Source organism: Leisingera sp. ABM4_101 (genome assembly GCF_056158725.1).
In genome coordinates this window covers 1-57671 of record NZ_JBSWTV010000002.1, presented here as the reverse complement: position 1 = coordinate 57671, position 57671 = coordinate 1, and the positions used below count along the sequence as shown (strand labels likewise).

The 57671-nt window shown below is 62.3% G+C and carries 40 protein-coding genes (1 of these 40 running past the window's edge); 28 read left to right on the top strand and 12 right to left on the bottom strand.

The window, feature by feature from the left end:
• The 7 genes from ACXAEK_RS01325 to ACXAEK_RS01295 form a co-directional block, all read right to left on the bottom strand.
• Nucleotides 1-885, bottom strand: the 5' portion of a protein-coding gene (locus tag ACXAEK_RS01325; RefSeq protein WP_475039366.1) for an NAD(P)/FAD-dependent oxidoreductase. It extends 354 nt beyond the left edge of the window; 885 of the gene's 1239 nt are visible here — the first part of the coding sequence; its start codon is at nucleotides 883-885; its stop codon lies off the left edge, out of view.
• A 65-nt stretch (nucleotides 886-950) separates the two neighbouring features.
• The gene (dapA, locus tag ACXAEK_RS01320) at nucleotides 951-1841 is read right to left on the bottom strand and encodes a 4-hydroxy-tetrahydrodipicolinate synthase (protein ID WP_475039365.1); all 891 of its coding nucleotides are present in this window, start codon (nucleotides 1839-1841) and stop codon (nucleotides 951-953) included.
• Nucleotides 1838-3382, bottom strand: coding sequence for a choline-sulfatase (gene betC, locus ACXAEK_RS01315; protein ID WP_475039363.1), 1545 nt, complete (start codon nucleotides 3380-3382; stop codon nucleotides 1838-1840). Before betC ends, dapA begins: the two co-directional genes overlap by 4 nt.
• Nucleotides 3383-3384: 2 nt before the next feature.
• Complete coding sequence (locus tag ACXAEK_RS01310) at nucleotides 3385-4131, bottom strand: amino acid ABC transporter ATP-binding protein (RefSeq protein ID WP_475039362.1); 747 nt, start codon at nucleotides 4129-4131, stop codon at nucleotides 3385-3387.
• An 11-nt stretch (nucleotides 4132-4142) separates the two neighbouring features.
• Nucleotides 4143-5210 carry an amino acid ABC transporter permease gene (locus ACXAEK_RS01305; protein WP_475039361.1) on the bottom strand — a complete coding sequence of 356 codons (1068 nt, stop codon included), beginning with the start codon at nucleotides 5208-5210 and terminating at the stop codon, nucleotides 4143-4145.
• 13 nt (nucleotides 5211-5223) lie between these two features.
• The gene (locus ACXAEK_RS01300; protein ID WP_475039359.1) at nucleotides 5224-6393 is read right to left on the bottom strand and encodes an amino acid ABC transporter permease; all 1170 of its coding nucleotides are present in this window, start codon (nucleotides 6391-6393) and stop codon (nucleotides 5224-5226) included.
• Nucleotides 6394-6454: 61 nt separating this feature from the next.
• Complete coding sequence (locus ACXAEK_RS01295) at nucleotides 6455-7489, bottom strand: transporter substrate-binding domain-containing protein (protein WP_475039357.1); 1035 nt, start codon at nucleotides 7487-7489, stop codon at nucleotides 6455-6457.
• A 134-nt stretch (nucleotides 7490-7623) separates the two neighbouring features.
• Between ACXAEK_RS01295 and ACXAEK_RS01290 the strand changes: the two genes are divergently transcribed.
• The 4 genes from ACXAEK_RS01290 (at nucleotide 7624) to ACXAEK_RS01275 (ending at nucleotide 15229) form a co-directional block, all read left to right on the top strand.
• Entirely contained in the window at nucleotides 7624-8358 is a 735-nt protein-coding gene (locus ACXAEK_RS01290) for a GntR family transcriptional regulator (protein ID WP_475039355.1), read from the top strand.
• Between the two features lie 524 nt (nucleotides 8359-8882).
• Entirely contained in the window at nucleotides 8883-10388 is a 1506-nt protein-coding gene (locus ACXAEK_RS01285; protein WP_475039353.1) for a trimethylamine methyltransferase family protein, read from the top strand.
• Between the two features lie 4 nt (nucleotides 10389-10392).
• Nucleotides 10393-12810, top strand: a complete 2418-nt coding sequence (locus ACXAEK_RS01280) for a GcvT family protein (protein ID WP_475039352.1) — start codon at nucleotides 10393-10395, stop codon at nucleotides 12808-12810.
• Between the two features lie 4 nt (nucleotides 12811-12814).
• Complete coding sequence (locus tag ACXAEK_RS01275; protein WP_475039351.1) at nucleotides 12815-15229, top strand: GcvT family protein; 2415 nt, start codon at nucleotides 12815-12817, stop codon at nucleotides 15227-15229.
• Nucleotides 15230-15271: 42 nt separating this feature from the next.
• On the opposite strand, the gene ACXAEK_RS01270 is transcribed toward ACXAEK_RS01275, so the two are convergent.
• Nucleotides 15272-16198, bottom strand: coding sequence for a LysR family transcriptional regulator (locus ACXAEK_RS01270; protein WP_475039349.1), 927 nt, complete (start codon nucleotides 16196-16198; stop codon nucleotides 15272-15274).
• A gap of 104 nt (nucleotides 16199-16302) precedes the next feature.
• Between ACXAEK_RS01270 and ACXAEK_RS01265 the strand changes: the two genes are divergently transcribed.
• The 15 genes from ACXAEK_RS01265 (at nucleotide 16303) to ACXAEK_RS01195 (ending at nucleotide 41632) form a co-directional block, all read left to right on the top strand.
• Nucleotides 16303-17679, top strand: a complete 1377-nt coding sequence (locus ACXAEK_RS01265) for an aminotransferase (protein WP_475039347.1) — start codon at nucleotides 16303-16305, stop codon at nucleotides 17677-17679.
• 11 nt (nucleotides 17680-17690) lie between these two features.
• Nucleotides 17691-19181, top strand: a complete 1491-nt coding sequence (locus ACXAEK_RS01260; RefSeq protein WP_475039345.1) for an aldehyde dehydrogenase family protein — start codon at nucleotides 17691-17693, stop codon at nucleotides 19179-19181.
• A complete protein-coding gene (locus ACXAEK_RS01255) occupies nucleotides 19178-20440 on the top strand; it encodes a hypothetical protein (protein ID WP_475039343.1) in 1263 nt (420 codons plus the stop codon). Before ACXAEK_RS01260 ends, ACXAEK_RS01255 begins: the two co-directional genes overlap by 4 nt.
• Nucleotides 20441-20548: 108 nt before the next feature.
• Nucleotides 20549-21562, top strand: coding sequence for a glutamate cyclase domain-containing protein (locus ACXAEK_RS01250; RefSeq protein WP_475039341.1), 1014 nt, complete (start codon nucleotides 20549-20551; stop codon nucleotides 21560-21562).
• Between the two features lie 22 nt (nucleotides 21563-21584).
• On the top strand, nucleotides 21585-22844 hold the full coding sequence (locus tag ACXAEK_RS01245) for an aminotransferase class V-fold PLP-dependent enzyme (RefSeq protein ID WP_475039339.1): 1260 nt from the start codon (nucleotides 21585-21587) through the stop codon (nucleotides 22842-22844).
• A 318-nt stretch (nucleotides 22845-23162) separates the two neighbouring features.
• On the top strand, nucleotides 23163-23789 hold the full coding sequence (locus tag ACXAEK_RS01240) for a TetR/AcrR family transcriptional regulator (RefSeq protein ID WP_475039337.1): 627 nt from the start codon (nucleotides 23163-23165) through the stop codon (nucleotides 23787-23789).
• An 11-nt stretch (nucleotides 23790-23800) separates the two neighbouring features.
• Nucleotides 23801-25348: a sulfatase-like hydrolase/transferase gene (locus ACXAEK_RS01235; protein ID WP_475039335.1), complete on the top strand. Its 1548-nt coding sequence runs from the start codon at nucleotides 23801-23803 to the stop codon at nucleotides 25346-25348.
• Nucleotides 25342-26097, top strand: a complete 756-nt coding sequence (locus tag ACXAEK_RS01230) for an ABC transporter ATP-binding protein (RefSeq protein WP_475039333.1) — start codon at nucleotides 25342-25344, stop codon at nucleotides 26095-26097. Before ACXAEK_RS01235 ends, ACXAEK_RS01230 begins: the two co-directional genes overlap by 7 nt.
• Entirely contained in the window at nucleotides 26097-26843 is a 747-nt protein-coding gene (locus tag ACXAEK_RS01225; RefSeq protein ID WP_475039331.1) for an ABC transporter ATP-binding protein, read from the top strand. The genes ACXAEK_RS01230 and ACXAEK_RS01225 overlap by 1 nt, the downstream gene beginning before the upstream one ends.
• Nucleotides 26843-27703, top strand: coding sequence for a branched-chain amino acid ABC transporter permease (locus tag ACXAEK_RS01220; protein WP_475039329.1), 861 nt, complete (start codon nucleotides 26843-26845; stop codon nucleotides 27701-27703). Before ACXAEK_RS01225 ends, ACXAEK_RS01220 begins: the two co-directional genes overlap by 1 nt.
• Nucleotides 27700-28608, top strand: a complete 909-nt coding sequence (locus ACXAEK_RS01215; protein ID WP_475039327.1) for a branched-chain amino acid ABC transporter permease — start codon at nucleotides 27700-27702, stop codon at nucleotides 28606-28608. Before ACXAEK_RS01220 ends, ACXAEK_RS01215 begins: the two co-directional genes overlap by 4 nt.
• Nucleotides 28605-29156 (top strand): carboxymuconolactone decarboxylase family protein, encoded by a 552-nt coding sequence (locus ACXAEK_RS01210; RefSeq protein WP_475039325.1) that lies wholly within the window; start codon nucleotides 28605-28607, stop codon nucleotides 29154-29156. The genes ACXAEK_RS01215 and ACXAEK_RS01210 overlap by 4 nt, the downstream gene beginning before the upstream one ends.
• A gap of 22 nt (nucleotides 29157-29178) precedes the next feature.
• The gene (locus ACXAEK_RS01205) at nucleotides 29179-30411 is read left to right on the top strand and encodes an ABC transporter substrate-binding protein (protein ID WP_475039323.1); all 1233 of its coding nucleotides are present in this window, start codon (nucleotides 29179-29181) and stop codon (nucleotides 30409-30411) included.
• A gap of 477 nt (nucleotides 30412-30888) precedes the next feature.
• Nucleotides 30889-40929: an Ig-like domain-containing protein gene (locus ACXAEK_RS01200; RefSeq protein WP_475039321.1), complete on the top strand. Its 10041-nt coding sequence runs from the start codon at nucleotides 30889-30891 to the stop codon at nucleotides 40927-40929.
• Nucleotides 40930-41143: 214 nt separating this feature from the next.
• Nucleotides 41144-41632 carry a helix-turn-helix transcriptional regulator gene (locus ACXAEK_RS01195; protein ID WP_475039320.1) on the top strand — a complete coding sequence of 163 codons (489 nt, stop codon included), beginning with the start codon at nucleotides 41144-41146 and terminating at the stop codon, nucleotides 41630-41632.
• 127 nt (nucleotides 41633-41759) lie between these two features.
• On the opposite strand, the gene ACXAEK_RS01190 is transcribed toward ACXAEK_RS01195, so the two are convergent.
• From ACXAEK_RS01190 to ACXAEK_RS01180, 3 genes are all read right to left on the bottom strand, one after another.
• A complete protein-coding gene (locus tag ACXAEK_RS01190; protein WP_475039318.1) occupies nucleotides 41760-43277 on the bottom strand; it encodes a tripartite tricarboxylate transporter permease in 1518 nt (505 codons plus the stop codon).
• A gap of 1 nt (nucleotide 43278) precedes the next feature.
• Nucleotides 43279-43773, bottom strand: coding sequence for a tripartite tricarboxylate transporter TctB family protein (locus ACXAEK_RS01185; protein ID WP_475039317.1), 495 nt, complete (start codon nucleotides 43771-43773; stop codon nucleotides 43279-43281).
• 285 nt (nucleotides 43774-44058) lie between these two features.
• The gene (locus ACXAEK_RS01180; RefSeq protein WP_475039315.1) at nucleotides 44059-45042 is read right to left on the bottom strand and encodes a tripartite tricarboxylate transporter substrate binding protein; all 984 of its coding nucleotides are present in this window, start codon (nucleotides 45040-45042) and stop codon (nucleotides 44059-44061) included.
• Nucleotides 45043-45148: 106 nt separating this feature from the next.
• Here ACXAEK_RS01180 and ACXAEK_RS01175 point away from each other — a divergent pair, with 106 nt between their 5' ends.
• From ACXAEK_RS01175 to ACXAEK_RS01150, 6 genes are all read left to right on the top strand, one after another.
• Entirely contained in the window at nucleotides 45149-45814 is a 666-nt protein-coding gene (locus ACXAEK_RS01175) for a response regulator transcription factor (RefSeq protein ID WP_475039313.1), read from the top strand.
• Nucleotides 45811-47187 (top strand): sensor histidine kinase, encoded by a 1377-nt coding sequence (locus ACXAEK_RS01170; RefSeq protein WP_475039311.1) that lies wholly within the window; start codon nucleotides 45811-45813, stop codon nucleotides 47185-47187. Before ACXAEK_RS01175 ends, ACXAEK_RS01170 begins: the two co-directional genes overlap by 4 nt.
• Entirely contained in the window at nucleotides 47157-48203 is a 1047-nt protein-coding gene (locus tag ACXAEK_RS01165; protein WP_475039309.1) for an ABC transporter substrate-binding protein, read from the top strand. The genes ACXAEK_RS01170 and ACXAEK_RS01165 overlap by 31 nt, the downstream gene beginning before the upstream one ends.
• A 197-nt stretch (nucleotides 48204-48400) precedes the next feature.
• Nucleotides 48401-49420: a putative 2-aminoethylphosphonate ABC transporter substrate-binding protein gene (locus ACXAEK_RS01160; RefSeq protein WP_475039308.1), complete on the top strand. Its 1020-nt coding sequence runs from the start codon at nucleotides 48401-48403 to the stop codon at nucleotides 49418-49420.
• Between the two features lie 136 nt (nucleotides 49421-49556).
• A complete protein-coding gene (locus ACXAEK_RS01155; protein WP_475039307.1) occupies nucleotides 49557-50663 on the top strand; it encodes a putative 2-aminoethylphosphonate ABC transporter ATP-binding protein in 1107 nt (368 codons plus the stop codon).
• Nucleotides 50664-50668: 5 nt separating this feature from the next.
• Nucleotides 50669-52684, top strand: coding sequence for a putative 2-aminoethylphosphonate ABC transporter permease subunit (locus tag ACXAEK_RS01150; protein ID WP_475039305.1), 2016 nt, complete (start codon nucleotides 50669-50671; stop codon nucleotides 52682-52684).
• Nucleotides 52685-52706: 22 nt separating this feature from the next.
• Here ACXAEK_RS01150 and ACXAEK_RS01145 read toward each other — a convergent pair whose 3' ends face one another.
• Nucleotides 52707-53609 (bottom strand): LysR substrate-binding domain-containing protein, encoded by a 903-nt coding sequence (locus tag ACXAEK_RS01145; RefSeq protein ID WP_475039303.1) that lies wholly within the window; start codon nucleotides 53607-53609, stop codon nucleotides 52707-52709.
• 113 nt (nucleotides 53610-53722) lie between these two features.
• On the opposite strand from ACXAEK_RS01145, the gene ACXAEK_RS01140 reads away from it, so the two are divergent.
• Genes ACXAEK_RS01140 through phnY form a run of 3 tightly spaced genes read left to right on the top strand, consistent with a single transcriptional unit; the run spans nucleotide 53723 to nucleotide 57652 of the window.
• On the top strand, nucleotides 53723-54910 hold the full coding sequence (locus ACXAEK_RS01140; RefSeq protein WP_475039301.1) for a 2-aminoethylphosphonate--pyruvate transaminase: 1188 nt from the start codon (nucleotides 53723-53725) through the stop codon (nucleotides 54908-54910).
• Between the two features lie 34 nt (nucleotides 54911-54944).
• Complete coding sequence (gene phnA / locus ACXAEK_RS01135; RefSeq protein WP_475039299.1) at nucleotides 54945-56189, top strand: phosphonoacetate hydrolase; 1245 nt, start codon at nucleotides 54945-54947, stop codon at nucleotides 56187-56189.
• 14 nt (nucleotides 56190-56203) lie between these two features.
• Nucleotides 56204-57652, top strand: a complete 1449-nt coding sequence (phnY, locus tag ACXAEK_RS01130) for a phosphonoacetaldehyde dehydrogenase (RefSeq protein WP_475039297.1) — start codon at nucleotides 56204-56206, stop codon at nucleotides 57650-57652.
• The last annotated feature ends 19 nt before the right edge of the window (nucleotides 57653-57671 follow it).

Sequence of the window (57671 nt, the reverse complement as noted above, 5' to 3'; positions counted from 1 at the left end):
CCCGCCCTTGGCATAAACCATGGCGTGGGTCACATCGACGCCGGGGGCCGTGAGGCTGGTCTGGTAGCCGATCACCCCCTCCATCTGGATCGCAACACCCAGATCGCGGGCCAGATCCTTGGACCAGGCGCCGGCTGCCAGGACGTATTGGTCGCCGGTGATGGTTTCGCCGCTGTCCGTGCGGACGCCGCCCGCGCCGTTGCCATTGCGTAGGAAACCAGTGGCCCGGGCGCATTTCACCGTGCCGCCGCGATCTGAAAAGACGCGGTGCAGCTCGGTCACGAACCGTTTGGTGTCCACCACCGACCGCCAATCGCGGAACACCGTGGCGCAGGCGAAATCGCCGGCGATGGAGGGTTCCATCTCCTTGGCCTCGTTGCCGGTGATCTCGTCGATCTGGAAGCCGAGCGCGCGGCGCATGTCGTGGAAATCGCGCTCGTGGCCGAGTTCTTCGGCGCTGTCGTAAAGCTCCATCACCGGGGCTGGGCGGAGCAGAACCGACAGGCCGTAGCGCGCCAGCATGGATTGCAGGTCGGCAAGCGACGGCAGGGTGAGGGCGGCGATGTCCGCGCTGATCGCCTTGATCCGGCTGGCCCGGGCGTTGGCGGCAAAGCGCAGGAACCAGGGCAGCACCCCCAGCGCGGAGGAGGCGCGCAAGGTCAGCGGCCCCAAAGGGTCCAGCAGCCAGCCCGGTGCCTTCATTATGATGCCGGGTTTGGAGAGCGGTATCACCTCGCTGACGGCGATGGATCCGCAGGAGGCCCAGCTGGCGCCCTCGCCCACGGGACCGGGTTCCAGCACGGTGACCTGGTGGCCGTCATCCTGCAGCTCCAGCGCGCAAGCGATGCCGACAACGCCGCCGCCAATGACCACGATATGGCTCATGTTTGTCTTGTCCAAAAAGGGGCCGGAGGCGGCAGCGCGTACCTCCCCCGGCCAGGGGAGAGAGGTTACCAGTTCAGGATCGGTTCCATCGCGGTGCGGAACTCGGCCTTTTCCTGATCCGTGAGCGGGCCGAGCGGGGCGCGGCATTCGCCGACGGGCAGGCCCTGCAGCTCGCAGCCGTATTTGATCTTTTGCACGAACTTGCCGGATTCCAGGATATTCATGGCGCGGTAGAGCGTCTTCATCATCTCTTTGGCTTTATCCAGGTCGCCCGCCCTGTAGGTGCGGTCCAGATCGCAGCAGGCCTTGGCCATGCAGTTGGACGGGCCGCAGATCCAGCTGTCCGCACCCCAGAACATGAAGTCGAGCGCAATGTCGTCGGAGCCGGAGACCAGCTGGATCCTGCCCTCGTAGCGCGAGGCGATGTCGATCGCGCGCTGCAGCACGCCGGAGCTTTCCTTGATGCCGATGACGCGGGGGTTGTCGGCGAAATGGTCCATCAGCTCAAAGCTGATGTCGTTGCCGTCCTTCAGCGGGTAGGAGTAGAGCACCAGGTTCACGTCGACCTCGGCCAGCACAGTCTCATAGTGCTTGATCAGCTCTTCCTGGGTCGGACGGGTGTAGAAAGGCGGGGCCAGCAGCACGTTGTCATAGCCGATGTCCTTGGCCATGGCGGTCTGTTCGATCACTTCGCGGGTGGCGGGGGCGTTGGTGCCGGCGATCAGGATTTCATCGTCGTTGGCGAATTCCTTGACGAATTGCAGCACCTGGCGGCGTTCCTCGGTGGACTGGCTGAAGTATTCACCGGTGGAGCCGTTGGGCACCCAGCCGGTGACGCCGGCCTCGCGGAAATGGGTCAGCAGTTTTTCGAAGGCGTTGAAGTCGATGCTGCCGTCGGCGCCGAAGGGGGTGACGAGGGCGGGCATGACGCCCGAGAGTTTGACATTGTAGCTCATGAGGAGGTCCTTTTGGTCTTGTAGGGGAGGTAGCCGCGCTGCTCGACTTCGGGGAAAGCGTCGCCGCGGCGGACATAGTTGGTGTTCTGGGTGAGGGCGCGCGGGGTGAAATCCCAGATTTCCTCGCGGCCCGTGGAAAGGGCGTTGTCGATCAACTTGCGTGCGACCTGGCTGGCGATGACGTCGTCCAGCAGGGTGTCGAGCGGCCAGGTCTGTTCGGCCAGCTCAGTCAGGCGGGCCTCGTCTGCGCTGCCCTGGCCTGCCAGATTGACCTGCTCCAGCGGGTCGGCGGCCAGATCGTAGAATTGCGGCGGGTAGGCGCGGGAGATGATCAGCTTCTTGTCGCCGTCGCGGACGCAGACCCGCGGGGCGGAGGTGCCGCCGTCGATATGTTCGGCATAGACGGGTCCGGTCAGGGTCTCACCGCGCAGGGCGGGCATCAGGCTGCGGCCGTCCAAGGGCGTTTTGATGGCGCTGCCGGTGATACCGCCGATGTCCAGCAGGGTCGGGAAGATGTCCAAGAGCGAGGCAGGTGCCGCAACCCGGCCCGGTGCATGCTCCGGATGGGCGAGGATCAGCGGCACCTGGATTGCCGGGTTGAACAGGGTCTTCTTGAACCACATGCCGCGCTCGCCGATCATGTCACCATGGTCGGAGGCAAAGAGCACCACGGTGTTATCTGCATAGCCGCTGTCCTGCAGCGCCTGCATCAGGCGGCCGAACAGGTCATCGACATATGAGATCATCCCGTAGTAGCCGCGCCGCGCCTTGCGGTAGTCCTGATCGTTCAGTTCACATTTGTCCTGGCCATAGTGGTAGTAGAGCGACTGGCTGTGGGCGTCGCGCTGTTCCACCGGGATATGGGGCACCTGCGGGGCGTCGATGGTCTCTTCCGGGTGGCGGTCCCAGTACTCTTGCGTGGTGACGTAGGGGTCATGCGGGTGGGTCAGCGAGACCGTCATCATGAAGGGGCGGGTGTCGTCGCTGCGCGCCCGGGTATAAAGCTCGCGCACTGCGTGGTGGATGACGTCCTCGTCATAGTCGATCTGCATCGAGCGGGCGACAGGGCCTGCATCGCGCACGGTGTCGATGGTGGAGACGCCGAAGGTATAGGCGCGCTCCTCGTCCTTGTTGTAGTCGCGGAAGTCAGCGTCCGGGGTCCAGGACATATCGGCCGGGTAGATCTCGGTGGTGAGGCGTTCTTCGAAGCCGTGGTACTGGTCGGGGCCGACAAAATGCATCTTGCCTGAGATGCTGGTGTAATAGCCGTTTGCCCGCAGGTAGTGGGCAAAGGTCGGGGTGGAGGCGGTGAACTCAGCCCCGTTGTCGAAGGCGCCGATGCGCGAGGGCAGGCGGCCTGCCATCATGCCGAAACGCGACGGCGCGCACAGAGGATAGGGGCAATAGGCGTTCTCGAACACCGTGCCGCGGGCGGCCAGCGCGTCGATGTTGGGGGTCTTGCAGACGGTGCCGCCATAGGCATTCAGCACAAAAGACGTGAGCTGGTCGACCATGAACAGGATGATGTTGGGTTTTGTCATGGTTAGTGTCCCAGGACTTGGCTGAGGAAGGTTTTGGTGCGTTCGTTTTGCGGGTTGTCGAAGAACTGTTCCGGCGTGCCCTGCTCAACGATCTCACCATCGGCCATGAAGATCACCCGGTCGGCGACCTGGCGGGCAAAACCCATCTCATGTGTGACGCAAACCATGGTCATACCCTCCTCGGCCAGAGACACCATCACGTCGAGCACTTCGGAAATCATCTCCGGGTCCAGTGCCGAGGTGGGTTCATCAAACAGCATGATTTCGGGCTTCATGCAGAGGGCACGAGCGATGGCGACGCGCTGCTGCTGGCCGCCGGAAAGTTGGCCGGGGAATTTGTCCGCCTGTTCGGGGATCTTGACCTTGTGCAGGTATTCCATCGCCACCGCCTCGGCTTCGGTGCGGGGCTGCTTGCGCACCAGGATCGGGGCGAGGGTGCAGTTCTCCAGGATGGTCATATGCGGGAACAGGTTGAAGTGCTGGAACACCATGCCGGTCTCGCGGCGAATCTCGTCGATGTGATCGAGGTTGTCGTCCAGCTCGGTGCCCAGCACGTTGATCGAGCCTGCATGATAATCCTCCAGCTTGTTGATGCAGCGGATCAGGGTCGATTTGCCGGAGCCGGAAGGGCCGCAGACGACGATCTTCTCGCCCTTCCGGATGTCTAGGTTGATGTTCTTCAGCGCGTGAAAGGCGCCATAGTATTTGTCCATTTCGGCGATGCGCACGGCGGTGTCGGTTGCGGGCATGGGTTCCTCCCTCAGCGGCTGGCAACGGCCAGGCGGCGTTCCAGATAGGCGCCGTAACGGGACAGCGCGAAGACGAAGACAAAGAAGATGAGCGCAACGAAGCTGTAGACTTCGATATGAGCAAAGCTCCATTCGGCGGTGCCAAAGGCCGCATTGCCCGAGGCCATCACATCAAAGAAGCCGATGATCACGACCAGCGAGGTCTCTTTGAAGGTGATCACGAACTGGTTGATGGTCGGCGGCAGCGCGTTGCGGAAGGCCTGCGGCAGCACGATGTAGCTGATGCGGTGCCAGTAGGACATGCCAAGCGCCTTGGCGGCTTCTTCAAGGCCTGCGGGCAGCGCCTGCATGCCGCCGCGGATGATTTCGGCCTGATAGCAGGCAAAGAACAGCGCGTAGCCGACGATGACGCGGTAGAGCTTGTCGCCGATCAGCCAGCCCGGAAGCACAAAGGGCAGCACGATGGCAAAGGTGAACATGATCGACAGCAAGGGCAGTGAGCGGATGGTGTCGATCACCAGCCCCATGGTGCGGGCGATCCACGGCAGTTCTGAGCGGCGCAGCAGGGCAAAGACGATGGACAGCGGCATGCCGATGATGGCGACGGCGGCAAAAACAAAGATGGTCAGCGACAGTCCACCCCAGCTTTGCGGCGGGATTTCCTTAAGCCCGAAATAGCCGCCCGCCATGAGCACATAGAAGGTGGCGAAGCCTGTGAGCCACAGCACCGGCAGGCGTTTGGCGTTCCAGAACCAGGGGACGCAGGACAGGGCTGTGACCAGCACGATGGCGGCGCAGGCGATGGCAGAGCGCCACTGCTCTTCGAACGGGTAAAGGCCGAACAGGATGAGCCGCCAGCGCGCGTCGATCACCGACCAGCAGGCGCCGGCATCATGGCCGCACAGTTCCTTGTCGGCGGCGCTGAACACTGCGTCCAGCACAGCCCAGTTCAGCAGGCTCCACAGGATCCACAGGGTGATGGCGCCGAAGAGGACCGACATGGCGGTATCCAGGCGGGTGGCAAAATAGCGGGTGCGGATGTGATCCAGCAGGGTGGGGCGGTGGTAGGTCTTGGCCATGGCGTGTGTTCCCTCAGATCCGCAGCTGTGTGCCTTTGAGCTTGATCGCGTCGTTCACGCGATTGAGCACCCAGGCCATGGAGTAGTTGATCAGCAGGTAGCCCCCCATCAGGATCCCGATCAGCTCCAGCGTCTGGCCGGACTGGTTGATCGAGGTGGAGACCACCATGAAGAAGTCCGCGAACCCGATGGCGATGCCGATGGTGGTGGCTTTGAACAGCCAGACGTACTGGTTGATCATCGTCGGCAGCACCACACGGATGGCCAGCGGCAAGCGGATGCGGCTGAAGATCTGCCAGCGGGTGAGGCCCAGGGCATGGCCGGCCTCGCTCTGGCCGCCGGGGATGGCGTTGAAGCCTGCGCGGATGATCTCGGCGATATAGGCGGCGCCGTAGATCGAGATGGCGATGATGCAGGCCAGAAGCTCCGGCGAGATGCGGATACCCTCGCGGTAGTTCAGCCCCTTGAGGTAGGGCATGTTGACCAGCGGAGTGTCCGGCAGGCGGCCGAGCCACATCGACAGGATCCCAAGGATGATGGCACCCAGCCACAGGCTGCGGCGGAGCGTTTTCTTGCGCGCCTTGCCCATCCGCGAGAAGCGGCGCGCGGCACCGAGCCAGAGTGACAGGCCGAAGGCCGCAAGCAGGAATAGGAAGGCGAGAAAGACGGAGCCGCCGGAGACATTCAGGCCAGGCACAAAGATGCCGCGGCCCGTGAGGGCAATGGAGTCCCAGACAAAGGGCGCCTGTTTCGGTTTCGGCAGCCCTATCAGCAGCGCGTACCAGAAGAACAACTGCAAAAGCAGCGGCACGTTGCGGAAGATCTCGACAAATGCAGTGCCCAGCAATTCAGCCATGCCGTTGCCGGAGGTGCGCATGACGCCTGCGGTGACGCCCAGCACGGTGGCCACAGTCAGCCCGATGGCGCCGACAAACATCGAGTTCAGCACGCCGACCAGGATGGCCCGCCAATAGGGGGAGGATGTGGAATAGTCGATCAGGGAGAAGTTGATCTCCCACCCGGTGGCGCGTTCCAGGAAGCCGAAACCGGATGTCAGCCCCTGGGCCTCCAGGTTGGTTTGCGCAGTCAGCACAAAGACCACGATCATGATGAACAAGCCGCCGGTGAATCCGGCCTGCAGCCCGGCGTCGCGCACGGTTTTGCTTCTGAGCAATGCTGTCATTTTCTCTCCCCCCTTTGTTTGATGGGCAGAGCCAGTCGGCTCTGCCCGGGTTCAAACCGGATCAGTCGATGATCATCGGGTAGAAGACGCCGCCCTCGGTATAGAGGGCGTTGATGCCGCGGGGCAGGTTGTAGGGCGATCCGGAGCCGATGTTGCGCTCGTAGATCTCACCGAAATTGCCGACTTCCTTGATCATGTTGTAGGCCCAGTCGTCCTTGAGGCCGAGACGCTCGCCGTAGCCCGGGGTGACGCCCAGGAATTTGCCCACCGTGGTGGAGGGCGGGTTGGCCTTGAACTCGTCGACATTGGCGGAGGTGATGCCCTGCGCCTCGGCATACCAGAGCGAGTTCAGCATCCAGTTCTGAACATCCAGCCAGTCCGGGTCGCCCTCGGGCACGATGATGCCTTCGGCTTCCAGCTCCAGCACGTCCGGCAGGATCACGTGGGCGGAGGGGTCTTCGGCCTCGACCCGGGCGGCGGCCAGGCTGGGCGCCCATTCGATCAGACCGTCGCAACGGCCGCCGAAGTAGGAGGTCCGCACCTCGTCGCCTTTTTCAAAGACGATGATCTCGGCGTCGATATTGTGGCTTTCCAGGTAGGAGGCCAGGACCCGTTCGGTCGAGGTGCCGGCCGAAACGCAGATCGAGCCACCGTCCAGATCCGCCACGCTTTCCGCTTCGGTTTCGGCATGGGCCATCACCTGGAAGGCGCCGATGAAATAGGGGCGGCTGTAGGCCAGGTTCAACTCGGTGTCGCGGCTTTGGGTCCAGCCGGAGACCTTGATCACCACGTCGATGTCGCCCGACTGCAGCGCGGGCCAGCGCTGAGCCCAGCTGATCGGTACGATTTCCAGGTTGCCGTCGGACTGGCCGAACAGGCCCGCCGCCAGCGCCTTGCACAGGTCGATGTCGACGCCTTTCCAAGTGCCCTGATCATCCACCTCGGCAAAGCCCAAGAATGAGCCGTTGTGGCCCGAGCACAAGAGCGAGCCGCGCTCCAGCACTGTATCAAGGCGCCCATCCGCGGCCGCGCCGGATGCTGCAAGCGCCATCACGCCGCCCGCTGCGGTTCCAAACCAATTTTTTATCGTTGCCAAAATTTCCTCCACCATTGTCGACATTTTGTAGACATGATATTTGTCGACACATTGGCGACAAGTCAATAGATTTGTTTCAGGCTCCTTTTCCGCTATCAACGGGAGCACAGAAAACTTTGAAGAGAGGCAGCTTCATGAGCGCCACAACAGCCGCAGGGGCCAAGCAGCCTGCAAAGCAAGCTAAGGGAGGCGGCGCAAAACATGTCTATGATGTTCTCAAGACGGAGATTCTGTCGCTGGACCTGAAGCCGGGAGTGCCGCTGGATGAAACCTCTCTTGCACAGCGGTTTGCGATGTCCCGCTCGCCGATCCGCGAGGCTTTGATCCGTCTGTCCGCAGACGGGTTGGTGGAAATGCTGTCGAACCGGTCAACGCTGGTTGCGCCAGTGAACCTTGCGGATTTCCCGCGCTACGTGGAGGCACTGGATCTCAATCAGCGCATTACGACGCGGTTGGCCGCACAAAATCGCCAAGCCGCGGATCTTGAGCGTATGCGGGAAAGGGCCGCAGCCTTCGATGAAGCCTGCAAAAGCGGTGGCCATCTGAAAATGTCGGCGACGAACAAGGATTTTCACCTGGCTGTGGCCGAAGCCGGCAGAAACCCCTATTTTACGAGGTCGTATGGAATGCTTCTTGATGAAGGCCGGCGAATTCTGCACATGCTGTTCGACTACATTCAGGAGTCGGCTGAAGACCAGCTTCTTGGATCTGAGCATCATGAGATGATTGACGCCATCGAGGCACGTGACGTGGAGCGCGCGGATGCACTGGCACATGCGCATACCCGAGGGTTTCACGACCGTTTCAGGCGTTTTATGGGTGCCAACTATATCACCGACATCGAACTGCAGGTCGGCTATTCTGGTTAGGCCGGCACGGTACGGTAAACTCCTGCTGCCTGCAGCCAGATGCTTGCTGAAAAACTCTGGCTTGGAAAGTCGGCTGGGTGTGTCCTCTTTCACAGTTCTCCTTTAGAAGTAGGCGGTGTGCCGATTGTTGTCCCAAAAGCCAGCGTTCCTCTGCCAGTGAAGTCTTCTGCTGCTATGCTGAGGGAAGTGGGGATCAAAAGAGCGGCGTAGAACCGCAAGCAGGACGAGAGCGTCACGCATCCGTGGCGAGATGAGCTTCGTATCAGGCAATGATCGTGGCGGAATGTGATCTGCAATTCCCGCATCGCTGAGCCGGTCTGCCGTTGTCTTTGAGGCCGGTAGGGCGCACCGCAGATACTCTGCTGATACCCCATATTCCGCTTCATCGCAGCAAATTGTGGATAGGTTGCCTTGGGATAACCTTGGGTGAATTTCATTCATCAAAGTGTGTAAATAATGGAATTGAGCTAATCTTTTGCTCTTCCTAAGATGCCGCCAAGACGCACATCAACAAGGACGCGCGAATGCGGCGAACACGATCAAAACGTGGAGGCAGACCCTTTGGGTCACAGCTGACCCAGCCGCCCGTGGGCGGCCGCCTTATGCCGCTGGATGACAGCAAGCTTTGGTATATCACAGACACGGCTTTCGACATTCTGGAGCAGATTGGCGTTTCGCAAGCCCCTGAAGACATTCGCGAACTCGCACTAGGCAACGGGGCGCTGGCGCGGGCGGATGGACGGATCACCTTTCCCCGCGCGCTGGTTGAGGACATGATCGCAAAGGCCTGTAAGCGGGTGGAGCTGCCCGGCTTCAATCGCGACCGGGGAATCGAGGTAGGCGGCGGCCGGGTGCACATCGGCACCGGTGGCGCCGCGGTGCAGGTGCTGGATGCAGCGACGCAGACTTTCCGCGATTCAACGCTGCAGGATCTTTACGGGCTGATGCGCATTGTCGACGCCTGCGACAGTATCCACTACAGCCTGCGCCCGGTGGTGGCGCGGGATCTGGAGGACCCGCTGACACTGGACATCAACACCGCCTTCGCGGCGATGAAGGCCACTTCGAAACCGATCGGCACCAGCTTCTTTGAAGCCGCCAATGTGGCGCCGGTGGTGGAGATGCTGGGCGCAGCCCTGGGCGATACCCCCTTTGTGGCGCAGCCGTTCTGCTTTGCCTCGATCTGCCATGTGGTGCCGCCACTGACTCTGGCGGAGGAAGCCTGCGGCGTGATGCGGGAATGTGTGCGGCTGGGGATGCCCTTGCAGATCTGCTCGGCAGCACAGGCCGGCGCCACCAGCCCGGCCTCGCTGGCCGGCGCCCTGGCACAGGGGCTGGCAGAATTGCTGGCAGGGCTGGTGCTGGCCAACATGATGCGCCCCGGCTTTCCCTGCATCCTGGCCTTCATGCCCTTCATCTCGGACCTGCGGACCGGTGCGATGACCGGCGGCTCGGGCGAGGCAGCGGTTGCGAATGCCGCCGCCGCACAGCTGCTCTTGAACCTGGGTCTGCCGTCGACCGTTTCGGCCGGAATGACCGATGCCAAGACCGCGGATGCGCAGTCGGGCTATGAAAAAGGCTACACCATCGCGCTGGCGGCCCAGGGCGGTGCCGACATGATCAACCTCTCGGTTGGCATGCTCGGCTCAATCATGGCCGCCAGCAAGGAGGCGCTGGTGATCGACAACGACATGTGCGGCGCGATCCTGCGCTCGGTGCGCGGGGTGGAGATGTTCGACAGCGCCATCGATCTGGACATGATGGAGCAGGTGGTGACGGGCGAGGGCCATTACCTCGGCACCGCGCAAACCCTGGAGCTGATGACATCGGAGTATGTCTATCCCCAGCTCGGCGACCGCCAAAGCGTGAACGACTGGCTGGAAAGCGGCGCGCTGACGGTTTGGGACCGAGCGGTGGCCCGTGTGGCCGAGATCGAAGCCCAGCCCGTACCGGACCATTTGCCTGCCGACATCGAGGCCGCCATCCGCGCGCGCCTGCCCATTCATCTGCCCGAGACCCTGAAAGCGTGACCTCATGAAGACCCAAGCCAAAGTTGTGATCATCGGCGGTGGCGCTGTTGGCGTGTCGACCCTCTACCACCTGGCCAAGGCGGGCGTGACCGACACGCTCTTGATCGAAAAGAACGAGCTGACCTCGGGCTCCACCTGGCATGCGGCGGGCAATATTCCGACCTATGCCAATAGCTGGGGCGGCATGCGCGCGGGCAATTACGCCTGGCGGCTTTACAAGGATCTGGCCGGGGAGGTGGATTACCCGATCACCTACCGCCACACCGGCGCCTTCTGGCCTGCCCACACAGAGGAGCGGATGGATCTTTTCCGGCACCTGGTGGGGATCTCCAAGGGGCTAAGCTATGAGATGCGGATGCTGACCCCGTCTGAAATGGACGCTATGCATCCCTATTTCAGCTCTGGCGACAGCATCATCGGCGGCATCTATGACCCTTATGAGGGCGATGTGGACCCCTCGCAGCTCACCCAGGCGCTGGCCAAGGGCGCGCGGGATCAGGGCGCGGCGATCCAGCGGTTCACCAAGGTCACCGGCATCAGACGCCGCGCATCCGGCGAGTGGGAGGTGGAGACAGACAAGGGCAATGTGCGCTGCGACATCGTGATCAACGCAGGCGGCTACTATGGCCGCCAGGTCGGTGAGATGGTTGGGCAAAAGCTGCCCGTCGTTACGCTGGAGCATCAGTATCTGGTCACCGACAGCCTGGCGGAGCTGGAAGCAAACCCCGAAAACTTCCCGCTCGTGCGCGATCCCGACATCATGTACTATCTGCGCCGCGAGCGGAACGGGCTGCTCTTGGGCTCCTACGGGCACGAAGGCCGCCCCGCCTGGCTGGACGGGATGCCGGATTGCTTTGCCAACCAGCTTTACCCCGACAGCGTGGATGATATCGCCGAGATCCTGGAGGCGGCGCTGGCGCATGTGCCGCTCTTGGGCGAGGCGGGTGTCAGCCGTTTCGTGAACGGCCCGATCCCCTACAGCCCGGATGGCGCGCCCTTGTGCGGCCCGGCCTTCGGCTTGCCGAACTTCTACCACGCCTGCTGCTTCCCGGTGGGCATCACCCATTCGGCGGCGGCGGCGAAGACGCTGACCGAATGGATCACCGGAGGCGAGCCTGAATGGGACATGTCGATGTGGGACCCGCGCCGGTTCGGCGAGGAATGGGCGACGTTTGACTACACGGTGAAACGCTCCAGCGAGCTTTATGAAAACCAGTATGCGATCCCCTATCCGCACCGTCTGTGGAAATCGGGTCGTCCGGTGCAGACCACACCGCTTTATGAGACGCTAAAGGGCAAAGGCGCGGTGTTCGGCCAGGTCGCGGGCTGGGAACGGGCGTTCTGGTTTGAAACCGATGCCATCAAGGACGATGGCAAGCTCAGCTTCCATCACGAAGCCTGGCATGATGCGGTAAAGGCCGAATGCGAAGGCGTGCGCGACAATGTGGGCGTGATGGATCACGGCGGCTTCACCCGCTACGAGGTCGAAGGCCCCAAGGCGACTGAGTTCCTGAACCATGTGTTCTGCGGTGCGATGCCGAAGGTGGGCCGGGTCAAGCTCAGCTACATGCTGACGCCCAAGGGCAAGCTCTGGTCCGAGGCCACCATCGCCCGGCTGGAGGAGAACAAATACCTCTTGTGCGGCCCGACGCTGGCGGACCAGCGCGACCACGACTGGATGTCGCAATTCCTGCCGGAAGAGGGCGTGACCCTGCGGCGCGGCTCGGAGTTTGACGCGGCGCTGATGGTGATGGGGCCGAAGTCCCGCGATGTGCTGCAGCCGTTGACCCAGGATGACCTCTCGAAAGAGGCAGCGCCTTGGATGTCGGTGCGTGGGATCACCATTGCCGGCGTGCTGGCGGTTGCGCTGCGGGTCTCTTATGTGGGCGAACTGGGCTGGGAGCTGCACATGCGCTCGGCCGATCTGGTGACAGTCTACAGCGCCATCATGGAGCAGGGCGCGGACAAGGGCATGGTGGAGTTCGGCTCTTATGCCTTGAATGCGATGCGGATCGAGAAGGGATACCACGGCTGGGGGTCGGATTTTGGCATCGAATACACGGCCTTTGATGCGGGGCTGGACCGGTTTGTCAGCAAAAAGAAAGACAGTTTCGTTGGCCGCGATGCGTTTATGGCCCAGGCCGAGCAGGCGAAGGGCTACCACTTCACCGCCTTTGTCCTGGAGGGCCACGGCGCGGATGCTCTGTCCTCGGACCCGATCTGCCGCGATGGCAGGCCGGTGGGCTATGTCAGCTCCGGCGGCACCGGCTTCCGCATCGGCAAGCGGATTGCGCTTGGGTATCTGACGGTTGCCGCGCAGCCGGGCGAGGTCTTTGACATTGAAGTGCTGGGCCAGCCGGTAAAGGCAACGGTTGCCACGGTGCCGTTCTACGATCCCGAAAACGACCGGCTGCGGGGGTAAGGAGATGGCAAAGCCCCTTCCCACGGACGTGCAGGTCGCCATTGTCGGCGGCGGCATTGTTGGCTGTGCAACGGCCTACCACCTGGCCAAGGCTGGCTGGCCAGTGGCGCTGTTCGAGCGCAAGAAACTGACCTCCGGCACCACCTGGCACGCGGCCGGGCTGGTCAGCGAGACCCAGGGCGTGCCGGTGATGACGGCGCTGGCAAAGTATGGCCTCGACCTGATGGAGAGCCTGGAGGATGAAACCGGCCAGAACACCGGCTTCAAGCGCAACGGGTCGATGACGCTGGCGCTGACGGATGCGCGGATGGAGGAGCTGCGGCGCAAGGTGGATTATGCCCGCGGCTGCGGCATCCGCGCGGAAGAAATCAGCACGGGCGAAGCGCTGGAGCGTTGGCCGCTCTTGTCTGCCCACGACGCCAAAGGCGCCTTCTGGTTCCCCGGCGACGGCTATACCAACCCGATCGACACCACCATGGCGCTGGCCAAGGGCGCCCGGATGAACGGCGCGCAGATTTTCGAGGACACCAAGGTCGAACATGTGGTGATCGAAGGCGGCCGTGCCGTAGGCGTGGAAACTGCGCAAGGGCTGGTGCGGGCCGAGCATGTGGTCAATGCCACCGGCATGTGGGCACGCGAGTTCGGGCTGAGCCACGGCGTGCAGGTGCCGCTGCATTACACCAACCATTACTATGTGGTGACCGACCCCATCGAAGGCGTCACCGGCGATCTGCCGGTGCTGCGGGTGATGGATGAATACGCCTATTACAAGGAAGACGCAGGCAAGCTGCTGATCGGCTGCTCGGAACCGAACGCCGCCCCCTGGCTGCCCGAAGGCGGCCTGCCGGAGGCTTTCGAGTTCGACGAGCTGCCCTGCGACGAAGAGCACCTCTATCCGGTGCTCGAAGCAGCAATGGCACGGGTCCCGGCGCTGGCGGAGTCGGGCATCCGCAAATTCTTCAACGGGCCGGAGTGTTTTACCCCGGACGCCAAGCACTACCTTGGACCGGTCACGGAGGTGAAGGGGCTGTGGGTGGCCGCCGGTTTCAACTCCACCGGCATCCAGAACGGCCCCGGTGCGGGCAGGGCGCTTGCGGAATGGATCATGGCCGGACATATGACCATGGATCTGACGGATGTGGACAGCCGCCGGATTGTGCCGGGTCTGAACGCCCGCAGCTATACGGCTGCCAAGGCGGCGGAAACGCTGAGCCACGCCTATGCGATGCACTGGCCCTATCTGCACAAGACCGAAGCCCGCGGGCTGCGGCGCACGCCCTACTATGGTCACCTCAAGGCCGCCGGAGCCCAGTTCGCCAGCGCCAATGGCTGGGAGCGGCCGCTGTATTACGGGCGCGGAATGACCGATGGTTTCGGGCGGGAGCCTTGGTTTGACGACTGGAAAGCCGAACATGAGGCCCTGCGCAACGACCTCGGCATGATCGACCTGACCTTTGGCCGCTTCATCGTGGACGGGCAGGGGGCCGAGGCGCAGATGCAGCGCCTGTGCGGGGCCAATATGGCGGTGGCGCCGGGGGCGCTGGTCTATACCCATATGTTCAACGCGCAGGGCGGGATCGAGGCGGATGTGACCGTCGCCCAGCTGTCCGCAAGCCGGTACCTGGTGATGGCGTCGGCCGGGGCGGAGCCGCAGACCGGAAGCTGGCTGAAGACGCAGCTGGAGGGGACCGGTGTCAGCGTGGTCAACGTGACCTCCTCCGAGGCAACGCTGGCGGTGATGGGCCCGCGCGCGCGGGACTTCCTGCAAGGGCTGAGCGGCGCGGATCTGTCGGACGGGGCCTTTCCCTTTGGCAGCTTCCAGGACCTGCACATCGGCCATTGCCCGGTCAGGGCGCAGCGGATCACCTATGTGGGCGAGCTGGGTTGGGAGCTGCATGTGCCGGCGGAGTTTGCGCAGGCAGTGTTCGAGGCGGTGATGGCCGCCGAGGGTGCGCCGCGGCTCTGCGGCGGCATGGCGGTGGACAGCTGCCGGATCGAGAAGGGCTTCCGCCATTGGGGGTACGACATCGGGCCTTTCGACGGCCCGGTGGAAAGCGGCCTGGGTTTTGCTTGCGATTTCACCACCGGGTTCACCGGCAAGGCGGCGATCGAGGCCAAGCGTGCGCAAGGTGCTGCCAACCGCCTGCTGTGCTTCCGGCTGGAGGATCCGGAGGCGCTGGTCTTTGGCAAGGAACCCATTCTGCGGAACGGCGAGGTAGTGGGGCGGCTGACCTCGGCCAGCTATGGCTGGACGGTTGGCGGGGCCGTGGGGCTGGGATACGTGGCAAGGCCCGGCGGCGCGGCGCTGAAGTCGCTGGAAGGCGGGGACTATCTGATCCTGGTGTCGGGAAAACCCGTGGCCGCCGCGGCCAGCCTGCGGCCGTTTTACGATCCCGGCAACAAGCGGATGCAGGGGTAAGGCTGAAACGGCGTTTCCAGGGATGTGCCTGCCCATCGGACCTTAGGTCACGTGGAAGCCTGCGTCCGGCAGGGCGCACCATTCCGACAGCAGCTCCGCGACCTGGCGGATCGGGTCGCCGTCTTCCATGTCCTCGCTGCGCAGCGCGGCGCGCCAGGGTACGTTGATGCCCTCGGCGGTGACCCGGGCGCCGACGATGCGGCCTTCGTTCAAAGCCGCCTGCAGCGCCCAGCTGGACAGCACGCTGGTGCCGAGATCTGAGGCGACCAGCTCAATGATCGCCTCGGGCAGCTCGACCGTGGCGGCCCATTTCGGGTAGGTCTCGGTCGGGCGGAACAGGCGGGCGAACTCGCGGTCGGGTTCGGGTACTTTGGTGTAGGTGATGAAGGGCTCGCCGACGATGTCGCTGCCCTCCACATGGTCCCGCCCCGCCAGCCGGTGGCCGGGGGCGGTGATGTAGAGCAGCGGGTCCTCGAACAGCGGCAGGCTGGTGAGGCCGGCCTGGCTGACGGCACCCGAAATCACCGCGATGTCGATATGGCGGTTCAGCACGCCGGACAGGGGATCGCTGCGGGCGCCGGCCATGATCTGCAGGTCGATGCCGTCGGCGCGGGATTTCAGGAACTTGATGAAAGCGGGCAGCCAGCGGTAGTTGCTGTAGGCCTCGACCGAGAGCCGCACCACGTGCTGCACCCCGGCATTCATCCGCCGCACGTCCTCCTCGGCGCGGCTGAGATCCGACAGGATGCGCTCGGCCACAACCGCCATGTAGTCGGCCGCAGGCGTCTTGCGCAGCTTCTTGTGCAGGCGGGTGTAGAGCGGCACATCCAACCGCCGTTCCGCCTCGCGCAACCGGTGCGACAGCGCCGAAGGTGTCACTCCCAGGATCTTGGCGGCATCGGTGATCCGGCCGGTTTGGTTGATTGCCTGGATCAGCTGCAGGTGGCGCAGGTCGAGGAGCGGTTTCATGGGATTTTGCCTGAAATTGATTCACTAAAATGAGAAAACTTCGAGATTGATACTCAGTCAAGATGGCGCTGAAATCGCCGCAAGGATTTGCTTTGGAGCCAGACATGAACGCCGACGCCAAACGCTCGATCGAGCAGGACAAAGCCCACCACGTGCACCCGCAGTCGAACCTGCGCCAGCATGCGGAGAACGGGCCGACGATGATCACCCACGGCAAGGGCGTGTACATCTATGACAGCGAGGGGCGCGAGATCATCGATGGGTTCTCGGGCCTGGGCTGCGTGTCGCTAGGCTATCACAACGAGCGCCTGGCCAATGCCGCGGTGCGCCAGATGAACACGCTGCCGTTTGCGCCGACCTTTTACAACCGGTCGCATCTGAAAGTGGCAGAACTGGGCGAGCGGCTGACCGCGATGGCGCCGAACGGCATGACCCGGGCGATGTTCCAATGCTCAGGATCTGAGGCCAATGACACCGCGATCAAGCTGTTGTGGTACACCAACACCGCCAAAGGCGAGCCGGAGCGCCGCAAGGTGATCGGCCGGGTGCGCGGCTACCACGGCAATACGGTGGCCACAGTGTCGCTGTCGGGCCAGCCGCATATGCACGCCAAGTTCGGCCTGCCGCTGCCGGAGTTCAAGCACACCGAACTGCCGAACTACTACCGCTTCCACATCGACGGCGAGAGCGAGCAGGAGTTCTCGGCCCGGATGGCCGCCAAGTTCGAGGAGCTGATCCTGTCGGAAGGCCCGGAAACCATTGCCGCCTTCTTTGCCGAGCCTGCAATCTCGGGCGGCGGCGCGCTGATGCCGCCGGAGGGCTACTGGGACCAGATGCAGGCGGTGCTGCGCAAATACGATATCAAGCTGCTGGCCGATGAGGTGGTCTGCGGCTTCGGGCGCACCGGCAATATGTGGGGCTCGGAGACCTGGGGCATGAAGCCCGATATGGTCACTTGCGCCAAGGCGCTGTCGGCGGCCTTCTTCCCGGTCTCGGCGCTGATGTTCAAGGACGATATGTATGCGGACATGATGAAGAACTCAGACGAGGTCGGCGTCTTCGGTCATGGCTATACCTATGCGGGCCACCCGGTGGGGGCGGCGGTGTCGCTGGAGGCGCTGGACATCTATGACGAAATTGATTTGGTCGGTCATGTGCGTAAGGTGAGCGACCGGTTCTTGAGCCGTTGCCACGCAATGGCGGACCATCCGCTGGTCGCGGAGGTGCGCGGCGTCGGGCTGTTCTGCGGCTTTGAACTGATGAAGGATGGAGGGGCGCGCGAGCCGTTTGATCCGTCCTGGAAAGTGGGCGAGCTGGTGCAGAACTTTGCCCATGACCGCGGGCTGTACCTGCGGGCGATCGGCGACCGGATGAGCTTCATGCCGCCGCTGATCATCAACGAGGACGAGATTGAGATTGCCACCGAGCGGTTCAAGGGCGCGCTGGATGACGCCTGGGCCGTGGTCAAGGCAAAGATGTAAGGAAGGCGAAAATGGCGGAACTGCTGGAACCAAAGCTGCCCCAAGCGGGGCTGGCCGGGTGCTATATCAACGGCGCCTGGCACTGGCCTGAAAGCGGTGAAACGCTGGCGGTCGAGAACCCTTCCCGCCGCGCGGCTATCTGCGAGGTAGGACGCGGCACGGCACGCGAGGTTGATTTGGCCGTCCGGGCCGCCCGTGCCGCTCTGCCGGCCTGGCGCTCCCTGGCGGCCGCCGAGCGCGGCAAGCTGCTCGCGGAACTCGGGCGCCGGCTGGAGGAGAACGCCGAGGAGGTGGCCCGGGTGCTGGCGGCCGAGAGCGGCAATGCCATCAAGACCCAGTCGCGCGGCGAGGCGATGGGTGCGGCGGGCGTGCTGAAGTACTACGGCGGCGTGGCGGTGGAGCAGAAGGGCGAAACGCTGCCGCTGGGGCCGGGCTTGCTCAGCTACTCGACCCGCGAGCCGCATGGAGTGGTGGGCTCGATCATCCCCTGGAACTCGCCCTTGCAGCTGGGCGCGGTGAAGATCTCGATGGCGCTGGCCACCGGCAACTGCCTGGTACTGAAACCCGCGGAAGACGCGCCGCTGGCGATCCTGAAGCTGGCCGAGCTGGCCGACGGGCTGTTCCCGCCGGGGGTGTTCAACGTGGTGACGGGCCTGGGCGAGGAAGCAGGAGCTGCGCTGGCCAGCCATCCTGGCATCGACAAGGTGTCCTTCACCGGCTCGTCGGAAGTGGGCAAGCTGATTGGCAAGGCCACTGCCGACCGCATCGCCAAACTGACGCTGGAACTGGGCGGCAAATCCCCGACGATTGTCTTCCCCGATGCCATTGCCAATGGCCGGCTGGACAGCTGCGCGCAGCAGGTCGCCAATGCCATGCGCTTTGCCCGCCAGGGCCAGAGCTGCACCGCAGGCTCGCGGCTGTTTGTGCATAAGGACATCTGGGACGTGCTGATGCCCAAGGTTGCGGAGAAATCCGCGGCGCTGAAAGTGGGCGATGCGCTGGACCCGGATGTCGACATGGGCGCGGTTGTGAACGCAGAGCGCTATGGCGAGATCCGCGGCTTTGTGGCGGAGGCCGAGGCGCAGGGAGCCGAGTTCCTGATCGGCGAAACCCCGGCGGAGGATCCGGCAGGCTTCTGCCCGAACCCGACCATTATCACCGGTGTCGACAACAGCTGGCGGATCGCCCGCGAAGAGGTGTTCGGCCCGGTCATGGTGGCGATCCCGTTTGAGACCGAGGCAGAGGTCATCGCGATGGCCAACGACACCCATTACGGGCTGGCGGCCTTCCTCTTTACCCATGATGTCAGCCGGATCACCCGCCTCACGCGTGCCATCGATGCGGGCTGGATCCAGGTGAACCAGGGCGGCGGCCAGATCCCGGGCATGTCCTATGGCGGCACCAAACAGTCGGGCATGGGCAGCGAATACTCGATCGAGGGCGCGCTGGAGGCCTATACCTACCGCAAATGCGTCACCATCAATATCGAGGCGGATGCATGAGCACCGACCGTTTCGGCAATGCCATTGACCCGGGCGTGGGCTATGCCCGGGGCTCGCTCTTGGCGGGATCCGCAGATGAAGTCCGGCGGCTGGCTCAGGCAGGCCGCGTCGCGGCAGACTTTGTTGCGCGGGAAGGCATCGGGAAAATCGCCATCTGCACCGGCAACCTGCGCTTCTACCCTGTCACGTCCGCAGACCTGCCGGAGCTCTGCGAGGAATGGGTCGGCCCCGGCCTTTACGGCGAGGAGCTGCGCCAGGCGGCCATTGCCCATCTGGGCGGCAAAGGGGATGAGGCCGCAGCCGTGGTCAACCGCACCAGCGCCGGCATCGTGGCCACGGTGCTGGCCCATGCCGGCGGCAAGCCGGTGCTGTCGCTGGTGGCTGCAGGAGATCGCAGCCATGCCTCGGTCCTGCGCGGCGCCAAGCTCGCCAATGTGGCAGTGAACGAAGTGCACGATCTTGCCGGTACCGAACAAGCCCTGGCCGAAGATGCGCCTGCGCTGATGGTGATCACGCCGGTCACCTCGGAACTGGCGATGCTGCCGGATGATCTGATCCGCGCCGCCGCCGCTGCGGGCAAGGCGGCGGGCTGCGTGGTGTTCATGGATGACGCCTATGGCGCCCGGTTCCGGCCTGTCCTGCATGGCGGCGACGCCTCGCTCACGTTCGGCGCCGATCTGGTCATTACTAATGCCGACAAGGCGGGGCTGTCGGGGCCGCGCGCCGGTGTCCTTTGCGGCGATCCCGCCGTGTTGGTGCCGGTGCAGGCCAAGGCCAGCGAGCTGGGCATGGAGGCGCGCGCGCCAGTGGCCGTAGGAGCTATGCGCAGTCTGCAAGGCTTCACCCCCGATCTGCTGATCCAGGAGGCGCAGGACGGTCAGGATCTGGCGGCGGCGCTGGAGGCGGCACTTGGCACAGAGCGGGTCAGCCGCTCGGCGCTGGGGCCGAAGATCGGCGAAGAAGATGCAATGGAGATCGTGCTGGAGATGGCGGGCAAGTCCTCTGCCGCTTGGGTGCCTGCCGAGGTCACCGCCGCCGCGGGTATGCTGATGCTGCGTGAAAAGGGCATTGTCACCGTCAATACCCATGGTCAGCCCGGCGGCCGGGTCTCGATCCGGCTGAAGCCGACGTCCGGCGCGGTGGCGCGGGCAGGTGGGGCTGCGGTGGTGGCAGAGTGCCTGGTTTCGGCACTGAAGGAAACCGCAGCGCATCTGGACGATGCGGATTGGTTTGCAAACCTGCTGTTCGGGGAGGGGTAAGTGCAGGTTTTGAAGAGAGCCAACGCCCGGCTGCAGGCCGGGCTGCGCCGTCCCGCCACCCCGCGGGACGGCGCAACCCTAGGAGCCGATCAAGATGGAAAGACGTGAATGGAAAACCAAGACCTGATCACCCGGCTCGACAACCGGCTGGACCAGCTGGTGAATATCGACATGGGCGAACGCGGTGTCGAGCACCTGTTTGAAGCGGCCCGCGCACTGCAGGGCGGTTCCCTGATCGGTGCCGCGGCGGACGCGCTGATGGCGGTGCCCGAAGGCGGCACAGTGGTGCTGACCACCGGCTCGGTCTCGCGCGCCTGGATCACCCCGGATTTGGGGGAGAACGACGGCCCCTCCGGCGCGGCGGCAATTGCCCGGGCGCTGGTGCTGGCGCGCAATGCGACCTGCGTGATGCTGTGCGAGGAAACCCTGCTGCCCGCGATCCGCAATACCTGCCAGGCGGCGGGGCTGTTTCCGGTCTCGCTGGAGCAGGCCGCCATCGCGCGCGCCGACAAGAGCCTCGCCACCATCGTGATGCTGCCTTATGCCACCGAAGACGAAGCCGGCCAGGCGCAGGCCGTGCAGATGCTGGACGAGCTGCAGCCGGACCTCTTGTTCTCGACCGAGCGGGTCGGGCGCAATGAATACGGCGTCTACCATTCGATGAAGGGCATTGATTACGGCATGGGCCGGGCCCGGATCGACTTTCTGTTCGACGAGGCTTTGGCCCGCGGCATCCCCGTGGTCGCGGTCGGCGATGGCGGCAATGAGATCGGCATGGGCAAGGTGGCGGACCATGTAAAGGCGCATGTGCCTTACGGCGATACCTGCCAATGCGGCTGCGGCGGCGGCATCGGGGCGGTCACCTCCTGCGACGTGCTGGTTACTGCGGCCTGCTCGAACTGGGGCTGCACCGCCATTGCCACGGCCATGGCGGCGCGTGCGGGCGACGCCAAGCTGCTGCACACCCCCGAACGCGAGGCCTTGCTGCTGGACACCATGGTGGCCAATGGCCTCATCAACTCCACCCACGGGATCGTCGATGACAGCGTCGACGGCTTCCCCCGGCAAAGCCACCTTGCGGTGGCCGAGCTGTGCCGTACTATCGTGAGCCGCGCGCTCTGACTTCTGACAGGACTTACAGGATATGATCCAGAACAACCCCGCCCTCATCGGCGCCATCCGCGACCGCTTTGCCCATGTGGACAGCTGCCCGTTCCAGGGCGAACGCATCTTTTTCGAGAACGCCGGCGGCGCGCTGACGCTGAAATCGGTGGTCGAGACCTCGGCGTTTTATGCCGCGATCCCCGACAACCCGGGCCGCATCAACCCGGCAGGCCAGGGCACCCAAGGCAAGATCAACAAGGCCAAGGAAGACATGGCCGTGTTCATGAACGCCCCGTCCGGCCAGTTCTTTGCCGGTGAAAGCGGCACCGAGCTGTTGTTCCGGATGATCCGCACGGCCTGTGTGAACGCGCCCAAGGGGGCCAAGGTGATCGGCTCCTCGATCGAGCACCCGGCCACCCGCAGCGCCGCCCGCCGCTGGGCAGGGATTGCCGGGCTGGAATATGTGAACGTTGCCCACAACAAGGAGACCGGCCTGGTCAGGGCGGAGGATTACGCGGCGCTGATGACCCCGGATGTGGCGGTAGCAACCATCCTGCATGCTTCGCCGGTCACCGGCATGGGCATGGATGTGGCGGCGATTTCCAAGGTGATCCGCGCAGTTGCGCCGGACTGCCTGATCATCGTTGACGGGATCCAGCACGCCGCCCATGGGCAGCTGGACCTGGCTGCATATGATGTCGATGGCTACGCGGTCTCGCCCTACAAGGTTTTCTCGCGCCATGGCTACGGCATTGCTTGGATTTCGGACCGGATGACGGCGCTGCCGCATGACATGCTGATCGGCGCCCCCGCCACCGGCTGGGAGTTCGGCACCCGCGACACGGGCTCTTACGCCACTTGGACGGACGTGGTGGACTATTTCGAATGGCTGGGCGGCGAGGTATCTTCCGAACCTACCCGCCGCGGCAGGATTGAGGCTGCCGGCCGTGCCATCCAGGCCTATGAAACCCACCTGACCAATGCCGCGATCAACGGCACTGGCAACCTGCCGGGACTGCGCGACATGGCGCATGTCACCATTCTGGCGGGTGCAGACAACCCGGCGCGCGAAGGGCTGGTGTCTATTGTGGTGGACGGCATCGCCTCGGAAGAAGTGGTGGAGATCCTCAACGCCCAGGGCATCCGCACCCATACCCGCAAGGCGGATCACTACTCGGGCAACGTGCTGGACCCGCTGGGGCTGCCGGACTGCATTCGGATTTCCTTTTGCCATTACAACACCGAAGGCGAGATCGCCAAGATGCTGGCAGCGGTGAAGGAGCTGGGCAGGGAAGGCTGATCCAGCCGGACCGGTGCTAGATAGGAAACCGTTTCCGGCAGCAGCGCCGGGAATGGGGCCGCCGGGAGCTTAGATTTGGTTTCTTGGAAGGGCTGGGCCTTTTGGGGTCCGGCCTCTTTTACGCACGCTTAGACACCCTGCACCGTCAGCGTCCTCGGCAGTTTGTTTGCGGCCCCTGTCCTATTGGGGCCGCCGCGGACGATTTGGCGCATGGCGCGGCGTCTTATCAGTAAATAAAAACAGTCATGACTGTTTTTTATTGACGCGGCATCAAGCGCGCTCTTAGGGTAGTTTCAGGCCCGGCAGGGAAAGAATCGGATGGACCAGGTGACAAAACGCACCCAGCAGCAAAAAAGCGAAGACATGCGGGCCAGACTGCGACGGGCGACTTTGCTCACGCTGATGGAAAAAGGGTTCCGCAACGCGGGAACACCTGAAATCTGCCGTCAGGCCGGCGTGTCGCGCGGTGCTATGCTGCACCATTATCCGACCCGCAACGCCTTGCTTCTGGATGCGGCCATTGATCTGTGGCGGGAAGTGCCGGAGCGGCTCCGCGGGCTGGTTGGCGGTCTGAAAGACGGCGCCTTTGATGTCGATGCCTTTGTCGATGGGGCCTGGGAAAACATGTTTGCCGACGATGTGGTGCTGCCTTCGTTGGAGTTGACCCTGGCCGCGCGTTCAGATCCGGAGCTGGCAGAGCCGGTCGCTGAAGGACTGCGGGAGTTGTTCAACAGCTACTATGAAATCCTGCACGGAACCTTTGCGGCGCAAGGGTGGGACGAGGCGGCGATCCGCGACAGTATCAATCTGGTGCTTTGCTCCCTGCGCGGGCTCAAGGTGCAATCGCTGGTCTATCACAGCCCGCAATTTGAGGCCGAAATGATGGCTTCGCTTAAAAATGCCTTCAAACACGCCATCCAAGCGATGGCGGGAGAGACGGACTAACAGGAACCAACATGAAGACGCTTAGGAATGTGCTGCTGGTCATAGCTGACCAGTGGCGCGGGGATGCTATTGCCTGCTGGGGGCATCCGGATGTGCAAACACCGCATCTGGATGCCTTTGCGGCCGAAGCAGTGTCGTTCCGCCGGCACTATGCGCAGGCTGCGCCCTGTGGCCCGTCCCGTGCCTCACTCCTGACCGGGCGCTACCTGATGAATCACCGGCAGGTCAGCAATGAAACTCCATTGCCGGCAGGGATGCCCAACCTAGCGCATCTTGTGGCCGGATCGGGGCGGGAGCCTGCGATCTTCGGTTATACCGACACGCCGAATGATCCGTACAACGCTGCACAGCTGCAGCCATGGGTCTGTCCGGGGTTCGACACCAAGGCAGGCTTTTTCTATCATGACAGCTTTGCTGCCTGGCGGGCCTGGCTGGCAGAGCATGGTGTACAAATCGCAGAAAGCGGTGATCCCGAGAGCATTTTCTTGCCTGCAGGCGGCTACGACCGCAGCCAGCCGCTGGCTCCCTGCCAGTACCCTGCCGAGCTGAGCGACACCGTTTTCCTGTTCGGCGCAGCGGCGGATTACATCCGGTCCCGCGCAGGCAAACCTTGGTTCGTAAGCCTGAACTGCCTGCGCCCGCATCCGCCCATGGTGGCGCCGGAACCTTTTAACAAGATGTTTGATCCGGAAGCCTTGGCACTGCCTGAGCGCAGCATTCCGCCCGCGGAAGTAGCCGGATCCCACCCCTTCCTTGCAGTCTCGCTCAAGGCCCATGGCGCCAAACGCTATTTCCGGGCAGATCTTGAGCCCGGCGCTGTGACAGAAGCGGACGAGCGCAATATGCGCGCGGCATATTATGGCAATATGGCAGAGGTAGATGCCCGGTTCGGCGCGCTGGTGGCGGAGCTGAAGGCGGCGGGTGAATGGGATCAGACACTGGTGATCTTCACCTCGGATCACGCTGATCAGCTGGGCGGCAACTGGATCTATGGGCGGCGCGGGCCGTTTCCCGGTTTGTTCCACATCCCGCTGATGATCCGCGACCCGCGTTTTCCGGCGCAGCATGGCAACAGCGTCGATGCCTTCACCGAAACCACCGACATTTTGCCCACCATTGCCGAGGTGTTGGGGCAGCCGGTGCCGGAGTGTGACGGCCGCTCACTGGCCAGCTTCCTGCAAGGCAGCGCACCTGAGGCTTGGCGAGACTATACGGTGTGGGAAACCGACTACCGCGAGCTGCAGCTGATTCCGGAGATGGCTTCCTATCTGCCAGAAAGCCCGGATGACTGTTGCTTCACTGCGCTGATGTCGCAGGCGTGGCTTTACATCCATTTCCCAGCGCAGCCTGCGCTGCTGTATGATTTAGCAGCTGACCCGCGATGCGAACGCAACCTGGCGGGCGACCCGGCCCATGCGGCCGATCTGGCCCGTAGCGCCCAGACGCTGCTGACGCATCGGATACGGCACACCCCCAAACAGTTATCGGACTATTGGCTGCCCTACGCGACCAATGGGCTGGCACGGAAAATCTGGAACACGGAGGAGGAGACGTGCTGAGGATTTCAGGTCTGACAAAGACCTTTGGGGCCTTCCGCGCCCTGAATGTCGGGCAAATCGACATACCCCGCGGCGAGGTGACCGGCATTGTCGGCCCTAATGGCGCGGGCAAAACCACACTGTTCAACACGGTGGGCGGCGCAATCCGGCCTGATGGTGGCAGCGTCACCCTAGATGGCAGCGACATAACTGGCCTGCCGTCGCACCGGCTGGCAGAGAAGGGTCTGGTGCGGACCTTCCAGATCTCCCGCGATCTGGGCGCGCTGACCATTCTGGAGAACCTGCTTCTGGCCCGGCCCGGCCAGTATGGCGAGGGCCTGGCAGCAGCGCTGTTTTCCCGCGCCCGCATCCGGGCAGAGGAGGAAGCCGCAATCGAACAGGCCCGCACATTGCTGCAGCGGGTGGACCTGTGGCGGCTGGCGGACCAATCGGCCAGCAGCCTGTCGGGCGGGCAGAAGAAGCTGCTGGAAGTGCTGCGGGCAATGATGCTGTCGCCCAAGGTGATCCTGCTGGACGAACCAGCGGCAGGCGTGGCGCCGACAATGGAGGGGGTGCTGTGCGACTTTATTCTCAGCCTGAAAGAGGAAGGCGTCACCTTTGCCATTGTCGAACATGACATGGAGATGATCGAGACGCTGTGCGACAGCGTCTATGTGATGACCGAGGGCCGCGAGATGATGCGCGGCACGTTCGAAGAAGTCACCACCGATCCCTGTGTTCTGGAAGCATATCTGGGGAGCATGGTGTGATGGGCAGTACCCTCCTGGCAGTTGAAAACCTGCGGGCCGGCGACGGCGGCGGCGATATCATCAAGGGCGCGGGGTTCTCCGTCTCCGAAGGTGCCGTCTCAACCATCGTCGGCCCCAATGGCGCGGGCAAATCCACGCTGGTCAAGTCGCTGGTCGGCCTGCTGACACCACGCGAAGGCACAATCACCCTGGCGGGCAAGGATGTGACCCGGCTGAACGCGCCTTCCAAGGCGCGCGCTGGCCTGGGCTATGTCCCGCAGGAGCACAATGTGTTCCGCAACATGTCGATCGGCGAGAACATGACGCTGGCCTATGAGTTCATCTCCGGCGGCTCCAAAGGCCTGCGCGAGGCGCGCGACCGGGTTTTTGCCATCTTTCCGGACCTTGCCCACCGCGAGGCGGATCTGGCGGGCAACCTGTCGGGCGGGCAGCGGCAGATGCTCGCCTTCGGCTGCGCCTTGATGCCGAACCCGAACCTCTTGCTGCTGGATGAGCCGAGCGCGGGACTGTCGCCGAAATACGTCGCCGAAATGTTCGAGGCGGTGAAGGGCGTGAACCAAGCCGGCGTGTCGATCCTGATGATCGAGCAGAACGTCAAGGAAGCCATGGTGATCTCGGAGACTGCCATCGTGCTGGTTGCGGGCACGGTGCGAGCGCAGATGCCCGCTGCGGACTTCATGAACCATCCCGACATTCACGCGCTCTACATGGGTACTGCGGATGCCGGCGCAAAGGAGAGCGCCTGATGCTCCAGATCCTGTTGAACGGCGTTGTCTCGGGGCTGCTGGTGGCCCTTCCGGCGATTGCCCTTTCGCTGACCTATGGGGTGCTGAACTTCCCCAATTTCGCCATCGGCTCGATGATCACCGCGGGCGCGTATATTGCGTTGTTTTTCAATGTGGATATTGGCGTGCCGATCCTGCCGGCCGCAGTGCTGGGCGCAGGAGGACTGGCAGCAGTGGCACTGGCAACCGACCGGCTGGTCTATAAGCCACTGCGCAACGCGGACCATGTGACGCTGCTGGTCGCCTCGATGGGGGTCTATTTCGTGCTGGAAAACCTGGTGCGCTTCCTTTGGGGTTCCGACATCCGCGGCTTTGACATCGCCGTCGCCCGGCCGCACCGCTGGATGGGGCTGCGGGTCAACAACGAGCAGATCACCATCGTGGTTGTGGCGCTTCTGGCCATGGTCGCGGTCTGGTTCATCCTGATGCGCACGCCCTTGGGCCGCGCCATGCGGGCAGTGGCCGACAATCCGGATCTGGCCGACGTGCGCGGCATCAGCCGCAACTACGTGATCGCCATGGTCTGGGCCATTGCCGGGGTGCTTGCGGCTTTTGCCGGGGTGCTGATCGGCATGGACGGCATCGTCGACCCGCTGATGGGCTGGAATTATGTGCTGCCGGTCTTTGCTGCCGTCATCCTCGGCGGCATCGGCAATCCGCTGGGTGCGGTCATCGGCGCGCTGTTGATCGGCGTGGCCGAGGAACTGGCCACCCTGGTGCTGCCCACCACCTACCGGCAGGCGGTGTCCTTCCTCATCATTGCGCTGGTGCTCTTGCTGCGCCCGCACGGACTTCTTGGCAAAGCGAGGATCAGCAGATGATCGGCTACCTGACCGCAATCCTTATCTTCGTCATCATATCTGCCCTGATCGGCCTGGCGCTGAACCTGCAATGGGGCCAGGCGGGGATGGTCAACTTCGGCATCTTCGGCTTCTTTGCCGTGGCGGCCTATGTCTCGGGCCTCAGCGCCCTGGCCGGGGTGCCCGCCTTGATCGCTGCGGCGCTGGCTGTGCTGGTTACGGTGGCGCTCAGCATCCTGGTCGCTCTGGTCTCCGCCCGATTGCGCGAGGATTACCTGGCAATTGCCACGCTTGCCTTTGCCGAGGCGGTCCGGCTGTTCCTGCTGAACGAGACCTGGCTGACAGGCGGTGCCAACGGCCTGCCCGGCATCCCGCGCCCGCTGTCCGGTTTGGCCACCGGCCTGCAATATGAGCTGCTTTTCCTGGCCATCTCCCTGGTGGTGCTGGCAGCCTGCTTTGCCTTTGCCCAGATGCTGACGGTCTCTCCCTTCGGCCGCGTCCTGCGGGCCCTGCGCGAGGATGACCTGGTCACTGCCACCCTTGGCAAGACCACGCTCAGCTTCCGCATCCGGGCCTTTGCCGCAGGCGGGGTGATCATCGGCGCGGCCGGCAGCCTGCACTGTTTCTACTTTAGCTATATCGACCCCACGCAGTTCGGCGCCTTTGTTACCGCTTATGCTTTCATGGCGGTGATTGCCGGCGGGCGCGGCTCCAACACCGGGCTGCTCTTGGGTGCGGCCTCTGTCATGGTGCTACTGGAAGGCACCCGCTTTCTGAAAGACCTGATGCCCTTCCTGGATGCGGGTCAGGCGGCTTCCCTTCGCCTGATTCTCATTGGTGCGGGCCTCATCCTCCTCTTGATTTACCGCCCGCAGGGGTTTTGCCGCGAATACCGCCTGCAGGCCGGAAAGGGAGACAAGTCATGAGCAGAATTCCCATTGTCGCTGCTGATGACCTGCCGGAAGAGGCCCGTGCCGTCTTGAAGGAGATGACCCGCTATGGCCCGTTCGGCAACCTGGGCGGCGCGCTGGCGCACCGGCCGCCGGTCCTGAAGCATATGTTCGCGATGCTGCTGGAATTGCGGGACGAGGCGGTTCTGCCGCGTCGGTCGCTGGAACTAGCGCTGGTTACCGTCTCCAAGCTGAATGATTGCACCTATTGCGTCTCGCACCACGCGCCAATGCTGGCAGTGGAAGGGCTGAGCGCTGAGGGGATTGCCCGGCTGCCGCAGGCCGTTGACCACCCGGAGCTGGATGACTGCGACCGGGCCGTGGTGCGCTATGCCGAAGCTGTCACCAATCGCGCCAGCCGCATGAAAGATGAAGAAGTCACCGGCCTTCGCCGCTGGTTCAGCGATGCCCAGATCGCTGAGCTGACCTGGCGCGTCGCGCTGTGTAGTGCCTTCAACCGGTTCAACGATGCCTTGCAACTGACGCTGGAAGACGGGGTGGAGGAGATCCCGACCGGCGCCTGATCCTACAGAGGAGGAAATCACCATGACACAACTTACCCTGAGCCGCCGCAGGTTCCTGGGCAGCGCCGCTGCGGGCATTTCCGTGGGCAGCCTGCCCCTGCCTGCACTTGCCGGCAATGGCCCGGTTAAATTCGGTATGATCTCGCCACTCACTGGCGGCGGCGCGTCCTATGGGCCGAATATCGTCAAGGCTGCCCAGGTGGTTGCAGCACAGATCAATGCCGCAGGCGGCATCCTGGGCGGCCGGGAGATCGAGGTTTTCGCCGAGGACAGCGAAACCAACCCGACATCCGCCGTGCGGGCCGCGCGCAAGCTGCTGGATGTGGATCAGGTCAGCTCCATTATCGGGATGTGGGGTTCCGGGCCGACCCTGGCGGTAAAACCGCTGGCGATTGAAAAGGGCGTGTCTCTCAGCTGCCTGGGTGCAGCGGACGCAATCACCGAGGGCGACAACGGCGGGCTGATCTGGCGGTTCCAGGCCACAGGCCGCGAATGGGGGGTGCCGCCGGCCAAGGCGATGCTGGCTGCGGGTCACAAGAAGGTCGGCATTCTGGCCGTTCAGACCGCCTTTACCCAGTCAATGATCGCACCTTTCGTGGAAACCATCGAAGCAGGTGGCGGTGAAGTCGTGGTGCAGGCCGAGGTGAAACCCGATCAGCCGTCGTTTCGCGCAGAAGTGGATCAGGTGATGGGCGCGGATGTGACAGCCGTATTCCTGCCTGCCTATGTCACCCAATTCACCTCGATTGCCAAGGAATGGTACCGCGGCGGCTATGAGGCCGAACTTTACACGCTGACAATCGCGGCCAGTGCAGGCACCAATGGCGGCGGCAAGTTCATCAGCGCTGTCGGCAATGAGGTGGGCGAGGGCATCCACCACCTGCAGGCGACCAATGACATCAGCTCCCCCGCGTACAAGGAATTCGAGACGCTGATGGGGACGGAGCCGGGCAGCTTTCTGCCGTTCTCCGCGCTTTGTGCCGACAGTCTGGCGGTGCATGCGGCGGCGATGGAAAAGGCGGGCAGCGCCGACGCCACGGTTTATACCAAGGAGATCCTTGCCATCACCAATGGCAGCGGGGAGAAGACCGGCGGCGTTGTCAGGCTGCTGGAGGCGGTCCGGGCTGGAAAGGACGTGGACTATACCGGCTATGGGATGGACGTGGCATTCCACGCGGACGGCAATTTGAAAGACCGTCCCTTCGCGCATTTCGTGATCCGCGGCGGCAAGGACGAAGAACTCGGCACCGTGTAAAAGACACTGGCGGCACGGCGGGTTTTGCTATTCTGCCGTGCCGCCCAGCATCGCGGGCATTCTACATTCTACATTCTACATTCTGCATTCCGCCAGGCGCTTGGGCGGAGTTGCCGTTTTGGAATAATGCACGCGCATCAGGAGCAGACATGCTCCCGTGCCGTCCAATCAGAACGAACCCTAACAAAAGACAAAGATAACTCGGCGCTTATACCTTAAGTTTATGTGGTCCTGACCGTTGGTTTATGCGTTTTGAGCCTAGGTTTATTGTGCCCGCGGGGATCAAGTGCGATCAAAGGCGAAGACGGTGCAGAAGCATCGCGGGCGCAGGGCTGAGGCGGGGCGCCGGGCAGGGAAACACGCCAGGCTGAAATTTTGACAAGGCGCTTATCAGAGCGCCTTTTCTGCCTGCGGCACATGCGTTCTCTGATGCAACGGATGATCGCCCGGAACTCTGGGCAGCGCAGGAGAGAACGGGTGGTCAAGACTGTCACGACGGATGCCGGGGCCTTTGCGGTTTACGAAGCCTATTTGCGCGCAGCAGAAGGCGGCAGCGAGCCGCTGCTGGATCTGAGCGATGCAGGGTTATACGGCAGCAGCGGCCAGGGGATGACCGCGGCGGAATTGCAGCAGGAGAATATTGATATCTCCGCGGCGCTGCTGGCGGGCGAGCAGGGCTACGGCGTTGCCAACCCGCTGTCGGTTGAAGCGGTCAGCCAGATCGCCGAGTCCTTGCTGGCGCAGGTCAACCAGGTCTCCGGCCTGACGGCGGAGCCCAATGCCAATTTCACTGATGCCGAGCTGCAGGCACGGGCGGACCAGTTGTCTTCTGACATGCTGGCGGAGTTCCAGGCGCAGATCGCGGCCAACCCATCCGTGGCGGTGGTATTGCCCAGTACGCCGGAGGAGCAGGCTCAGTTCAACCGGGGCGTGGCAAACGCGGTTAAGGATCTGGCTGACGCGCGGGGCTACTTTCAGAAGCTCGCGGCAGGCGATACCAGCCCGGAAGTGATCGGGTTGACGGTTGCAGCGGCAGTGAAAACCGCAACCGGCATTCTGTCGGTTCTGCCGCTGCCGCCGGCCGCGAAAGCGGCAGTGAACATCGTCAACTTTGCCACCTACCTGGCACCCGGCATTGCCGCGGCGGTGAAGGGCGATGGCGATCCGGCGACCCTGCTGACCATTGCGGTGCAGATGGCCACCTCGGTTTTGACCTGGGGAGTGTCAGACTATTTCTTTGACTATATCGCCCCGATCATCGTTTCGGCAGCTGCCAACGCAGAGATGGGAGCCGACGGGCTGATTGATCTGTCGCCGACGGCAATTACCCAAGGGCTGATCGAGGCCGCGGTGCATGACAACGGCGGCACCCTGCCGGACTGGTGGTACCAGGCCACCGGCGGCAACAGCGGCAGCTTCGACCAAACCTACCAGAAGGCACAGGCAATTGCGGATGCCTATGGCGGATTTGGCAGCGACAGCTTCATGGCCGGGCTGTCGGCGCAGATCCGGGCGCAGTACGGCAGCTACGGGAAGTATTACCAGGAACTGACGCTGAACCTGGACCCGAACGAGGGCGCAACTCGGTATTACTTTGCGTATAATGGGGTCTGGGAAACCCGGCCGATATTTTCCGCATCAAACGTAATTTTCCCGGGCGTAGACCCCAACACGACCAATCCCTGGGACCTGATCCACGTCACCAATGCGCCCACTGCGATCAATGGCGGGCTGTACATCCTGGAAAAGGACACCGCTGTTTTCAACGCCAGCGGTAATGTGGATACCGTGTACGCGCCGGCCGGGCGGCCGGTCAATCTGCTGGCGGGCAACGACTCGTTCAATTTCGCGCAAGACGCCGCGGGCGGCACCGGTGCCAGCCCCTACTACCAGACTGTCACTGCGGGGCTTATTGATGGCGGCGACGGCTGGGATCTGCTCAGCACGGTTGGCCTGACTGAGGGCAATGCCGCGGGCTATACCGGCGATATCGTCATCGACCACAACACGGTGCGCTATGTCACCGGGCAGTTTTACGGTCTGGATGCGTCCAACTTCCGCACCATTGCCACGCATCAGAACTTTGAGGAGTTCCACACCGGCAGCCTGCGCCTCTTTGATATGCGCCAGTCTGCCTATGCGGTGAAGCTGACGGCGGAGAATGCGACAGACGGTGTTTCGCAGTCTCATATCTACGGGTCAGCCTATGGCGACACGCTGATTGTCGACAGCGGCCGCAGCGTCACTGCCCGCATCACCCTGTGGCAGGGGCAGGTCACCTCGGTCAGCTATGGCGACAACAGCAGCCAGTTCATTACCGTTGATGCCGGCGCGGGCCATGACTACGTCGCGGGCGAACTGGTCAATGGCGCCACCTATCAGGGCGGTGCGGGTGTCGACACGTTTGAGATCCTGACCCCGGACGTGAACCGCGCGCCGGAGCCGTATATCCAGGCCAAGACCTATTTCGTGACCTCGCTGGATCTGGAGAGTGGCGCAACCTGGATGCGAACCCATGCGCAAGGCACCAACGCGCCGCCTTTTGTTCTTCATGTGTTTTATGACGTTCTGGTCCACACCGATACAACTGCCACCGTGCAGGGGTTCGAATGGGCTGTCGGCAGCCAGTACAGCGACATTATCTATGCGCTGAATGCGGGTTCGCGCATCCGCGGCCAGGCGGGTAACGATACGCTGCACGGGCGCGACGGGCGGGATCAGCTCTATGGCGGCGACGGCCATGACTCGCTGCTGGGCGGCGGCGCCGCCGATCGGCTGCAGGGCGGCAGCGGCAACGACACGCTGGACGGCGGCGCCGGCCGGGATGTCATCATGGGCGGCGCCGGGCATGACGTGATCACCGACCTGCAGGGCGCCAACCTGATTTCCGGCGGCGCTGGCAATGACAGCATCACAACGGGGGATACCGCGAACGAGATCTTTGGCGGCGACGGCTACGATACCATCACAGCCGGCAATGGCGGCAACACGGTCTCGGGCGGGGCCGGCAATGACCGCATCACTACCGGCAGCGGCAACGACAGTGTCGATCTCGGCGCGGGAGTTGACGAGCTCTTTGCGGGTGCAGGTGATGACACTGTCACAGACACCTGGGCCCCGGGTGCTCTGGTTTCGTATTACGACCGGTTTACGCTGCAGAACGTTTACCGCAGTGCCACCGTGGATGGCGGCGAAGGCTACGATGTTCTGACCCTGGACATGACAGGCTCTTCGATGGTTTTTGCCGATATCGGCACTTTCCAGTCCGCCAGCTTTTCCTACGATTTTGTCACCGGCGTCAGCCAAGGTGCTCTGCCCACCAGCTATGTCAATAGCTATGTCAATTTCGAGGAAATCCATCTGACCGGCGGCAACATCACTGTCGATATGGTGGACTGGCTGGATTACGAGCCGGATTTCCGGCCCTCAATTGCCGGTCATGCGATCAACAACAGCATCGGCACTGGCAGCGGCAATGACAATGTGGCGCTAGGGGCAGGCAACGACACCTATTACGCGGGCCTTGGCAACGATACCATTGCCGGGGAAAGCGATTACGACACCCTCGACTACAGCCGTCTGGATGCAGCATATTCGGTCGACTTCTCTGGGCTGGATGCCAATGGCAACGGCAGCATCCGCATTCTGAACGGCGATGGCACCCTGGCGGCCACCGATACTGTTTCCGGCTTTGAGGCGATCACCGGCACCGCGCACGGCGAGGCGATCTCACTGGATGCGGGCGGCAACGCATTGCGCGGCGGCGGCGGCAACGACACCCTGCGCGGCGGGGCTGGAAATGACCGGTTCCTGTTCGGCCAGAACGACGGCGCCGATGTGCTGGCAGATGCGGCAATTGGCGACGTGCTGGTGTTTTCTGGCCCAGATGGCACCACTGCGCCGTCTCTGGCACGCAGCGGCAGTGCCGGAAATTACACCTATACCGTCACTTTCGGCAGCACGACGGCCACCTTCATCTCGCCTGATCTGCTGGACCTCAATACAGCCTCCGCCAGCGCCGGCGGCACCACCATCTGGGAGATGACTGTGGTGGACGGCACGCTGGTTGCGCGGGATGACAGCGGCGGCGCCTTCAGCACCGACGAGGACACGGTGCTAACCACCGGCGATGTGCTGGCCAATGACACCGATCCGGGCCTCGCCAATGTGCAGATCGTGTCCTTTGACGCGGTTTCGGCTCATGGCGCCACTGTGACGAGGGTGCCGGGCACCGGCCAGTTCACCTATGACCCGGCCGATATCTTTGACGGGCTGATCGACGGGCAGTCGGGCACCGATACCTTCACCTATACGGTCTCAGACGGGACCACGACAACAACCGCCACCGTCACCATCAATATTGCGGGCTTCACCGACAATCCGGTGGCCTATGCCGACAGCGCCACCACCACTGAGGACGCGCCGGTCACCATCGACGCGCTGGCCAACGACCTGGACCCGGGTGCGCAAGATGCGGTTGTCACGCAGTATGACAGCACCGGCACCTGCGGCGGCACGGTGGTCTATAACGGTGACGGCACCTTCACCTATACGCCGGGGGCGGGCTTCAACAGCCTGGGCGTGGGGGAGACCGGTACCGATTCCTTTACCTATACGCTGGACGACGGGCGCTATGCTTCCACCACCACTGTCACGGTGACTGTGACCGGGGTGGATGACCTATTCACCGCGCAGGACGACAGCCGCATCCTGCTGGAGGATCAGGTCGCAACGCTGGATGTGCTGGCCAACGATACCGACCCGGACGGCGATCCTGTCAGCCTGGTCAGCGTTGGCACCCCGAATGTGGGGACTGCTCAGATCGTAAACGGCCAGATCGTCTACACCCCGCCGCTGAACTACAACGGGCCGGTCACCTTTACCTATGACGCCACCGACGGTGTGAGTACCCAGACAGCCACAGTCTCGCTGAATTACGTGGCGGTGGATGATGCGCCGACCATCGTGAATGACACGGTGACTGCAACGATCGGCCGCGGGCCGGTGGTGATTGATGCGGTTGCCAATGACATCGACCCCGAGGGCGGCGCCATTACTATTTGGGGGGCAAATGCCTGGTCGCATCAGGCAGGTCCGGTACAGATCATCGACAATCAGATCGTCTGGAACCCCGCGTCGAACCTTGGTCCAGGAACCTACCAGCTGTATTACGCAATCCGGGATGAAGCCGGCCACAACGCCTACAGCGGTCAAATCAGCGTCACGCTGATAGACGAGCAAGCCCCCTATGCGGTTAACTATATTGTTCAAGGCTCGGAAGATGCACCGCTTACGGTTTCCGGCACAGCGTCCTTTTTCGACCGGAATGGTGATACGCTAACGGTTGTCAGCATTCAGACCGAAAACATTGCCAATGCAACAGTGATTGACAATGGGGACGGGGCATTTACGGTCACTCCAGATGCCAACTTTGTCGGCACTGTTTATGTGCCAGTTGTTGTCTCGGACGGCATCCACGAGGTGGCGCACACTCAACAGGTCCTGTTCAACAACACCTATGATCCGATCACTCTGCACGAAGATATCTACCGTATCCGCCCGGATGAACTGCTTACCGTTCATACCGCGGATCTGCTGGCCAATGACGTCAATCCTGACGGCGCCCTGAATGGCTTTGTGACATCAGCCGGGTTTGGGGTGAACGGCACTGTCACCGGCTATGCAGGCGAAAGCCAGACCGCTAACTACGTCAGCCACAGCCATCCGGGAATTATGACCGGCCCCAGCGCCATTCTCTTGTCGCAGTCGGGGGGGCGGGTCAATTTCACGCCCGATGCCGGCTTCCACGGCATTGCCACCTTCGAGTACAATTTCTTTGAGCGTGCAATCCACGCTTACACGCCGGTCAATGGCACTGTCTCGGTCTATGTCGACAATGACGTGGCCGCAGCGGACGACACCGCTGCCACCGCCGAGGACACCGCTGTCGTCATCAACGTGCTGGCCAACGACAGCGACGCGGATGGCGATGCGATGGTGGTGCACCGGGTCGATCAGCCCGCCAATGGCAGTGCCGAGGTGCTGCCGGATGGCACCATCCGCTATACTCCGGTCGCCAACTTCAGCGGCACCGAAACGATCACCTATTACGTGGGGTCTGAGTTCCAGCCGGAAAGTGCCGCCAGCACCGCGACCATCACCGTCACGGTAGCTCCGGTCAATGATCCGATCACCGCGGTGGACGACAGTGTCACTACGGCAGAGGATAAGCAGGTGGTGCTGGACCTGACCGGCAACGACCTGAACCCGGATGGTTTCACCGGAGCAGTCTTGTCCGTTGGCACCCCGGCGCATGGCGCCATCGTGCAGACCGGCCAGACGATTACTTATGTGCCGGATGCCGATTTCAACGGCACCGACAGCTTCAGCTACACCCGCGAGGACGGGCTCGGCGGCACCACCACGGCGACCGTCACCGTCAGTGTGACCGCGGTGAATGACGCACCGGTTGCTAATGCCGACAGCGTGACAGTGGCAGAAGACGGCAGCCTCACATTCGATCCGCGCGGCAATGACAGCGATCCGGAAGCCACCGCGCTGAGCGTCACCGCCCTGGGCACGCCCGCCCATGGCAGCGCGCAGATCAACGCGGACGGCACCGTGACCTATGTGCCGGATGCAAATTATTTCGGCAGCGACAGCTTCACCTACACGGTGAGCGACGGCGAGCTGACCGCGACGGCCACCATCGCTGTGGCCGTGCAGCCGGTGCAAGACGTGCCTGTTGCGGTGGACGACAGCGCAATCACGGCAGAAGACACGGCTGTGGTGATCAACGTCATCGCAAACGACACCGAGTTGGACGGGCAGGCCCTGGCCGTGACCGCCGTCACCGGCGCGGCCAATGGCCAGGTGCATTTCAGCGGCGGCCGGATCACCTATACGCCGGATGCGGATTTCAACGGTGCCGAGCAGCTGACCTATACCGTCTCGGACGGCAATGGCGGCACCGCCTCCGCCACGGTGGACATAACCGTGACCCCGGTGAACGATGCGCCGGCGGTGATGAATGACAGCTCAAGCGCAGTGCAAAGCGCCACCCAGACACTGGACCCGCTGGCCAATGACAGCGATGTGGATGGCGGCCAGCTGAGCATCACCGCGCTGAACGGCACCGCCGTGCAGCCGGGGCAGTTCGTGAGCCTTGCCAGCGGTGCGCTGGTTTTCCTGAACGGCGACGGCACCGTCAGCCTGTTCCCGGGCGGCAACTACGACCATCTGACAAAGGACCAGAATGCCGTTGAAACGGTCAGCTACACGGTGTCCGACGGGGCGGGCGGTATGTCCACCGGAAGCATCCAGTTCACCGTGACAGGCATCAACGATGCCCCTGTCGCGGTGCCCGACAGCGTCTCTACGCAGGAGGACATTGCGGTAACGTTGGGTGTGCTGGGCAATGACACCGATGCCGAGGGCAACCCGCTGACCCTGACCGCAGTTGCCGACCTGGCCAATGGCGCCGTCAGCTTCACTGCGGCGGGCAGCATCACCTATACGCCCGATCCGAATTTCAATGGCACCGAAGTGATCACTTATACGGTCTCCGACGGGCAGGGGGGCAGCAGCACCGGCATCCTAACGGTCAATGTGGCTCCAGTGAATGATCTGCCGGTAGCGGCAAATGACACTGCCGCCACCAATGAGGATACCGCGGTCACCATTGATGTGCTGTCAAATGACAGCGATGCGGAATCTTCCAGCCTGCTGATTGCGGAAGCATCCAATGGTTCCAACGGCACAGTTGAAATCGTGAACGGCCAGCTGGTCTATACGCCAGAAGCCAATTTCTTTGGCACCGACAGTTTTACCTATAGGGCAGGCGACGGCCAGGGCGGCACCGCACAAGCAACCGTCACCGTGACCGTGAAGCCGGTGCAGGACGCCCCTCTGGCTGCACCAGACAGCGCGGTAACCACTGAAGATACTGCAATCACAATAGATGTCACAGCCAATGACACTGAGCTGGATGGGGAAGCTCTGACAGTGACTGGCGTCACCGGTGCGGCGAATGGCCAGGCTCAGTTCACTGGCGGCCAAATCACTTACACGCCGGATGCGGATTTCAACGGCAGCGAGCAGCTCGTCTATACTGTCTCGGATGGCAATGGCGGCACTGCAACCGCAACGCTGGATATTACCGTGACCGCAATAAATGACGCACCGGTTGCGAATGCCGACAGTGTGACAGTGGCGGAAGACGGCAGCCTCACCTTTGATCCGCGGGGCAATGACAGAGATCCGGACAGCGCTGCACTTAGCGTCACCAGCTTGGGCAAGCCGGGACATGGCTCTGTGCAGATAAATAGTGATGGAACAGTGACTTATGTTCCAACGGTCAACTATTTTGGCCACGACAGCTTTACCTATGTGCTGAGCGATGGGGCTCTGGTCTCCACCGGGACTGTCACCGTAGTTGTGCAGCCAGTGCAGGACGCCCCCTTGGCCGCGCCCGACAGTATCGTAACCGCCGAAGACTCGCCGGTCACCATTGATGTCACAGCCAATGACGCGGAACTGGATGGCGACTTCCTGGTTGTGACCGGAGTAACCGGTGCGAGGAACGGCCAGGCTGAGTTCTTCGGGGGGCAGGTCACCTACACGCCGGATGCGGATTTTAACGGGTCCGAGCAACTTATCTATACTGTTTCGGATGGCAACGGCGGCACCGCTACGGCGACGCTGGATATCACAGTGACCGCAGTGAATGACGCGCCTGAGGTCGCCAATGACACAGCTGTAACGACAGAGGACAGCACGGTCTCCCTCGCTCCCCTGGCTAACGACAGCGACCCTGAAGGCAGCGCGCTGGTGATCACATCGCTGGACGGCACCCCGGTTACGGCGGGGGAAGGCGTTTCGCTGGCCAGCGGTGCCATCGCGACGCTGAATGCGGACGGTACTGTTACCTTTGACCCCAATGGCGCCTATGACGGATTGCAGTCCGGAGGTGCGTCTGCGGTGGTCCGGATCCCTTACACTGTTGCGGACGCAGGCGGGCGGACGTCCACCGGCGCTATTGAGGTCACAGTGACCGGAGTGAACAATCCAGCGGCCTTCTCCGGGCAGCTTCATGCCGGAATATCCGAAGATAGCAGCAGTGTAAGCGGGCAGATTGCTGTCTCTGACCCTGACAGCCCGGCGCAAATGGCGCCAGGCAGCTTCGTGGGCAGCTATGGCAGCCTCAGCCTCGCCGCGGACGGAAGCTGGACATATACCCGGACCGCTGTTCTGGATCACTTGGAGCCGGGCGAAAGCGTTGTAGACAGCTTTGCAGCGGAGGCGCTGGACGGCACCCCTGCTGTTTTGGAAGTCACCATAGAGGGAGCGCTGGACCACCTCAGCATCACCGGCACGCCTGCAAATGAAGCCCTGGCCGGTGGAACCGGTAATGACACCCTCACCGGGCTGGGCGGCGATGACGTGATTTCAGGCGGTGCCGGATTTGATTATGCAGCCTTCCTGGGCAACAGCGACGAATTCGCCTTTGCCTTTTCTGCAGGTGGCAGCGGTATCATTGTAACGGATACCAATGCGCTGGACGGGCTGGATGAAGGCAGCGACACCCTGCAAGCTGGCACTGAGGCCCTCCTCTTTGGCGACGGCACGGTTGGAGAAATTGCCTGGAACGGTGCGCAGCCTGTTTCGCTGATCCTGCGCAAGAACGGTCAGGCCGTCTATGAGCTGAAGGAAACCAGTGGTGGTGCAGAAAAAACGGTCACCTACAAGGACGGTGCGATTGACACCGTCACCTATACCGATCCCGGTGCAGATGGCGGCGCCAAACCCTGGGCGTCGCGCACTCAGACGCTCAACGGGAGCGGCCAGGTGGCACAGAGCGAGATCGTGTTTGACGACGGCTCCACCCGCACCATCCATAACACCTATGCAGACGGTGTGCTTGCGACCCGGACAGTGACCGACGGCGCAGGCAGTGCCAGCAGCGCCCGCTGGGACAGCATCCTGCGCAGCATGGATGCCGATGGGAACATTTTGCAGGCTGCCATCGTCTACGACGATGGCACCACACGGACCAAGCAGAACACCTACACCAATGGTGTCAGAACCAGCCAGACCGTGACCGACGGCACTGACAGCGCAAGCAGTGCCAATTGGCAGACCCTGGTGCGGACCCTGGACGCCAACGGCCAGGTACAGCGGGTGGAGGTGGTCTTTGACGATGGCACCACGCAGGTCCGGGAGAACATCTATGACGGTGGCATCCGGATCAAACAGGTTATCACCGACGGCAGCGGTGCCCAAAGCCGCGCTGCGTGGAGTGTTCTGGAACGTTACTTCGATGCTGATGGCAACCTGTCGAGAAAAGTGGCCAGCTGGGATAACGGCGACAGGACCACGAAACTGTTTGAAGCCGGCATCCTGACCACCCGCATCCAAGAGGATTTGAACGGGGACCGGCCGTTTGAGATAAAGACTACAAACTATGCTGCCGACGGCAGCATCATCGGCACAGACTATGTCTGGGACGTGATCGGCTAAATCTCAATAACGTGGACCCGCCGTGGCCTTCCGGCCGCGGCGAGCGCCAGCCTTGGACCGCAAGCAGTGCCCGTTCTTGAAACACCTCGCAACTTATTGTGCGGATCTGTTGCATCTTTTTGCCCTGTCTGATTGCAGCCAGGCAAAGAGGATGTGTAATAAGCCTGTCCCGGCCTTCAGCCGGCGGGCCTGCACGAAGCAAAGAAGACAGTAGATGACTTACAATGGCGGCAAGGTAAAAGCAGCGTTTGCGATAATTGCGGCCTCTGCGGTTTTAATGCTGATCGAAGGAGCGATCGAATTTGCCCAGCCGGAATGGTGGGAAGATTGGGAAGACTATCATTTCCTTGAACTTCTGGTCACTGCCGGACTGTTGTGCGCGGTGGCGGTGCTGAGCTTGGAAGTCCGGGCAATGCGGCAGGCCGCTGACTCGATGGCGGAAAGGCTGCAGGCGGCGTCCGGCTCTTTCAACCGGCTGCTGGAAGCGCATTACGACGCATGGGAACTCACGCTATCGGAACGGGAGGTCGCAAGACTGGTTCTCAAAGGATGTTCCAATGCCGAAATCGCAGAGATCCGCACGTCAGCTGTTGGGACTGTGAAGGCGCAGACACATTCGATTTATTCCAAGTCGGGGCTTTCCGGTAAGAACCAGCTGATGAGCTTTCTTTTGGAGGAGCTGACAGATGGAACACCGCACTAGGTGGCAGCTCGTCCAGGCTGGCGTTCATTAGTCTTGCCACGCTCCGGTTCTTCAGGCGTTTTAGCAAGGGGAAAGGACAGCAGGGACCAACCGCCTGCTGCCCAGGGGAGGCAGACCGCTGCAGCCGTCAATCGGCGTCGGCTGCACCCTCGGCCCGCATCCGCGCGCGCCGGGCCCGGTAGCTGGGCAGAACCACCAGGATCACGGCCAGAGCCAGCAGGCCAAGAGTCATCGGCCGCTCCAGGATGAAGCCGAGCCCGTCATAGAGCTGCATGGAGCGGGCAAAGTTGTCCTCCAACATCGATCCCAGGATGAAGCCGATCAGCAACGGTGCCAGCGGATAGTCGGCAAACCGTAGCACGGTGGCGCAGATGCCAAGCCCGACCAGGATCAACAGCTCGGTGGCGTTGTTCTGGCCGATGTAGGCCCCCATCAGGGTGAAGAACAGGATGAAGGGGATCAGGTAATTGCGCGGCACCGCCAGCACCTTGGCGATATAGGGGATCAGTGGTAGGTTCAGGATCAAGAGGATCAGGTTGCCCAGATACATCGAGATGATCACCGCCCAGAAGATCTGCGGCTCATCCACCATCAGGCGGGGGCCGGGCGAGACGTTGAGGGCAATCAGCGCCCCCAGCAGGATCGCGGTGGTGCCGGAGCCGGGGATGCCCAGCGTCAAGAGCGGCACAAAGGAGCCGGTGCAGGCCGCGTTATTGGCGCTTTCCGGCGCGGCCAGGCCCTTGATCGAGCCCTTGCCGAACTGCTCCTGCTCTTCCTTGGAGGCGATGTTGCGCTCCACCGCGTAGCCCAGGAAAGAGGCGATCGTGGCGCCGGCACCGGGCAGCACGCCGATCAGAAAGCCCTGGATCGACTGGCGCCCGATGACCGGGGTGATCGCCTTGGCCTCGTCCTTGGTGATGCGCAGGTCCTTGATCTCGCTGCTGCCGCCACCGGTGTTCGACCGGGACGGGTCCAGCACCAGATACATTGCCTCGGGCAGGGCAAACATCGCCATCGCCAGGGTGATGAAACCAAAGCCGGACTGCAGGTCCATGATCCCCATAGTGAAGCGCGGCATGTTGAACAGCGCGCCTTCGCCCACCGTGGCCATGATCAGCCCCAGAAGGGTCATCAACAGAGCTTTGCCGACCTGGCCGGAGCCCGCAAAGGCGGCAATCGCCGACAGCCCCACCACCATCAGCGCGAAATACTCGGCCGAGTGGAACAGCAGCGCCACCGTCGCCAGTGCCGGGGCGAAGATCATCAGCAGGACGGCCCCGATGGTGCCGCCCGAGAATGAAGAGATTGCGGCCACGGTCAGCGCTTTGCCGGCCTTGCCCTGGCGCGCCAGCGGGTAACCGTCGAACGACGTTGCCACTGTTGAGGCCACCCCCGGCGCATTGATCAGGATCGACGAGGTGGAGCCGCCGAAGATCGCCCCGTAATAGACGCCCGCCAGCAGGATCAGCGCGGCGGAAGGGTCGCCGATGGAGATCGCCACCGGGATCATGATGGCGATGATCGACATCGGCCCCAGCCCCGGCAGCATGCCGATGAAGGTGCCGATCAGGCAGCCGCCGATGACCATCAGCAGATTGGTGAGGGAAAAGGCCGTTCCAAGCCCGACCATGATGCCTTCGAGCATATCAGCCTCCGTTTGTCAGAATTGCGGGCCAGGGGCTGAGGAAGATCCCCAGCACTTCCTGTACCAGGTACCAGACTACGCCTGCAGACCCCGCAGCGACCGGCAGCAGGATGTAGAGCTTACGCTCGCCAAGCACACAGGCGCCTGCGGCCAGGAAACCGGTGGTCGCGGGCAGGAAGCCCACTGGCCGCAGCAGCAGCGCATAGGCCGCCATCAGCCCCAGCAGCGTAAGCGCCTGACCCAGGTTATAATCGGTCAGGCGGCGGTAGTTGATGTCCATCGGTTTCGGATCATCCGCCCCTTTTTCGAACCCCAGCAGTACGTAGAATGCCGTCAGGATGGCCATCACCGAAAGGATCTTTGGGAAGGTGCTGGGCCAGATCGGGTTGCGTTTCATGAACGGCGGCAGTCCGGCGTCCATGGTGAAGAAGGCCGCATAGCCGTAGGCAAGGCAAATCATCAGGATGACAAGTGCGATCCAGCGGTCGAGTGCCATGTGCTCCTCCAGTGTCTTGTGTGGTTTCATCGGTGCCGGGGGCGCTGCCCCCGCCGCGGCAGGCCGCGGCTCCCCCGGGATATTTCCGGCGAGAGGAAGGGAAAAATTAACCATGCCGCGCCACGCTGGGCTTGCGGTACAGGCTGGGAAGCCGATGACCGCGCAAGGGGAAGGTTCTGCCTTTCCGGGGAGGGGAGATTCCTGTCTCTCCTTCCTCTTGCTGAAAATATCCCGGGAGCGCGAGGGCAGAGCCCTCGCACCTGGAGGCTGCGCCAAGCTGCCGGGTCAGAGGAACCCGAGCTGCTTCATCAGATCGCCGATGGCCTGCTCCTGGGCTTCCAGGAAGCTGCGGAAGTCATCGCCGGAATTGTGGATGTTCACCCAGCCGTTGCGGGCGCGCACCTCTTCCCATTCGGCGGTGCCGTACATCTTCTCCAGCGCCGCCTGATAGGCCGCCAGCTTGTCCTCGGGCAGTCCCGGGGCCGCAAAGAAGCCGCGCCAGTTGACGAAGGTGGTGTCCAGCCCCTGCTCTTTCATCGTCGGCGCATCCGGGTAGCTGTCGACGCGTTCGTCAGAGGTGACGCCGATGATCTTCACTTCGCCCGCATTTGCCAGGTCAATGGCCTCGGAAAACCCGGTGCTGAGCGCCGCGATCTCGCCCGACAGCAGCGCCGCCATCGCCTTGCCGCCGGCATCATAGGGAATGTATTTCACGGCCGTCGGGTCTTCTCCCGCGGCTTCCATCACCATGGCCGCGACCAGGTGATCCATACCGCCCGGCACCGAGCCGCCGCCAACCGCTGTTCCGCGCGGATCCGCCTTATAGGCTGCCAGCAGATCCTCCATCGAGTTGATCGGGCTGTCCCTGCCCACCACGATGGCGGCATAGTCGCCGATGGTGCCGGCCACCAGCGTCAGGTCGCGGAAGTTCTGCGGAAACACACCAGTCAGCGAACGGATCACAATGGGGGTGGAGTTCACCATCAGCGTGCCATGCTGGCTGGCGGCGTTTTCGATCAGATAGCCAATGGCCTTGCCGCCGCCACCGCCGGACATATTCTCATACGACGCTTTGCCGACCAGCCCGGAAGCGGTCAGCGCTTCGCCTGTGCCGCGGGCCGTGCCGTCCCATCCGCCGCCTGCGCCGCCCGGAATCAGAAAGTGGATGCTGTCCAGCACCTGTTCTTCCGACTGTGCCGGTGCGCCAAACGCCAGCGCTGCGGCTGCCGCGGCAATCGCGGCCCGGCGCGTCAGTGTCCATTTGCTCATTTTGTCCTCCCATTTGACAAACCGCGGTCGCGCCGCTCATGACTGGAAGAGATCACGGCAAGCTGACATGGACCTGTCATGACCTGTGCCGAAAGGATGAACTGCCATGCGTTTCCTGCTGGTTGAGGACAATGAGAGTCTGGCGAATGCCATCTTGGACCGCCTGCGGCTGGATGGGCATGTAGTTGACCATGCGCCGGATTTTGCGACTGCCGCGGCTTTCTCCGGGATAACCGACTACGACCTGATTTTGCTGGATATTATGCTGCCCGACGGGGACGGGCGCAGCTTTTTGAAATCCCACCGGGAGGGTCTTGGGGAAACACCGGTGATCGTTCTGACGGCCAGGTCTGAGGTCTCTGACCGGGTCGGGATGCTGGACCTGGGCGCAGATGACTACCTGACCAAACCTTTTGATTTTTCAGAGCTAGAGGCGCGCTGCCGCGCGGTGCTGCGCAGGCGCGGGGGCGGCAGTTCCAACGTGCGGCGATTCGGAAATCTGCAGTTCGATCCAATGGCCGGCACCGTCTCCGCAGGCGGGAAAACCATCTCGCTACGGAACAAAGAGCTGCGCTTGCTGGAGGTGTTCCTGAACGCGCCCGGCCAGATTTTCCCGAAACCCAAGCTGGTGGACCGGTTGTTCTCTTATGAGGAGGATGTCTCGGAAAACGCCATTGAGGTTTATGTCGCTCGGTTGCGCAAGCACCTGGCAGGCACCGGTGTACAGATCACGACGGTCCGCGGCCTTGGATACCGGCTGTCTCTGGAATGAGCGGCGGAGTCAACATAAGCGGCTCTATCCGGCGCCGGCTGCTTCTCCAGCTCGCGGGCAGTGCGGCGCTGCTGGCCGCGCTGCTATTCTTTGCAGTTCTGGGGGTGGTGCGAAAGGCTGCTGAAGAAAGCCATGACAGAATTCTGCTGGCGTCGGCCACTTCGATCCTGGAGTCCGTTTCTGTCCATTCTGGAAAGGTGGCTGCAGACATTCCTTATGCAGCGCTGTCGATGCTGGGAAATGTCAGCGATGACAGGGTGTTTTACAGGGTTTCGGGAGGGGGTGGCGTGCTGACTGGCTATGGCGACCTGCCGCTTGGGACGCCGCAAGGGCTGCCGCTGTTCGAAACCGTCAGCTACAAAGGAGAGAGCGTCCGCGCAGTTACGATTTCGCGCCGCCTGGCAGTTCAGGGGGAACCTGTGGCCGTGCAGGTTTCCGTTGCCCAGACCCGGCAGGGGCAGGCAGCAGTTCTGGCGAGGCTGTCGCGGACCGCGTTCTATCTGGGTGCCGGGTTCTTTGTGCTGGCCTTGACCCTTGCGGTGTGGTCGGCGCAGTCCAGCATCAGGCCGCTCAGATCTTTGGCCGAAGCCGTTTCGCGAAGGGGCCCTAGAGACCTGCGCCCAGTGACGCGGCCCGTTCCCTTGGAAATGTCACCGCTGGTGTCTTCGCTCAACAGCTTCATCAGCCGGCTGCAAACTTCATTGACCCGCTCAGAGGATTTCATTGCTGAAGCGGCGCACCGTGTACGCACGCCGCTTGCCACGGTGCGGGCACAGGCCGAGGTGACCCTGATGCGGGTCGAAAAGGAACAAAACCGCAGCAGCTTGCGGGAAATGATCCGTGCCATAGACGAAAGTTCCCGCGCGGCAGGGCAGCTGCTGGATCATGCAATGGTGTCCTTCAGGACCGACAGCCTGGAGCTGGAGGATACCGAACTGACTGAATTGGCCTGCGACTTGACCGACCGGTTGCGTCCGGTGGCTGAATTGAAGGACATTGATCTTTTCTTCGAAGGTGCCGAGGGGCTGCGGATCAAAGGTGATCCGGTTCTATTGCAAAATGCCATCCGCAATATTCTGGACAATGCCATCAAATACGCTGGGCGGGACAGCAGCGTCTGGGTCCGCACCGCGGTTTTAGGCCCTATGGCTGCGGTTGAGGTCGTGGACCAGGCCGGCGGCTTTGCCGGCGAAGATGCAGAGGCTCTCACCGGCCGTTTTGTACGCGGCGCAAACGCCAAGGGCACGATCGGGTCGGGGCTGGGCTTGACAATCGCCAGAGAGGTCGCAGAGGCCCATGGCGGCAGTCTGACAATAAAAAACAGCACTTCAGGAGCAGGCGCATGCGTTTCGCTGTCTTTTCCGCGTTTTTAACCCTGGGCCTGATTGCTGCTGGGGCTGCGATTGCTTTCGAGGTGGAAGAAAGGCATTGGCTCGGCCCGGGAGACGGCACGCCACTGCGGATAATCTCGACCACTGACACAGAAATTCTGGCCCCGCTGATCGAAGGTTACCTGCAGAAACATCCTGGAGTTGCAGTGGATTACACGGTTGCCAACAGCAGCGAGGTGATGACTGCAGTTCTTGAAGGTGAGGAGCAGTTCGATGTTGCTCTATCTTCGGCCATGGACCTGCAGACCAAACTTGCAAACGACGGTTTCACCCTCCCGCACAAGTCTGCCGCAACTGCACTAATTCCGGATTGGGGGGAGTGGCGCAGCCACGTCTTTGCGATTTCGCTCGAACCCGCGTCAATCGTTCTCTCGGCGGCTGAATTTTCCGGAGCAAGTCAGCCGCGCACACGCCAGGATTTGATTGCCCTGCTACGCGCGCAGCCGGAGCGGTTCCACGGCAAGGTCGCGACCTATGATGTGTCACTCAGCGGGCTGGGTTATCTCTTTGCGACACAGGATGCCCGCACGTCAGAAACCTATTGGCGGCTGATGGAAGTGCTGGGAAGCCTTGAGCTGCAGTTGGCTTGCTGTTCCGCGAGCATGATAGAACGCGTAGCTTCAGGAGAAGTCCTCGTAGCCTATAATGTCCTGGGCAGTTATGCACGGGCGCGCCACGATCTCAGCGGCAAGATCATTGTGATTGATCCGGAAGACTATACTCATTTGATGATGCGGTCCGCCGTGCTGCTGAAAGGAGGGCTGCAGCCCGCCCTGGCCGGCAGTTTTATTGACCACTTGGCTTCGGCCGCCTGGTCACGGCCTCCAGATGGCAACTATCCGTTCAGTCAGCCGCCGGTTGCCTTTGCGGACTCCGCAAGCTCAAAGCGGCCAATCCAGTTCGGACCCGGTCTGCTGGTCTATCAAGACCGCGAAAAACGTGGGCGGTTCCTGGCGGAATGGTTCAGCGCGGTTCGCAAAAACCGCAGTGACCAGTAGCGTCCATCGGCTGGCAGGACCTGGAATTTTAGATTGTTAGGCCGTGATCATCTATAGGCTCAGCCTATGACTTGATGGGTATATTCGATTTCTCTTGATGTGTATTTCTGTCAAACTGCCAGACACTAAAAACAATAGGTCCAAAACGCTCCGTCAGAGAGTGCCGGGCAAAAGTATGAACCAACAGAGGACAACAAATGAAACAGAAAGCGTCATTTCTAGCTGCATTAGCATTATCAGTGGCAACTGCCGGCTCTGCCCTGGCCGAAACCGAGCTGACAGTCTACACGGCGGTCGAGGCTGAGGATCTTGCACGCTATGCGGAGACTTTTAATCAGAGCCATCCGGACATCAAAATTAATTGGGTAAGGGATTCCACTGGGATCATCACCGCCAAGCTGCTGGCCGAACGCGACAATCCTCAGGCGGATGTGGTCTGGGGGCTGGCGGCTACCTCCCTTCTACTGCTGAAATCCGAAGGAATGCTGGAGGCTTATGCGCCTGCCGGTGTCGATCAGTTGGATCCGAAATTCGTCGATGGCGACAACCCGCCCAGCTGGGTCGGCATGGACGCCTGGGTGGCCTCTGTTTGCTATAACACTGTGGAGGCAGAGAAGCTTGGCCTGACACCTCCGACTTCATGGAAGGACCTCACCGATCCCCAGTATGCAGGCCACGTAATTATGCCGAACCCGAACTCCTCCGGCACCGGCTTCTTGGACGTTTCCAGCTGGCTGCAGATGTTTGGTGAAGAAGCGGGCTGGAATTACATGGACGCGCTGCACAAGAACATCGCGCGATACACCCATTCCGGTTCCAAACCCTGCAAGCTGGCGGCGGCCGGCGAAATCCCGATTGGCATCTCTTTTGCTTTCCGTGGTGCCAAGTCCAAGGCTGCAGGCGCACCGCTGGAAATCATTGTGCCTTCAGAGGGCGTCGGCTGGGACATGGAGGCTACTGCCATCGTGGCTGGCACCGCAAATCTGGAAGCGGCGCAGACATTGGTCGACTTCACGGTCACCAAGGAAGCCAACGAAATGTACAACACTGGCTATGCGGTTGTGGCTTACCCGGGCGTCGCCAAGCCGGTTGAGTATTTCCCCGAAGGGCTGCTGGCCGCGATGATCGACAATGATTTCGAATTTGCCGCCAACAACCGCGCCGCAATCCTCAAGGAATGGCAGGCCCGTTACGACGGCAAGTCGGAAGCGAAATAAGCCTTCAGGGGCGGATGGTTAGACTTCCGCCCCTCTACCTTCCTGAACTTCACTGCCCATGCCCTGAGCCATGCCGCCCGTTGACAACAGACAGGGTGCCGCGTTGGCATATGCAAGGACCAACGACGTGCTTCAAATGACCCCGCCAAAAGAAACCTACCTGAGCATCCGCGACCTCTGGAAAGCCTTCGGCAGCTTCATCGCGCTGAAGGACATCTCCCTGGACGTAACGGAGGGCGAATTCATCTGCTTCCTCGGTCCCTCGGGCTGCGGCAAGACCACCCTGCTGCGCGCCATTGCAGGCCTGGATCTGCAATCTAAGGGCACCGTGACCCAGGGCAGTCAGGATGTGTCCAACCTGCCGCCGTCCGAACGCGACTTCGGTATCGTGTTCCAGTCCTATGCGCTGTTTCCGAACCTCACCATCGACAAGAACATTGCCTTCGGCCTGGAAAACGCAGGCCGCAGCAAGCAGGAAATCAATACGCGCGTGGCTGAACTTCTGGAACTGGTCGGCTTGCCGGACCAGGGCCGCAAATACCCGGCCCAGCTGTCCGGCGGCCAGCAGCAGCGGATTGCCCTGGCACGCGCCATAGCCACCAATCCAGGCCTTCTGTTGCTGGATGAGCCGCTGTCGGCGCTGGATGCCAAGGTGCGTGTCCACCTGCGGCACGAGATCAAGGAACTGCAGCGCAAGCTGGGTGTCACGACCATTATGGTGACCCACGATCAGGAGGAAGCGCTGGCCATGGCCGACCGCATCGTGGTGATGAACCACGGCGTGATTGAGCAGGTCGGCTCTCCTACCGAAATCTACCGCGAGCCGGCCAATCTGTTTGTAGCCGACTTTATCGGCGAGATGAACCAGATCAGCTCTTTTGTTGCCAAGGGCGGTCGTCTGGCGGTGGGGGAAAAGACTTTTGCTTGCCTGCCGCATGACTTTTCCGACGGCACCCAGGTCATTGCCGCCATCCGGCCCGAGGATGTGATCCCGCATGAGGCCGGGTATCTGGAAAGCAGCGGCAACCGAAACTGTATCGACGTTCAACTGGCCGAAATGGAATTCCTCGGCTCCTTCTGGCGCTGCCGCCTGACCAATGAACGCTTCGACGGCAAAGAACTGATTGCCGATTTCTCCATCAACGCCGTGCGGCGCCTGGATCTGGAGGCCGGCTGCCAGATGGAAATCGAACTGCCCGACAACCGCCTGATGGCGTTTGCGCAAGACGGGCAAGGGGCGTAACGCAGATGACTGATACCACGCAATCCATCATGGCCGCTGGCCCGGTGATCAAGGGCAAGCTGAGCCGCGACGATATCATCATGCGCGGCAGCATGATCATCATCGCGCTTTATCTGGTCGTGTCGCTGGTCTTTCCGCTCTATGCAATGCTGTCGAAGTCCTTCTCCACCTACCGGGTGGAGCTGTCGCAGTATGAATTCCAGGTCAGCGATGAGGCGGGCCAGTTCGATGGCAGCATTTTGACCGGCGCAGACCTGAACACCCGCAGCGGCACCTTTGCCGATGCCGATCTTTCCACGGGCGCCGACGGGCGGCTGCCGGTCACGGGCTTCTTTCCGGACTTCAGCTTCCGCAGCCCGGTGATGTACCAGGTGCGTAATACATCTGACACGGGCCGCTTTCTGATCGGCTCCAACCTGCAGACCGGCACCGAATGGGTCACACTCAACTCCAACACCTTCCGCCGGGTTCAGCTGCGCCCGGTGCAATCGCGGGGCCTTGATAACTTCGTCTCCTATTTCTCGACGCCGGCGCTGTTCAACTCGATAAAAAACTCGCTGTGGATTGCGGTGCTGAGCACGGTTGTGACCGTCTCGCTTGCCTTCTGGTTCGCCTACGCGCTAAATCGCAGCTGCATGAAGTACAAGGGCGTGTTCCGTCTCATCGCCATGGCGCCGATCCTGGTGCCGTCGCTGCTGCCGGGTATCGCGCTGGTCTACCTGTTCGGCAATCAGGGCATGATCAAGGAGCTTTTGTTCGGCGCCAGTATCTACGGGCCGATAGGCATCGTCATAGGCTCGGTCTTCTTCACCTTCCCGCATGCCTTCATCATCATTTCAACCGCGCTGGCCATTTCGGATGCGCGGCTCTACGAAGCCGCGGCTAGCTTGCGTTCAACACCTTGGCGCACCTTCTGGACCGTCACGGTTCCCGGCGCGCGCTATGGCTTGATCTCGGCGACCTTTGTGGTCTTCAACCTTGTGATCACCGATTTTGGCCTGCCTAAGGTGATCGGCGGCCAGTACAACGTGCTGGCGGTCGACATTTACAAGCAAGTGATTGGCCAGCAGAATTTTGAGATGGGCGCGGTGGTCTCGGTGGTTCTGGTGATCCCGGCAATCCTCGCCTTTGCCATCGACCGCATGGTGCAGTCCAAGCAGGTGGCGCTTCTTTCGGCGCGCTCGGTCCCGTATGAGCCGCAACCGAACAAGAAGATGGATCGTATCTTCTTTGCCTACTGCACCCTGATCGGCATCTTCATTGCTGGACTGCTGGCAGTCTGCCAATTTGCGGCATTGATCAAGTTCTGGCCCTACGACCTGAGCCTCAGCCTCAACAACTATCAGTTCGACAAGATGGATGGCGGCGGCTGGGGCTCCTATGTGAACTCGATCAAGCTAGCGCTGATGACGGCTATGGCTGGCACCGCCGTGGTGTTCTTTGGTGCCTATCTGGTGGAGAAATCCAAGGGCTTCCGCACCGGGCGCGCCATTTTCCAAATGTTTGCGATGCTGCCAATGGCGATCCCGGGCATGGTTCTGGGATTGGCCTACATCTTCTTTTTCAACAACCCCGCGAACCCGCTCAATGCTATCTACGGCACTATGGCGATCCTGGTGGTCTGCACCGTCACCCACTTCTACACGGTGTCGCATCTGACGGCGGTCACCGCCCTTAAGCAGATGGACCGGGAGTTTGAATCCGTCGCTGCCTCGCTCAAGCAGCCGACAATGAAGCTGTTTGCCCGCGTCACGGTGCCGGTCTGCCTGCCTGCGGTGCTGGACATCTCCATCTACCTCTTCGTCAATGCGATGACGACGGTGTCGGCGGTGGTGTTCCTTTATTCGCCCAAGACAACGCTAGCGTCGATTGCGGTGCTGAACATGGATGACGCAGGCGACATTGCGCCGGCGGCGGCGATGGGGATGATGATCTTCTACACCAACGCGCTGGCCCGGGTCATTCACCTGCTGGCGTCCCGCGGCATCCTGCGCCGGACCCAAGCCTGGCGCAGCCGCTGATAACAGGGGTGTCCCCCTGATGCTACCCCAGCTGTGCACTGGCAGCAGGGGGTTCTTTTGCGGCTTGGATGCTGCTGGCAAACTCCATGAATGCGCGGATAACCTTGACGTCCTGGCGCTGGGTCAGAAAGAGGATGCTTTCACTCATCGCCAGTTCCGCGTCCTGCAGGGTAAACTTGGCCAGCCGGTCATCATGGCCGTATTCAGCCTCTGAGACAAAACCGATACCAGCCCCGGAGGCCACCAGTTCGCGCACCGCTTCCCGGCCTTCGGCAACGATGGCAGGCTTCAGCTCAACACCGCGGCGCTGGGCTTCCGTTTCGATATTCTGCCGGGTCTTGGATCCTTCCTCGCGAAAGACCAGCGGCAGCCGGGCCAGCTCGCTGAAGGACAGGCTGATTTTCTCCTCAGGCAGAAGCCCGCGCGCCGCAAAGGCGACAATGGCGGTCGCACCGAGGTTCATAACCGTCATGTCACGGCCCGGAGTGAGGCTGCCTGCGACGCCGATCTCAGCATTGTATTCGCGCAGCTCCTCCAGAATCTCGCCGGTGTTGCCGCCGCGGAGCACGATGGTGACATTCGGATACTTTTCCCGGAACGGGCCCAGAAAGGCGGTCATATGCTGCGCCGAGTCAGCAATGATCCGCAGCTCCCCTTCTACGGCTGCGCTGGACTCGGACAGATAGTCCTCAATCTGGGTTTCCACTTCAAAGTAGCGTTTGGTTAGCTGCAGCAAGTCTTCACCCTCACGGGTCAGGAACACCCGCTTCTTTTCCCGGTGAAACAGCAGCACATCATGGTCCTGCTCCAGTTTGCGGACCTGTTCCGACACGGCTGGCTGCGTCAGATGCAGGGCCTCGGCTGCACGGGAAAAGCCGCCCAGAAGGGCGACATGATGAAAGGCTTTGAGCTGGCTGTGGCGCATTTTCCGTCCCGTTCCATTCATAGGTTCTGCCTATAGTTAGATTGTTTTTTGCGATTTTACATATGGAATTTTGGGGGACAAAGATGCCTTGAGATGGATTTTGGAGATTTCGGATGAGAGTTTGCAAGGATCCGCTGGAAGGTCCGCGGCAGGGAGAGCCGTATCTTCTGACGCCCGGTCCGCTGACGACGTCTTATGCGGTGAAGGCGGCGATGCTGCGGGACTGGGGCAGCTGGGATGACGATTTCCGGGCGATGACGCGGGAAATCCGCCGCCGCCTGCTGTCGCTTCTGGGGGCGGGGGCGGAGGATTTCGACTGCGTGCCGATGCAGGGCTCCGGCAGTTTTGCGGTGGAGGCGATGCTGGGCTCCTTCATCCCCGGCGATGGCAAGGCGCTGGTGCTGGCCAACGGGGCCTACGGGCAGCGCTCGGCGCAGACGCTGGCCTATCTGGGCCGCGATCACGCGGTGCTGGACAAGGGCGACTACCTGCCGCCGCGCGGGGAGGAGGTGGCGCGGATCCTGGCGGAGGATCCGGCGATCACCCATGTGGTGGCGATCCATTGCGAGACCTCCTCGGGCATCCTGAACCCGGTGGCGGAGATTTCCGAGGCGGTTTATGCGGCGGGCCGCAAGCTGCTGATCAACTCGATGTCGGCCTTTGGCGCCATTGAGCTGCAGCCCGCGCAGATCCGCTTTGAGGCGATGGTGTCTTCGGCCAACAAATGCATCGAAGGGGTGCCGGGCTTTGGCTTTGTGCTTGCCCGCAAGGCGGAGCTGGAGGCGGCCAGGGGCAACAGCCATTCGCTTTCCCTGGATGTGCATGCGCAATGGGCGGCGATGGAGAAGACGGGCCAGTGGCGGTTCACGCCGCCGACCCATGTGGTGGCCTCTTTCCTGGAGGCGCTGAAGGCGCATGAGGCCGAGGGCGGCGTGGCGGGGCGCGGCGCGCGCTATGCCAGGAACCGCGATGTGATGGTGGCCGGCATGCGGGAATTGGGGTTTGAAACCCTGCTGGAAAGCCGCTGGCTCAGCCCCATCATCGTCACCTTCTTCTGCCCGGCGGATGAGAGCTTTGTGTTCAGCCGCTTTTACGGTCTGATGAAGGAAAAGGGCTTTATCCTCTACCCGGGCAAGCTGACGGTTGTGGACAGTTTCCGCATCGGCTGCATCGGCCAGATGGATGAGCATGTGATGCGGCGGGTTGCGGCTGCCGCCAAGGAAACGCTGGCCGAAATGGGCGTCGCCAGCGCGGCGCCGCCCGCCGCGGCGCTGGAAGAACGCGCCAAACTGGCGGCCTGAAGAGACAAGCCTGAAAGATAAAGGACTTCGACATATGACCATTCACTCCCCCGTTGTGGCAAACGGCCGCGCCTATGCGGTGCCCCGGGCCTGCGCGATTGCCATCTGCCTGGACGGCTGCGAGCCGGAGTATCTGGACAAGGCGATTGCCGATGGCCTGATGCCCGCGCTTAGGCGGATGCGGGCGGAAGGCACCGACCGGCTGGCCCATTCGGTGGTGCCGAGCTTCACCAACCCCAACAACCTCAGCATTGCCACCGGCCGGCCGCCGGTGGTGCACGGGATCTGCGGCAACTACCTGATCGACCCTGAGACCGGCGAAGAGGTGATGATGAACGACGTGCGCTTTTTGCGCGCGCCCACGGTGTTCAAGGCCTTCTATGATGCGGGTGCGCGGGTGGCGGTGGTCACCGCCAAGGACAAGCTGCGGGCGCTTCTGGGTGCGGGGCTGGCGTTTGATGAGGACCGCGCCAAGTGTTTCTCGGCTGAAAAATCAGATAGTTCAACCGCGGCAGAGCACGGCCAGGAGAAGGCCAGCGAATGGCTGGGCATGGCGCAGCCCGAGGTTTATTCGGCAGAGCTGAGCGAATTTGTCTTTGCTGCCGGGGTGAAGCTTTTGAAGGAATGGGCGCCGGATGTGATGTATCTGACCACCACCGATTACGTGCAGCACAAATACAGCCCCGATCAGGCAGAGGCCAAGGCCTTCTATGCGATGTTCGACAAGTACCTGGCGGAGCTGGATGCGCTGGGGGCAGCGATCGTGGTCACCGCCGATCACGGCATGAAGCCCAAGCATCACGCCGACGGCTCGCCCAGCGTGATCTATGTGCAGGACCTGATGGACGAGTGGCTGGGCGAAGGCCAGGCGCGGGTGATCCTGCCGATCACCGACCCCTATGTTGTCCACCACGGCGCGCTTGGCTCCTTTGCCACCTGCTACCTGCCCGAGGGCGCGGACCGGGCGGCGATCATGGGGAAACTGGCAGGTTATGATGCGATCACCGATGTGCTGACCCGCGAAGAGGCGGTGGCCCGGTTTGAGCTGCCGGCCGACCGGATCGGCGACATCATCCTGGTCTCCGGCGAGAACATCTGCATCGGCACATCCGAGCACCGCCACGATCTGGCGGCGCTGAATGAGCCGCTGCGCTCCCATGGCGGGCTGACCGAACAGGAGGTCCCCTTCATCTGCAACCGCGTCCTGCCGCTGCCGCAAGCGCCGGTGCTGCGCAATTTTGATGCCTTCTTCTATGCCGCGCAGGCGGCGGCGCTGTAACGGGGAGCCTGACCATGAGCACTATTGAAATCCGCAACGAGGGCATGCGCATCGGCGGCGAGGTTGTGTTTACCGAGGATACCGTGCCGGTCCATTACCCCTATACGGGCGAAGTAGTGGGCCATGTGCCTGCAGGCCAGGCGGAACATGCCCGCATGGCCTTTGAGATTGCCGCGAATTACACGCCCAAGCTGACGCGCTACGAGCGCAGCCGGATCCTGCAGCGCGCGGGCGAACTGATCGGCGAGAAACGGGACTGGCTGGCCAAATGGCTGACGCTGGAGCTGGGCATCTGCCACCAGCACGCGGTCTATGAGACCAAGCGCGCCCAGGACGTCTATCAGTTCGCCGCCGCCGAGGCGCTGAAGGACGACGGCGAGATCTTCTCCTGCGACCTGACCCACAACGGCAAGGCGCGCAAGATCTTCACCAAGCGCGAGCCGGTCAAGGCGATCTCGGCGATCACCCCGTTCAACCACCCGCTGAACATGGTCAGCCACAAGATCGCGCCCGCGATTGCCACCAACAACTGCATGGTCTGCAAGCCGACCGAGCTGACGCCGCTGACCTGCATTGCGCTGGCCGATATCCTCTATGAAGCAGGCCTGCCGCCGGAGATGTTCCAGGTGGTGACCGGCTGGCCCAAGGACATTGGCGATGAGATGATCACCAATGAAAACATCGACATCATCACCTTCACGGGCGGCGTGCCGGTGGGCAAGATGATTGCCGAGAAGGGCGTCTACAAGCGGCAGGCGCTGGAACTGGGCGGCAACGACCCGCTGATCGTGCTGAATGATCTGTCGGATGCCGATCTGGAAAAGGCGGCCGCCATTGCGGTGGCTGGCGCCACCGGCAACTCCGGCCAGCGCTGCACCGCGATCAAGCGCATCCTGGTGCAGGAAAGCGTGGCTGACCGCTTTGTGCCGCTGGTGCTGGAGAAGGCGCAGAAGATCAAGTTCGGCGACCCGCAGGATCCGGCAACCGAGCTTGGCTGCGTCATCCACGGCAAGGCGGCGGAGCTGTTTGAAAACCGGGTGCTGCAGGCGGCGGAGGAAGGTGCCGAGATCCTCTATCATCCGCCCCGCCAGGGTGCGCTGCTGCCGCCGATCGTGGTCGACCGCGTGCCCCACAACAGCGAATTGGTGATGGAGGAGACCTTCGGCCCGGTCATTCCGGTTGTCCGGGTGCCGGATGACGACGCCGAGGTGATGCGGATCTCCAATTCCACGGAGTTCGGCCTGTCCTCCGGTGTCTGCACCAACGACCTGAACCGCGCGATTGCCTATATCAACGGTCTGGACGTGGGCACCTGCAACATCTGGGAACAGCCCGGCTACCGCATCGAAATGTCCCCCTTCGGCGGCATCAAGGACAGTGGCAACGGCGTCAAGGAAGGCGTCATCGAGGCCATGAAATTCTTCACAAACGTCAAGACATACTCCCTCCCCTGGCCGGAGTAAAACACGCCACAGGGGGGAC

Coding starts and splice junctions, on each gene's coding strand:
- ACXAEK_RS01175 (WP_475039313.1), top strand. CDS start 45,149: ATGCGTTTCCTGCTGGTTGAGGACAATGAGAGTCTGGCGAATGCCATC.
- ACXAEK_RS01275 (WP_475039351.1), top strand. CDS start 12,815: ATGGCAAAGCCCCTTCCCACGGACGTGCAGGTCGCCATTGTCGGCGGC.
- ACXAEK_RS01310 (WP_475039362.1), bottom strand. CDS start 4,131: ATGCCCGCAACCGACACCGCCGTGCGCATCGCCGAAATGGACAAATAC.
- ACXAEK_RS01260 (WP_475039345.1), top strand. CDS start 17,691: ATGGCGGAACTGCTGGAACCAAAGCTGCCCCAAGCGGGGCTGGCCGGG.
- ACXAEK_RS01155 (WP_475039307.1), top strand. CDS start 49,557: ATGACCCCGCCAAAAGAAACCTACCTGAGCATCCGCGACCTCTGGAAA.
- ACXAEK_RS01150 (WP_475039305.1), top strand. CDS start 50,669: ATGACTGATACCACGCAATCCATCATGGCCGCTGGCCCGGTGATCAAG.
- ACXAEK_RS01180 (WP_475039315.1), bottom strand. CDS start 45,042: ATGAGCAAATGGACACTGACGCGCCGGGCCGCGATTGCCGCGGCAGCC.
- phnA (WP_475039299.1), top strand. CDS start 54,945: ATGACCATTCACTCCCCCGTTGTGGCAAACGGCCGCGCCTATGCGGTG.
- ACXAEK_RS01170 (WP_475039311.1), top strand. CDS start 45,811: ATGAGCGGCGGAGTCAACATAAGCGGCTCTATCCGGCGCCGGCTGCTT.
- ACXAEK_RS01165 (WP_475039309.1), top strand. CDS start 47,157: ATGCGTTTCGCTGTCTTTTCCGCGTTTTTAACCCTGGGCCTGATTGCT.
- ACXAEK_RS01205 (WP_475039323.1), top strand. CDS start 29,179: ATGACACAACTTACCCTGAGCCGCCGCAGGTTCCTGGGCAGCGCCGCT.
- ACXAEK_RS01235 (WP_475039335.1), top strand. CDS start 23,801: ATGAAGACGCTTAGGAATGTGCTGCTGGTCATAGCTGACCAGTGGCGC.
- ACXAEK_RS01240 (WP_475039337.1), top strand. CDS start 23,163: ATGGACCAGGTGACAAAACGCACCCAGCAGCAAAAAAGCGAAGACATG.
- ACXAEK_RS01210 (WP_475039325.1), top strand. CDS start 28,605: ATGAGCAGAATTCCCATTGTCGCTGCTGATGACCTGCCGGAAGAGGCC.
- ACXAEK_RS01265 (WP_475039347.1), top strand. CDS start 16,303: ATGAACGCCGACGCCAAACGCTCGATCGAGCAGGACAAAGCCCACCAC.
- phnY (WP_475039297.1), top strand. CDS start 56,204: ATGAGCACTATTGAAATCCGCAACGAGGGCATGCGCATCGGCGGCGAG.
- ACXAEK_RS01190 (WP_475039318.1), bottom strand. CDS start 43,277: ATGCTCGAAGGCATCATGGTCGGGCTTGGAACGGCCTTTTCCCTCACC.
- betC (WP_475039363.1), bottom strand. CDS start 3,382: ATGACAAAACCCAACATCATCCTGTTCATGGTCGACCAGCTCACGTCT.
- ACXAEK_RS01290 (WP_475039355.1), top strand. CDS start 7,624: ATGAGCGCCACAACAGCCGCAGGGGCCAAGCAGCCTGCAAAGCAAGCT.
- ACXAEK_RS01225 (WP_475039331.1), top strand. CDS start 26,097: ATGGGCAGTACCCTCCTGGCAGTTGAAAACCTGCGGGCCGGCGACGGC.
- ACXAEK_RS01145 (WP_475039303.1), bottom strand. CDS start 53,609: ATGCGCCACAGCCAGCTCAAAGCCTTTCATCATGTCGCCCTTCTGGGC.
- dapA (WP_475039365.1), bottom strand. CDS start 1,841: ATGAGCTACAATGTCAAACTCTCGGGCGTCATGCCCGCCCTCGTCACC.
- ACXAEK_RS01140 (WP_475039301.1), top strand. CDS start 53,723: ATGAGAGTTTGCAAGGATCCGCTGGAAGGTCCGCGGCAGGGAGAGCCG.
- ACXAEK_RS01270 (WP_475039349.1), bottom strand. CDS start 16,198: ATGAAACCGCTCCTCGACCTGCGCCACCTGCAGCTGATCCAGGCAATC.
- ACXAEK_RS01195 (WP_475039320.1), top strand. CDS start 41,144: ATGACTTACAATGGCGGCAAGGTAAAAGCAGCGTTTGCGATAATTGCG.
- ACXAEK_RS01250 (WP_475039341.1), top strand. CDS start 20,549: ATGGAAAACCAAGACCTGATCACCCGGCTCGACAACCGGCTGGACCAG.
- ACXAEK_RS01255 (WP_475039343.1), top strand. CDS start 19,178: ATGAGCACCGACCGTTTCGGCAATGCCATTGACCCGGGCGTGGGCTAT.
- ACXAEK_RS01285 (WP_475039353.1), top strand. CDS start 8,883: ATGCGGCGAACACGATCAAAACGTGGAGGCAGACCCTTTGGGTCACAG.
- ACXAEK_RS01185 (WP_475039317.1), bottom strand. CDS start 43,773: ATGGCACTCGACCGCTGGATCGCACTTGTCATCCTGATGATTTGCCTT.
- ACXAEK_RS01220 (WP_475039329.1), top strand. CDS start 26,843: ATGCTCCAGATCCTGTTGAACGGCGTTGTCTCGGGGCTGCTGGTGGCC.
- ACXAEK_RS01245 (WP_475039339.1), top strand. CDS start 21,585: ATGATCCAGAACAACCCCGCCCTCATCGGCGCCATCCGCGACCGCTTT.
- ACXAEK_RS01300 (WP_475039359.1), bottom strand. CDS start 6,393: ATGACAGCATTGCTCAGAAGCAAAACCGTGCGCGACGCCGGGCTGCAG.
- ACXAEK_RS01160 (WP_475039308.1), top strand. CDS start 48,401: ATGAAACAGAAAGCGTCATTTCTAGCTGCATTAGCATTATCAGTGGCA.
- ACXAEK_RS01280 (WP_475039352.1), top strand. CDS start 10,393: ATGAAGACCCAAGCCAAAGTTGTGATCATCGGCGGTGGCGCTGTTGGC.
- ACXAEK_RS01215 (WP_475039327.1), top strand. CDS start 27,700: ATGATCGGCTACCTGACCGCAATCCTTATCTTCGTCATCATATCTGCC.
- ACXAEK_RS01305 (WP_475039361.1), bottom strand. CDS start 5,210: ATGGCCAAGACCTACCACCGCCCCACCCTGCTGGATCACATCCGCACC.